The sequence below is a fragment of the Shewanella sp. N2AIL genome, assembly GCF_022690845.1.
GTDB lineage: Bacteria > Pseudomonadota > Gammaproteobacteria > Enterobacterales > Shewanellaceae > Shewanella > Shewanella baltica.
This window is the reverse complement of record NZ_JALBYT010000016.1, coordinates 57,672-103,307: the sequence shown is the minus strand read 5'-3', so window position 1 is coordinate 103,307 and position 45,636 is coordinate 57,672. Positions and strand designations below refer to the sequence as shown.

The 45,636-nt window shown below is 48.2% G+C and carries 39 protein-coding genes and 1 rRNA gene (1 of these 40 cut by a window edge); 9 read left to right on the top strand and 31 right to left on the bottom strand.

The window, feature by feature from the left end; translation table 11 throughout:
• The 3 genes from MO387_RS11500 to MO387_RS11490 all read right to left on the bottom strand — a co-directional run.
• Positions 1–214: ribosomal RNA gene (locus MO387_RS11500) — 16S ribosomal RNA — on the bottom strand; the annotation flags it as partial.
• Between the two features lie 764 nt (positions 215–978).
• The gene (gene secA / locus MO387_RS11495) at positions 979–3,705 is read right to left on the bottom strand and encodes a preprotein translocase subunit SecA (protein ID WP_107949477.1); all 2,727 of its coding nucleotides are present in this window, start codon (positions 3,703–3,705) and stop codon (positions 979–981) included.
• A gap of 60 nt (positions 3,706–3,765) precedes the next feature.
• Positions 3,766–4,665, bottom strand: a complete 900-nt coding sequence (locus tag MO387_RS11490; RefSeq protein WP_107949479.1) for a M23 family metallopeptidase — start codon at positions 4,663–4,665, stop codon at positions 3,766–3,768.
• 27 nt (positions 4,666–4,692) lie between these two features.
• On the opposite strand from MO387_RS11490, the gene MO387_RS11485 reads away from it, so the two are divergent.
• Positions 4,693–5,139: a DciA family protein gene (locus MO387_RS11485; protein WP_107949481.1), complete on the top strand. Its 447-nt coding sequence runs from the start codon at positions 4,693–4,695 to the stop codon at positions 5,137–5,139.
• A 12-nt stretch (positions 5,140–5,151) separates the two neighbouring features.
• Here the strand turns inward: MO387_RS11485 and lpxC are convergent, their stop codons facing one another.
• The 15 genes from lpxC to mraZ all read right to left on the bottom strand — a co-directional run bounded on the left by lpxC (position 5,152) and on the right by mraZ (position 22,157).
• Positions 5,152–6,072, bottom strand: a complete 921-nt coding sequence (gene lpxC, locus MO387_RS11480) for a UDP-3-O-acyl-N-acetylglucosamine deacetylase (RefSeq protein ID WP_006079899.1) — start codon at positions 6,070–6,072, stop codon at positions 5,152–5,154.
• 180 nt (positions 6,073–6,252) lie between these two features.
• Complete coding sequence (gene ftsZ, locus MO387_RS11475) at positions 6,253–7,440, bottom strand: cell division protein FtsZ (protein ID WP_107949483.1); 1,188 nt, start codon at positions 7,438–7,440, stop codon at positions 6,253–6,255.
• A 33-nt stretch (positions 7,441–7,473) separates the two neighbouring features.
• Positions 7,474–8,709 carry a cell division protein FtsA gene (ftsA, locus tag MO387_RS11470; protein WP_006079897.1) on the bottom strand — a complete coding sequence of 412 codons (1,236 nt, stop codon included), beginning with the start codon at positions 8,707–8,709 and terminating at the stop codon, positions 7,474–7,476.
• Positions 8,690–9,439, bottom strand: coding sequence for a cell division protein FtsQ/DivIB (locus tag MO387_RS11465; RefSeq protein WP_199908763.1), 750 nt, complete (start codon positions 9,437–9,439; stop codon positions 8,690–8,692). The genes ftsA and MO387_RS11465 overlap by 20 nt, the downstream gene beginning before the upstream one ends.
• Before the next feature lie 151 nt (positions 9,440–9,590).
• Positions 9,591–11,057: a UDP-N-acetylmuramate--L-alanine ligase gene (murC, locus tag MO387_RS11460; RefSeq protein WP_006079895.1), complete on the bottom strand. Its 1,467-nt coding sequence runs from the start codon at positions 11,055–11,057 to the stop codon at positions 9,591–9,593.
• A 2-nt stretch (positions 11,058–11,059) separates the two neighbouring features.
• On the bottom strand, positions 11,060–12,148 hold the full coding sequence (gene murG / locus MO387_RS11455) for an undecaprenyldiphospho-muramoylpentapeptide beta-N-acetylglucosaminyltransferase (protein WP_006079894.1): 1,089 nt from the start codon (positions 12,146–12,148) through the stop codon (positions 11,060–11,062).
• Positions 12,148–13,359 (bottom strand): cell division protein FtsW, encoded by a 1,212-nt coding sequence (gene ftsW, locus MO387_RS11450; RefSeq protein WP_107949487.1) that lies wholly within the window; start codon positions 13,357–13,359, stop codon positions 12,148–12,150. The genes murG and ftsW overlap by 1 nt, the downstream gene beginning before the upstream one ends.
• Entirely contained in the window at positions 13,349–14,668 is a 1,320-nt protein-coding gene (gene murD / locus MO387_RS11445; protein ID WP_107949489.1) for a UDP-N-acetylmuramoyl-L-alanine--D-glutamate ligase, read from the bottom strand. The genes ftsW and murD overlap by 11 nt, the downstream gene beginning before the upstream one ends.
• Positions 14,669–14,674: 6 nt before the next feature.
• Positions 14,675–15,757, bottom strand: coding sequence for a phospho-N-acetylmuramoyl-pentapeptide-transferase (mraY, locus tag MO387_RS11440; protein ID WP_006079891.1), 1,083 nt, complete (start codon positions 15,755–15,757; stop codon positions 14,675–14,677).
• The gene (gene murF, locus MO387_RS11435) at positions 15,758–17,140 is read right to left on the bottom strand and encodes a UDP-N-acetylmuramoyl-tripeptide--D-alanyl-D-alanine ligase (RefSeq protein ID WP_107949491.1); all 1,383 of its coding nucleotides are present in this window, start codon (positions 17,138–17,140) and stop codon (positions 15,758–15,760) included. It lies immediately after the preceding gene.
• Entirely contained in the window at positions 17,137–18,636 is a 1,500-nt protein-coding gene (murE, locus tag MO387_RS11430; protein WP_242326298.1) for a UDP-N-acetylmuramoyl-L-alanyl-D-glutamate--2,6-diaminopimelate ligase, read from the bottom strand. Before murE ends, murF begins: the two co-directional genes overlap by 4 nt.
• On the bottom strand, positions 18,633–20,387 hold the full coding sequence (locus MO387_RS11425) for a penicillin-binding transpeptidase domain-containing protein (protein ID WP_106648319.1): 1,755 nt from the start codon (positions 20,385–20,387) through the stop codon (positions 18,633–18,635). The genes murE and MO387_RS11425 overlap by 4 nt, the downstream gene beginning before the upstream one ends.
• A 13-nt stretch (positions 20,388–20,400) precedes the next feature.
• Positions 20,401–20,715, bottom strand: coding sequence for a cell division protein FtsL (ftsL, locus tag MO387_RS11420; RefSeq protein WP_006079887.1), 315 nt, complete (start codon positions 20,713–20,715; stop codon positions 20,401–20,403).
• A gap of 10 nt (positions 20,716–20,725) precedes the next feature.
• Positions 20,726–21,667 (bottom strand): 16S rRNA (cytosine(1402)-N(4))-methyltransferase RsmH, encoded by a 942-nt coding sequence (gene rsmH / locus MO387_RS11415; RefSeq protein WP_006079886.1) that lies wholly within the window; start codon positions 21,665–21,667, stop codon positions 20,726–20,728.
• Positions 21,668–21,698: 31 nt separating this feature from the next.
• Entirely contained in the window at positions 21,699–22,157 is a 459-nt protein-coding gene (gene mraZ / locus MO387_RS11410) for a division/cell wall cluster transcriptional repressor MraZ (RefSeq protein ID WP_006079885.1), read from the bottom strand.
• Positions 22,158–22,892: 735 nt separating this feature from the next.
• Between mraZ and MO387_RS11405 the strand changes: the two genes are divergently transcribed.
• Positions 22,893–23,222 (top strand): hypothetical protein, encoded by a 330-nt coding sequence (locus MO387_RS11405; protein ID WP_106648323.1) that lies wholly within the window; start codon positions 22,893–22,895, stop codon positions 23,220–23,222.
• Between the two features lie 158 nt (positions 23,223–23,380).
• Here MO387_RS11405 and glpK read toward each other — a convergent pair whose 3' ends face one another.
• From glpK to leuA, 6 genes are all read right to left on the bottom strand, one after another.
• A complete protein-coding gene (gene glpK / locus MO387_RS11400; protein ID WP_242326297.1) occupies positions 23,381–24,865 on the bottom strand; it encodes a glycerol kinase GlpK in 1,485 nt (494 codons plus the stop codon).
• Between the two features lie 419 nt (positions 24,866–25,284).
• Positions 25,285–26,598, bottom strand: coding sequence for an outer membrane protein transport protein (locus tag MO387_RS11395; protein WP_242326296.1), 1,314 nt, complete (start codon positions 26,596–26,598; stop codon positions 25,285–25,287).
• 526 nt (positions 26,599–27,124) lie between these two features.
• Entirely contained in the window at positions 27,125–27,730 is a 606-nt protein-coding gene (gene leuD / locus MO387_RS11390) for a 3-isopropylmalate dehydratase small subunit (protein ID WP_242326295.1), read from the bottom strand.
• 27 nt (positions 27,731–27,757) lie between these two features.
• Positions 27,758–29,164 carry a 3-isopropylmalate dehydratase large subunit gene (gene leuC, locus MO387_RS11385; RefSeq protein ID WP_242326294.1) on the bottom strand — a complete coding sequence of 469 codons (1,407 nt, stop codon included), beginning with the start codon at positions 29,162–29,164 and terminating at the stop codon, positions 27,758–27,760.
• Positions 29,164–30,258, bottom strand: a complete 1,095-nt coding sequence (leuB, locus tag MO387_RS11380; RefSeq protein ID WP_242326293.1) for a 3-isopropylmalate dehydrogenase — start codon at positions 30,256–30,258, stop codon at positions 29,164–29,166. Before leuB ends, leuC begins: the two co-directional genes overlap by 1 nt.
• 70 nt (positions 30,259–30,328) lie before the next feature.
• On the bottom strand, positions 30,329–31,897 hold the full coding sequence (leuA, locus tag MO387_RS11375) for a 2-isopropylmalate synthase (RefSeq protein WP_242326291.1): 1,569 nt from the start codon (positions 31,895–31,897) through the stop codon (positions 30,329–30,331).
• A 507-nt stretch (positions 31,898–32,404) separates the two neighbouring features.
• On the opposite strand from leuA, the gene MO387_RS11370 reads away from it, so the two are divergent.
• A complete protein-coding gene (locus MO387_RS11370) occupies positions 32,405–34,186 on the top strand; it encodes a diguanylate cyclase (RefSeq protein WP_242326289.1) in 1,782 nt (593 codons plus the stop codon).
• Here the strand turns inward: MO387_RS11370 and recQ are convergent.
• Entirely contained in the window at positions 34,168–35,991 is a 1,824-nt protein-coding gene (gene recQ / locus MO387_RS11365) for a DNA helicase RecQ (protein ID WP_107949509.1), read from the bottom strand. The two genes, MO387_RS11370 and recQ, sit on opposite strands and share 19 nt — an antisense overlap.
• 438 nt (positions 35,992–36,429) lie before the next feature.
• Here recQ and MO387_RS11360 point away from each other — a divergent pair, with 438 nt between their 5' ends.
• On the top strand, positions 36,430–36,894 hold the full coding sequence (locus MO387_RS11360; RefSeq protein ID WP_006079875.1) for a thioesterase family protein: 465 nt from the start codon (positions 36,430–36,432) through the stop codon (positions 36,892–36,894).
• Positions 36,895–37,095: 201 nt separating this feature from the next.
• A complete protein-coding gene (rarD, locus tag MO387_RS11355) occupies positions 37,096–37,980 on the top strand; it encodes an EamA family transporter RarD (RefSeq protein WP_107949511.1) in 885 nt (294 codons plus the stop codon).
• Between the two features lie 24 nt (positions 37,981–38,004).
• Here the strand turns inward: rarD and MO387_RS11350 are convergent, their stop codons facing one another.
• The 5 genes from MO387_RS11350 to radC form a co-directional block, all read right to left on the bottom strand.
• Positions 38,005–38,538, bottom strand: a complete 534-nt coding sequence (locus MO387_RS11350; protein WP_107404893.1) for a PH domain-containing protein — start codon at positions 38,536–38,538, stop codon at positions 38,005–38,007.
• A 119-nt stretch (positions 38,539–38,657) separates the two neighbouring features.
• On the bottom strand, positions 38,658–39,977 hold the full coding sequence (argA, locus tag MO387_RS11345) for an amino-acid N-acetyltransferase (protein WP_006079872.1): 1,320 nt from the start codon (positions 39,975–39,977) through the stop codon (positions 38,658–38,660).
• Positions 39,978–40,300: 323 nt separating this feature from the next.
• Positions 40,301–40,474 (bottom strand): 50S ribosomal protein L33, encoded by a 174-nt coding sequence (gene rpmG, locus MO387_RS11340; protein ID WP_006079871.1) that lies wholly within the window; start codon positions 40,472–40,474, stop codon positions 40,301–40,303.
• Between the two features lie 6 nt (positions 40,475–40,480).
• The gene (gene rpmB, locus MO387_RS11335) at positions 40,481–40,717 is read right to left on the bottom strand and encodes a 50S ribosomal protein L28 (protein ID WP_006079870.1); all 237 of its coding nucleotides are present in this window, start codon (positions 40,715–40,717) and stop codon (positions 40,481–40,483) included.
• Positions 40,718–40,838: 121 nt separating this feature from the next.
• Positions 40,839–41,516, bottom strand: coding sequence for a DNA repair protein RadC (radC, locus tag MO387_RS11330; RefSeq protein WP_006079869.1), 678 nt, complete (start codon positions 41,514–41,516; stop codon positions 40,839–40,841).
• 122 nt (positions 41,517–41,638) lie between these two features.
• Here radC and coaBC point away from each other — a divergent pair, with 122 nt between their 5' ends.
• The 4 genes from coaBC (at position 41,639) to folE (ending at position 44,967) form a co-directional block, all read left to right on the top strand.
• Positions 41,639–42,862: a bifunctional phosphopantothenoylcysteine decarboxylase/phosphopantothenate--cysteine ligase CoaBC gene (gene coaBC, locus MO387_RS11325; protein WP_011982215.1), complete on the top strand. Its 1,224-nt coding sequence runs from the start codon at positions 41,639–41,641 to the stop codon at positions 42,860–42,862.
• Positions 42,859–43,317: a dUTP diphosphatase gene (dut, locus tag MO387_RS11320; RefSeq protein ID WP_107949513.1), complete on the top strand. Its 459-nt coding sequence runs from the start codon at positions 42,859–42,861 to the stop codon at positions 43,315–43,317. The genes coaBC and dut overlap by 4 nt, the downstream gene beginning before the upstream one ends.
• A gap of 34 nt (positions 43,318–43,351) precedes the next feature.
• The gene (gene slmA, locus MO387_RS11315; protein ID WP_006079866.1) at positions 43,352–43,945 is read left to right on the top strand and encodes a nucleoid occlusion factor SlmA; all 594 of its coding nucleotides are present in this window, start codon (positions 43,352–43,354) and stop codon (positions 43,943–43,945) included.
• Between the two features lie 371 nt (positions 43,946–44,316).
• On the top strand, positions 44,317–44,967 hold the full coding sequence (gene folE / locus MO387_RS11310; protein WP_006079864.1) for a GTP cyclohydrolase I FolE: 651 nt from the start codon (positions 44,317–44,319) through the stop codon (positions 44,965–44,967).
• A 226-nt stretch (positions 44,968–45,193) separates the two neighbouring features.
• Here folE and pyrE read toward each other — a convergent pair whose 3' ends face one another.
• Positions 45,194–45,636 carry the 3' portion of an orotate phosphoribosyltransferase gene (gene pyrE / locus MO387_RS11305; protein ID WP_107949515.1) on the bottom strand. Its footprint extends 199 nt past the window's final position, so only the last 443 of its 642 coding nucleotides appear in the window; the start codon falls outside the window, past its right edge; it ends in the stop codon at positions 45,194–45,196.

Sequence of the window (45,636 nt, the reverse complement as noted above, 5' to 3'; positions counted from 1 at the left end):
CCGAAGGTCCCCTCCTTTCCCCCGTAGGGCGTATGCGGTATTAGCAGTCGTTTCCAACTGTTATCCCCCTCGACTGGGCAGATCCCTAGGCATTACTCACCCGTCCGCCGCTCGCCGGCAAAGATAGTAAACTATCTTCCCGCTGCCGCTCGACTTGCATGTGTTAGGCCTGCCGCCAGCGTTCAATCTGAGCCATGATCAAACTCTTCAATTAAAGTTTTGTTGTTTGACTTACGTCAAACGGCTCAACGAATTCTGTTCGACTCCTATTTATCCGAAAATAAGTAGTAAGTCTTTGTACATATTGCTATGAACACTCATCACTCTCGTGAAAGAATTGGTTGATTTAAATTTTGACTGCCAACCCGAAGGTTAAGCAGTTTCGATTAACTCAACACATGTGAGTGTCCACACAGATTTGCTTGATAAATTGTTAAAGAGCGTTGACCACACACTGAGTTTTCAGCGGGTCAGGGCTGCGTATTCTACGCATTCCCGTTAGTGCGTCAAGTAGTTTTTTCAACTTTCTCAACACTCATCGCTTAGCTCGCTAACCGATGAACTGCTTGGCTTTCTTTGCTTAACTTGCGTTACGCTGTCTGCCGTGTCAGTGGATGCGCATTATAGGGAGATTGAGAAAGTCCGCAAGGGCTTTTTTGAGAAAAATGGATCTTTTTTTAATACTTTCAGTTAGTCACACAATACCCCCACTTTATCCTCAGACTTATCCACAAAATGGGTTTTAACGGTTAAATTTGCTACAGCGATGGGTTTGCTTTAATGGCTATCGATGAGAATGAAATGATGTTCAATGGGGAATAACGACGATTAGCGATATAAAGAAGAGTAAGAATGTAATCCGGATGACACGAGAGTCGCGCTAGGCTTATTAAAGAGGAAATAAAAAGGCAACTTAGATAAGTTGCCTTTAGTGTGCGCTCTATTCTACTTATTCAGTAGGCTTAATCTGTCAGCAGATTAACTTAACTTACCGTGACATTGTTTGTACTTGCGACCTGAGCCACAAGGACAAGGATCGTTACGACCCACTTTCTCACCATCACGGATCATCGGCGCTTGCGCAGTGACAGCTTCATGCTCATCACTACTGCCAACAAGCGACTCTGCCGCTGCGTGTTGATAGTCGCGCTGGATCTTGGCATCTTCTTCACGACGACGCGCTTCCATTTCTTCCACATCCGACTGAGCTTGAACTTGTACTTTCGACAGCACACTGATGACGTCGTGTTTCAAGGTATTCAATAGTTGTTGGAATAACTCAAACGACTCACGCTTATATTCTTGCTTTGGATTTTTCTGTGCGTAACCACGTAAGTGGATACCTTGACGCAGATGGTCCATCGCCGCTAAGTGTTCTTTCCACAGACCATCGAGCGTTTGTAGCATAACGGCTTTCTCGAACTGGCGTAACACTTGCGCGCCAACCATTTCTTCTTTTGCCTTATACGCATCGCCCCAAGCAGTAATAATACGTTCACGCAGACTCTCTTCATGCAGATCGTCTTCTTTATCTAACCATTCCTGGATAGGTAGTTTGAGCATAAACTCTTGGTGTAGACGTTGCTCTAAACCTGGGATATCCCACAGCTCTTCTACTGATTGTGGTGGAATATACTGATCGATGACCGCGCCAATCACATCGTCTTGAATGTTTTGGATAGTATCTTCAATACTTTCCGCATCCATCAACTCGTTACGCTGGGCGTAAACCACTTGGCGCTGATCGTTAGCGACGTCATCAAATTCGAGTAATTGCTTACGAATATCGAAGTTACGTGCTTCAACTTTACGTTGAGCGTTTTCGATTGCACGAGACACCCATGGATGCTCGATGGCTTCGCCTTCTTCCATACCCAGCTTTTTCATCATGCCAGAGACACGATCCGAGGCGAAGATGCGCATTAAGCTATCTTCCATCGACAGGTAGAAGCGTGATGAACCCGCGTCACCTTGACGACCCGCACGACCACGTAACTGATTGTCGATACGGCGTGATTCGTGACGTTCAGTACCTAGGATGTGCAAACCACCCGCAGCAACGACTTCATCATGACGAATTTGCCAATCGGCTTTGATCTTAGCTTTTTGCTCAGCGGTTGGATTATCGAGTTCATCGATTTCCATGTTCCAGTTGCCACCAAGCACGATGTCGGTACCACGACCAGCCATGTTCGTCGCAATAGTCACTGAACCAGTACGGCCAGCTTGCGCGACGATTTCAGCTTCTCGTTCGTGGAATTTAGCATTTAAGACTTCGTGCGGGATCTTTTCCTGCACCATTAAGCGCGCTAACAGTTCAGACTGTTCGATTGAGACTGTACCCACCAATACTGGCTGACCACGTTCGCGGCAATCTTTAATGTCTTTGATGATAGCTTGATATTTTTCATCGGCGGTCAGGTAAACCAAATCCGCCATATCCTTACGCACCATTGGACGGTTAGTCGGCACAACAACTGTGTCTAATCCATAGATGTGTTGGAATTCGAACGCTTCAGTATCAGCAGTACCTGTCATACCTGCCAGCTTCTCATATTGACGGAAGTAGTTCTGGAAAGTGATCGAAGCCAATGTTTGGTTTTCGTTTTGAATGTGCACACCTTCTTTGGCTTCGACAGCTTGATGTAAGCCTTCTGACCAACGACGACCTGGCATAGTACGACCCGTGTGTTCATCGACTATGATGACTTCGTTGTCTTGTACTATGTAATCCACATCACGCTCAAACAGCGTGTGCGCACGGAGCGCCGCGTTAACATGATGTAACAGGGAAATATTTGCAGCAGAATAGAGTGAGTCACCTTCGGCTAACATGCCGCGCTCGATCAGCAGGTTCTCTACTTTTTCTTGACCACGTTCGGTGAAATGCACTTGTTTGGCTTTTTCATCGATGCTGTAGTCACCTTCACCCACATACTCTTCAGAGTCTTCTTTATCCTGACGGATAAGATTTGGGATAAGCAGGTTGATCTTGATGTAAAGCTCAGAGCTGTCTTCAGCGGCACCAGAGATAATCAGCGGTGTACGCGCTTCGTCGATTAAGATTGAATCCACTTCATCGATTAGGGCGTAGTGCAACGGACGTTGTACCCGTTCTTGCGGTGAAAACGCCATGTTATCGCGCAAATAATCGAAACCAAACTCGTTGTTGGTACCGTAAGTAATATCGGCGTTATAGGCATCTTTCTTTGCCTGCTGACCGAGACCTGCCACGTTGATGCCGACGGTTAAACCGAGGAACTCAAACAGTGGACGGTTATTCTCGGCATCACGACGTGCTAAGTAATCGTTCACGGTAATCACGTGAACGCCTTTGCCCGTCAATGCGTTTAAGTAAGCGGGCAAGGTTGCCGTTAAGGTTTTACCTTCACCCGTACGCATCTCCGCAATACGGTTACTGTCGAGCACCATACCACCGAGTAACTGTACGTCGAAGTGGCGCATCTCAAAGACACGCTTAGACGCTTCACGTACTGTCGCAAACGCTTCAGCCATGATGCTATCTAATGATGCGCCGGCAGCTAAACGCTCACGGAACTCAGCGGTTTTCGCTTTTAATGCTTCATCGGTTAATTTTTCATAATCAGCTTCTAGTGCGTTAATGCTAATAACGATCTTTTGAAGCCCTTTAAGGGTGCGGTCGTTGCGACTACCAAATACTTTTGTCAGTAATTTACCAAACATCTGAATCACTTATTCTCTGTAGGCCAAGTCCATGATGGAAACTAGAAGCCAATGTTTCAATTAACTTGCTTTGCGGTAAACAAACTTTTGTGGATCTATCTGCTGTCCGCCGCGCAACACTTCATAATGCACATGAGCCCCAGTTGAGCGCCCAGTGCTTCCCATACTGGCGATTGCATCGCCTTTTGCGACCACATCACCTACAGTCACTGACAAAGCTTTATTATGGCCATAACGCGTATGTAAACCGTTACCATGGTCTATTTCAACCAACTCGCCATAACCGAACATGTTCCCAGCCCAAGTTACTACGCCTGCAGCAGTCGCAACAACTTTGGCACCTTCTCGGCCGGTAAAATCAATCCCCTTATGCACAGTCCTGCGACCGTTGAAAGGGTCATTACGTAATCCGTAGGGCGACGATAACCAACCTTTATCGAGTGGGATCCCTGATATATAACGTTCATCATCTATATGGTGGTTAGATGACACTGTTTCAAGTAGTGAAAGCTGAACATTATTATTGTCAATTCGTGATGCCAACTTATCCATATCGTCGATAAGCTGTCCGAGCTCGATGTTAGTGCCTAATTCGCTCAAACCACCTACACCCACTTCGGATGAGAAATCGAAATCTTCATCCAATTTGTTCTGCTGGGCAACTTGTTGGCCTAAGGCTTCGAGACGGGTGATCTTGGCTTGCATACGTGCAACATGAGTCACTAGCATGGCCAGTTGAGACTCGGTAGCACTTTTTAGCTCTAAGACTTGTTTCTTTTGTTGTTCGCGTTGAATACGATCATTATCGACACTGGCTTGCTGATCTTGAAATCGAGCGGAGTTGTGTTGATAAATACCGGACCCAGTGGCCAACAATAGTATTGGAAGTAGCAACCAGCGTTTACTGGGCTGCCAGCGTGTGACGCCATTCCGACCTTGAATAAATACTGTTACACTCATAGCCTAATTCAGCCATCTTATTATCATATGAAAAAGCCCCCTCAAGATCTCAGCCAATTACTGCATCAATCGGGCAAATTACCCGACCTTGCTGAGAAAGCGGAACTACTTATGTATCTGAATCATCATGTGAAGCAGATTACCGCAGGTCCTGTTGCGGAGCAGCTAAAAGTCGCTAATTTCCGCCAGGGTGTTCTTGTGGTTGAAACCACTTCGGCGGCCTGGGCTGCACGAATTAATTTCCAAAAGCCGAAGCTACTAGCGCAGCTTCAAGCAGAAACGCTCCCAATCCTTACCGCAATTGAAGTTAAAGTCAACCCGAGATTAGCAATGTATGACGCAAAGCCTAAACAGGCACACAAAGAATTAAGCCCTGCGGCAGCGGAGCATATTGCGGCATTAGCGGAAAATATTGGCGGTTCACTGGGCGAAAAACTAAAACGGCTGGCCTCATTGGCCAGCCGTAATAAATAATCTCACCGCTTTTTAAGCAAATACAGCGCCACCTGGCACGGTAAAGCTAACGGGAACATCGGCTTCTTTTTCAAAGCTAACCAACTCCCACGCATCCTGTTGCGCCAGTAAAGCACGCACCAATTGGTTGTTCAGCGCATGACCGGTTTTATACGCAGTAAACTCACCTAAAATAGCGTGTCCTGCCACATATAGATCACCAAACGCATCTAGAATTTTGTGCTTAACAAATTCGTCCTCATAACGCAGGCCGTCGGGATTAAGGACGCGATATTCATCAAGTACAACTGCGTTCTCCATGCTGCCGCCCAACGCTAGGTTGTTGGCTCGCAGATATTCGATATCACGCATAAACCCAAAAGTACGGGCGCGGCTGATATCTTTCACGAAAGCAGACGTTGAAAAGTCCATCACCACATGCTGTTGGCTACGAGCGATCTCTGGGTGCGCGAAGTCAATTTTAAAATTGACTCTAAAACCTTTAAAGGGTTTTAGCTCGGCCCATTTGTCGCCATCTTCAACACGCACAGGGCGCTTAATCTTTAAGTACTTCTTAGGTGCGGCCTGCTCTTTAATACCCGCAGACTGCAATAAGAAGACGAACGGGCTCGCACTGCCATCCATAATAGGAATTTCAGGCGCGTCCACTTCGATTACGGCGTTATCTATGCCTAAACCCGCAAGTGCTGCAAATAAATGCTCAATGGTCGAGATACGAATACCTTCGTCATTGACAAGTGCCGTACACATAGTGGTTTCACGAACTTGCTCTGCCTTCGCTGGAATGGAGACGGCAGGACTCAAATCAGTGCGCACGAGTACGATCCCTGAATTAACGGGCGCGGGCATTATGCTCAAAGTGACCTTGTTGCCAGAATGCAATCCGACACCAGTAGTTTTCACCATTTTCTGAACAGTTCTTTGAAATATCATTCAGTTACCCGTTTATATGCCAATTATAAAGCCTAATATTTGTACACTCAGCGTCGGCAAATTGGCCGCACTGGTTCAACATAATAACATAACTTTATTATGTCACACAAATGCAGCTATGCTGTGGTATTGCCCAAAACGAACAACACCTCACATATACGCTGGACTCAAACGCTATCGCTAGTCGGCTTGCTTACGCAAAAATGCTGGAATATCAAGATAATCCAACTCATGCTTTGTCGATGGTGCAGGCTGTGGAGCTGGCTGTGGTGCCGCTGGCAATACGTTGCCTTTTGGCGCAGCGTAGTTCACATGTACCGCGTCTTCGACATAGGCTTCGACTTTTGGTTCCACAACCACTGGCTCTGGACGAGGCGCAGGCTTAGACACCAATTGAATATCTGGACGCTTTTCAGCACCGATACCTGTAGCAACAACCGTTACACGCAGCTCATCACTCATTTCTGGGTCGATGACAGCACCAACAACCACCGTCGCGTTGTCAGAGGCATAAGCCTTAACGTGATTACCCACGGTTTCGAATTCTTCGATACTCATGTCCATACCCGCAGTGATGTTAACTAACACACCACGCGCACCGGCTAAGTCGATGTCTTCTAATAATGGGCTGGCAACAGCAGCTTCAGCCGCTTCTTCTGCACGGTCTTCACCGCGAGCGACGCCTGTACCCATCATGGCATTACCCATTTCAGACATCACAGTCTTCACGTCGGCGAAGTCGACGTTAATCAGACCTGGACGAGTGATAAGTTCGGCAATACCTTGTACCGCGCCAAGTAACACGTTATTCGCTGCGGCGAACGCATCGAGTAAAGAAGTGCCACGGCCCAATACTTTTAATAATTTTTCATTTGGAATCGTGATTAACGAATCCACGTGCTTAGCCAGCTCAGCAATACCTTGCTCGGCATAAGCCATACGCTTTTTCCCTTCGAATGGGAAAGGCTTAGTCACAACCGCAACGGTCAGAATACCTTCTTCGCGAGCGATTTGAGCGACAACTGGTGCAGCACCTGTACCTGTACCACCGCCCATACCGGCAGCGATAAAGATCATGTCTGAGCCTTTGATTGCCGCGCGAATGTTTTCGCGGTCTTCTTCAGCTGCTGCACGACCCACATCTGGGTTTGCCCCTGCTCCGAGACCTTTAGTGACATCACGTCCTAATTGAATCGTTGAGCCTGCACCTGATTTTCTCAGGGCCTGAGCGTCTGTATTGGTAACGATAAACTCAACACCTTCAATGTTGTGTTTGACCATATGTTCGACAGCGTTACCGCCGCCGCCGCCAACGCCGATGACTTTAATCACCGCGTCGTCTGAGTGAGTATCCATGATCTCAAACATTGTCTGATCTCCGTGTTGCCTGCGTTATGAAAATTAAAATTCGCCCTTAAACCAGCTTTGGACCCGATTCCAAGCGCTAGTTACCCCTTGGCGCTCAGGACGTTCGAACTGACGTTCGATCACCCGTCGTGCGCCGTAATGAAGCAGTCCGACTCCAGTGGAGTAAATAGACTGGTCCACGTATTCATATAAACCTTTGATCGGTAGCGGTGACGCTACACGAACTGGCATGCCGAACGTCGCTTCCGCGATATCGACCACACCTTGAATCGACGCTGTGCCACCTGTGAGCACAATACCTGCGGCGATTTGATCTTCTAATCCACTATCTTTCAACTCTTTAAGTACTAACTCAAACAGCTCTTGGTATCTTGGTTCTACCACTTCGGCGAGCGTGTGACGTGACATGCTACGTGATGGACGACCACCTACCGACGGTACTTCGATACTGTCTTCGCGGCTCACCATAGAGCTGCGCGCACAGGCGAATTGCACTTTAATTTGTTCAGCATGTGACGACGGCGTGCGGAAAATCTTCGCAATGTCGTTAGTCACTTGGTTGCCTGCGACTGGCACAACCGCACAATGACGCAAAGCGCCGTTGGTATATACCGCAATATCTGTGGTGCCACCGCCGATATCGACGATACACACACCTAAGTCTTTCTCATCGAAGGTCAGCACGGCATCGGCCGAAGCAATCCCAGAGAACACTAAGTCGTCGACCTTAAGGCCACAACGCTCAACGCTCTTAGTAATGTTCTTCGCCATATCATTGGCGCAGGTCACTATGTGTACCTTGGCTTCCATACGCATACCGGACATACCGATAGGGCTGCGAATGCCGTCTTGCACGTCGATCGCATATTCCTGCGGCAGCACATGCAAGATGCGACGTTCAGTCGGGATCTTCACCGAGCGAGCCGTGTGGATCACGTTATCAACGTCTTCCTGTGTCACTTCTTCATCGTTGATCGAGACCATGCCGTTTTCGTTTTGGCAGGCGATGTGTTTACCAGAGATGCTCAGGTAAACCGATGACACTTGGCAATCGGCCATTAATTCCGCTTGATCGAGCGCACGTTGTACACTGCGAACGATCGAATCTAAATCGTTAACGCCACCTTTATCCATGCCCCTTGAGGGATGGTTACCAAGGCCGACTATGCTGATTTCGCCATCGGGCAGAACTTCGCCTATGATCACTGCGACCTTAGAGGTTCCTATGTCCAATCCGACGATAAGGTTTCTATCTTGGTTTTTGATCATTAATTATCGGCTCTCTTGTTTGTGCATCGCCCCAGCCTACGGCCAACCCTGTGTCGTAGCGCAAATCTACTCTGGCAACGGATTTCTCTTGTTTCGCCAAAACCGGATAAACAGTAATAAATCGCTGTATCCGTGCAATTTTATCTTCTCGACCTAAATCTAAAACGATGCCGTTTCCTAAGGTCGCGTGCCACGCATGTCGTGGCGTCAAATACAAACTGGCTAAGGTAAAGCCATTAATCTTTAACAGGGAGTTGATCTGTGCATAGACAGTCAACACCTCAAGGCCCATATCGTCTGGCCCAGATAACTGCGGTAAATGCTCCAGCTCTGGATGCGATGGCGCTTCAAACACTTCACCATGCACATTCAACCAGGAGTCACCATTCCAATGGGCCGCCGGTTGCTGCTCCTGCAAATATACCCTGAGTTTCGCAGGCCACTCGCGCCTTACCGACGCGCGATACACCCAAGGTAAGGCTTCTAACGCCTGTTGCACTAAGGTGATATCAGCACTAAAAAAACTCCGCTGCATTAAATCCTGTAGTGCCACTTGTATATCTTTATCTGTGGTGTAAGCCCGCTCACCTTTGATGGCAACGGCCTCAATCGGCAAGGTGCTGGCATCGTTTAAAAATTTATGTAGCTGGTATCCACCAAATACAAAACTGGCCACGATGAAGAATAAAAAGCCAGCCCCGCTCCACAGATACCAATTAACCCGTGACATTCTTGCCCGCCAGTGCCGCCTCTTATCACTCCAAGACACGCTTCATTCCACCTTTAACGACACTCATTAAAAACCACAGAAAACCGGCCATTATATAGACCAAAACCCTTTGGTCAAAATTTCCTTTTCCTCGCAGATCAAGCGCTAAAGATCAGCTTGCTTGCGCAGGTAATTCCGCAACGGCAAAGCCCAATTCTGTCGTCGCTAACAATCGCGACAGGGCGCCAATATTACCCGCACCTTGGGTGAGTAATAAATCCCCCTCTTGCAATACATCGGGCAAGACTTCTGCGAGCTGATCAGGACTGGCGATAAAGATCGGATCTAACTGGCCACGCAGGCGAATTGAGCGACATAAGGCTCGGCCATCGGCACCCGTGATCGGCGCTTCACCCGCACTATAAACATCGAGCAACAGTAAACAATCCACTTGGGATAACACTTCAACAAAGTCTTCATACAAATCACGGGTACGTGTGTATCTGTGTGGCTGATACGCCATAACCAGGCGTTTGTCGGGCCAACCTGCACGGGCGGCTTTAATGGTCGCGGCGACTTCACTGGGGTGATGGCCATAATCATCAACTAACATAACTTCGCCCTTAGGCGTAGCAAACTTGCCCAAATGCTGGAAACGACGACCTATACCTTGGAACTCTACTAACGCCTGAGTAATGGCGCTGTCGTCGATTTCATCTTCGGTCGCGACCGCAATCGCAGCCAAGGCATTAAGCACGTTATGTTGACCCGGCAAGTTAAGTACCAGATCGAGATCAGCTTTGCCTTTACGTCTCACCGTGAAACGACACTGATGCCCTTGTTGACTGAAATTCAGCGCTTGCACGTCCGCATCGTCACTAAAACCATAGGTCACAAGTTGACGACCAATCCGCGGCATGATTTCACGCACCACAGCATCGTCGATACACACAACTGCTACACCGTAGAACGGCAAGTTATGTAGAAAATCCACGAAGGTCGATTTCAATTTCTCGAAATCACCGCCATAGGTATCCATGTGATCTGCTTCAATGTTAGTCACCACACTGACCATAGGCTGCAAATGCAGGAAGCTCGCATCACTCTCATCGGCTTCGGCAATCAAGTAACGGCTGGTGCCTAATCTGGCGTTGGTACCGGCACTATTGAGCAAGCCACCAATCACGAAGGTAGGATCCCGTCCCGCTTGACCGTACACGCTGGCGATAAGGCTGGTTGTCGTCGTTTTACCATGGGTGCCAGCAATCGCGACACCATGACGGTAACGCATCAACTCGGCTAGCATTTCGGCGCGACGCACGATAGGAATACGTAATTCTTTGGCAGCAAGGATTTCTGGGTTTTCCAGATTAATCGCCGTGGAGACCACGACCACATCCACTTGCTGTACGTTTTCGGCAGCATGACCAATTTGGATCTTGGCACCGAGCAAACACAATCTGTCGGTCACGGCATTTTGCGCGATATCCGAACCACTCACCTGATAGCCTTCGTTCACTAACACTTCGGCGATCCCGCCCATACCCGCGCCGCCAATGCCGACGAAGTGAATACGCTTAATACGGCGCATTTCTGGGATCATGCTTCTCAGTTGTGCATATCTTTCTGTCTTAGTCATGCTTATCCTTTCTCAGCAAGGCTGATGCACACTGCGGCAACTTGTTCAGTCGCATCCAGTACGGCAACGTCTCTCGCTCTTTGGCCCATACGGGCTAATTCTGTTCTGTCATTGGCAAGCAGTTGTAATTTGCCCGCCAGTTTATTCACGTCCAAGATGGCCTGTGGCAATAGGAAAGCTGCGCCAGCCTCAACCAATACTTGGCCGTTACGGGTTTGGTGATCATCCACCGCATGGGGATAAGGCACCAGAATACTCGGTAGCCCCACCGCCGCTAACTCAGACACCGTCAGCGCGCCGGCGCGGCACAATACCACATCAGCCCAGCGATAGGCGGCTTCCATGTCATCGATAAACTCGGCGATATTCACGCCGCCATCTTGCCCATGTTGCTGATAAGCCGCCTTCACGCCCGCAAGATTATCTTTACCCACTTGATGCCAAACCGTAACGGACTGCTGCTGACTCAGAATCGCAACCGCTTCAGGCATCAGATCGTTAAAGACTTTGGCGCCAAGGCTGCCACCGACAACTAATACTTTTAAGGCTTCATCAGCCTCTGGCTTTGGTTCTGCGCCTAAGGCAATCAATTCTTGGCGAATCGGATTACCAACAACCTTGGCCTTCACTGTGGTAAAGGTATTTTTAAAGGCACATAACACTTGCGTCGCAATCCGCGACAACAACTTGTTCGTCATCCCTGGGATGGCATTTTGCTCATGTAGTACCAATGGAATACCGGCTAATCTTGCCGCCACACCACCTGGGCCACTGGCGAATCCGCCCATGCCGAGCACCACATCGGGTTTAAACTCAGCAATCACGGCCTTAGCCTGCAATATTGAGCGCACCACTTTAAAGGGCGCCGCGAGTTTACGTATCAAACCATTGCCGCGCACACCTTTGATATCGATGAAATCAATATCAAATCCATACTGGGGCACTAAACGCGCCTCCATACGATCGGCCGTGCCTAACCAACGCACTTGCCAACCCTGTTGAGCTAGATACTTAGCCACTGCCAGCGCCGGGAACACATGTCCTCCCGTACCACCCGCCATGACTAAAATACGTTTTCCTGCTGGGGTCATCACTTCAATCTCCCTTGCACGGCCTGAACTAATGTCATGCGCCGTTCGTAATCAATGCGTAGCAACATCATGGCTGCCGCCGTCATGACCCATAAACTACTGCCGCCGTAGCTGATAAAAGGCAATGTCAGTCCTTTGGTCGGTAACATGCCGATACTCGCGCCAACATTAACCACAGTCTGGAAACATACCCAAATACCAATGGCGTAACCTAAATAACCTTCGAAGGGCTTATCCATGGCTAAGCACAAATTGCCCAAACGAATCGATCTCAGCGCCACAAACAGCAGCACGGATAACACGGCAATAATACCGATAAAACCTAATTCTTCCCCGATCACGGCGAAGATAAAGTCAGTGTGTGCTTCGGGCAGATATTCTAATTTTTGAATACTGTTGCCCAGCCCTTGGCCGAACCAATCACCACGGCCATAGGCCATCAAAGATTGCGTCAACTGGTAACCACTACCGAAGGGATCTTGCCAAGGATCCATAAACGATGTCACCCGGCGCATACGGTAAGGTTCTAACAACACCAAAGCCACAAACGCCAACACGCCGGCAAAAATCAGGGCGAAGAAATCGAGCAAACGTGCCCCTGCTAAAAACAGCAGACCAACGGTACCAACGAACAACACCACAACCGTCCCTAAGTCGGGCTGCATCAAAATCAGCACAGCGTAAATGGCAAATACCGCAATCGGTTTATAGAAACCCTTAGCGTTCTCGCGCACTTCCTGATGACGACGCACTAAATAGCCCGCCATGTAGATGGCAAAGGCAAACTTAGCGACTTCCGCCACTTGGATGCGTATTGGGCCTATCGATAACCAACGCGTCGCGCCGTTTACCGTAGTACCAACCACTAAAACAGCCAGTAACATCAAGCCCACAACCAATAGCAGCATGGGACTCCAGCGCTGCCAAGTTAGCATTTCAACTCTTAATACAAATGCCGCAATGGCTAAGCAACCCACTAAATAACCCACATGGCGAGTCATAAAATAAAACGGGTTACCCGTGAGCGTTTGCGCTTCTGGCATAGAGGCAGACATCACCATCACAAAGCCAAAGCCAATCAAAGACAACACAGCAGCGAGCAAAGCGCGGTCGTACAATTGCACGCCCGGCACTTCGGTATCACGTTGCCAATTGGGCATTGCTGAACGCAAACGCCCAAATAGGCTGAGTTGTCTTACATCACTCGCCATTGAGTTGCTCCACAAGGTTTCTAAAATCGTCACCTCGAGCCATAAAGTTACTGTACATATCTAAACTGGCGCAGGCTGGCGACAATAAAACGATATCGCCAGAGGTCGCCAATTCAGCGGCTTTAGCCACCGCAGCCGCCATAGTCTCGACTCTGACCGCGCCGTCTTTTAAAGCGGCAATCTTTTTGCCATCACGACCTAAGGTAATGAGATGTGTCACTTTCGCTAACGCCACGCCTAAAGGTTTAAAATCAGCACCTTTACCGTCACCGCCAGCAATCAAAATAATATCGCCTAAGTGATCACTCAAACCATCGAGCGCGGCAACGGTGGCGCCGACGTTCGTCGCTTTTGAGTCATTGACATAGGTCACGTCATTCTTAATCCCAACCACTTCACAGCGATGGGATAAGCCGGTAAAGCTACGCGCCACTTTCGCCATAACCTGCTTATCAACACCGACAACATCCACAAGCGCCATTGCTGCGAGTAGGTTGGCATGGTTATGGCTGCCAATCAGGGATACTTCTGTGATCGGCATGATTTCGCTGCTGCCGTGATAAATCTTGCTGTCGCTGATGCCCCATTCGTCCGTTTCTGGCGCAGCTAAACCAAAACTGTTTTGGTTCATTGGCTCTGGCGGTACGGTCAGTTTATCGTCGCGATTAAACAGCACGGCGCGGCTTTGTTTGTATAAACGTAATTTAGCTTCGCGGTAGGCAGCGATATCGCTGTATCTGTCCATGTGGTCTTCGCTGATATTCAAACAGGTCGCCACCACACACTTAAGGCTATGGGTGGTTTCCAGTTGAAAGCTCGACAACTCAAGCACAAATAAGTCAGCATTTTCATGCAGTAAATCCAGCGCAGGCACACCAATATTGCCACCAACGGCAACGGCGATACCCGCTTCCCTTGCCATTTCGCCCACAAGCGTAGTGACAGTTGATTTACCGTTAGAGCCAGTAATACCGATAACGCAAGGTTTACGGTCAGCAATCTCACGGGCAAATAGCTCCACATCGCCAATCACTTCGATGCCCATATCCACAGCGGCACGCACCTCTGGGGTATAAGTGGCAATGCCGGGACTGATAATGATCTGCGTCGCTTGCACGAGATAACGGCAATCGAATCCGCCAGAAATCAGCTTCACATCAGGAAAAGACGTCGCTAATGTTTCGGCGCCCGGAGGCTGCCGACGACTGTCCATCACCAATGGCGTAATGCCCTTTCCACACAAGTAGCGCACGACGGACAAACCCGTTGCCCCTAAACCTAACACTATGTGTGAATACTGATTTTGCATAACCAATTACCTTAACTTCAACGTGGCTAAGCCAAGTAAGACGAGGAATATCGAGATAATCCAAAAACGCACTATCACCCGAGGTTCAGGCCAACCTTTTAACTCATAGTGATGGTGTATCGGCGCCATGCGGAAAATACGCTGGCCGCGTAACTTGTACGAACCCACCTGCAGAATGACTGACAGGGTTTCCATCACGAACACGCCGCCCATGATCACTAACAAAATTTCTTGGCGAACGAGCACTGCAATTGTGCCCAGTGCAGCACCTAATGACAGTGAACCCACATCGCCCATGAAGACTTGCGCAGGGTAAGTGTTGAACCACAAAAAGCCCAGACCCGCACCGACAATGGCGGTACAGACGATCACTAACTCACCCGAACCGGGTAAATGCGGAATATGTAAGTAGTTCGCAAACTGTGCGTGACCCGATAAATAAGCAATCAAGGCAAACGCCGCCGCGACCATTACCGTCGGCATAATTGCCAAACCGTCGAGGCCGTCGGTTAAGTTCACCGCATTACTCGACCCCACAATAGTGAAGTACGCCAATACGATAAATACGGCGCCAAGTTGCGGCATCACGTCTTTAAAGAAAGGCACCACTAACTGGGTTTCACCTGGATTTGCCGCTGTGGCATACAGGAAAAAAGCAATGAGCAGCGCAGCTAAAGATTGCAGAATGTACTTCCAGCGCGCGATCAAACCTTTAGTGTCTTTACGCACCACTTTGCGGTAATCGTCGATAAAGCCGATCAAACCGAAACTGCCGAGCACAAACAACATCACCCACACATAGCGGCTACCGAGATCGCCCCACAGCAATACGCTGATGAAGATGGCGGCTAATATGAGCAAGCCACCCATAGTCGGCGTGCCACGCTTACTAAAATGTGATTCTGGACCGTCGTTACGCACGACCTGACCAATTTGCAGTAATTGCAAACGTTCAATCAGTTTAGGGCCAAACCATAAGCTAAAAACCAATGCGGTTAATAAGCCTAAAATGGCTCGAAACGTCACATAGGAAAACACGTTAAACCCGGTATGAAAACGGGTTAAATACTCGGCCAGATATACCAGCATTTACACTAACTCCCCACGCCCGAAGGCTACTGTTAGTCCATCCACGACCCGCTCCATGGCGGCGCTACGTGAACCTTTAACGAGAACCGTTACCTGTCCCGGTAACTGGTTAATATGCTTTATGAGTTTTTCTACTAACGTCGCCACACTGTCATAGTGCTCCGCACCGAAAGCTTGGCTCGTATGCTGACTTAACGTTCCGGTGCAAAACAAGGCATCTATCCCCTGTTGCTTGGCCAGTTGCCCTAGTTCAGCGTGTAAAAGGGGCGCATTGTCGCCTAATTCTCCTAAATCTCCCAGTACCAGACAGCGATTTTCAGAAATTTCCTTTAACCAAGCGATTGCCGCCCCAACGGACACAGGATTCGCGTTATAGCTATCGTCGATTAGACGAACGCGTCCCAATTGACTCGGCTGCATGCGCCCTTTCACTGGTGTTAATTGGCTTAAGCCTTCAGCGATCTCAGTCAAACTTAATCCCAATGCAATACAAACACTTGCAGCGGCGAGTGCATTACTTACCTGATGGCGACCCGCCAGTGGCAAGACTACTTGGCAAGACTCACCTGAGTAATTGAGCATAAAACGATAGCAACCATCGGCATTGGTCTTATGACCTGTAGCGATGACATCGATATGACGTTTAGCAGCGCCATCTTGCTGGGAGAAGCTCAGTTGCTTATAAGGTCTTGCCTTAACGCTCATAAAATCGGCGAAGGCATCATCGGCGTTGATGATGGCGGTGCCATCGGCCTGCAGATGATTAAAAATTTCCGACTTAGCCTGCGCGACACCCGCTTGCGATCCAAATCCTTCTAAATGGGCACTGCCGACGTTATTCACTAGCGCCACGTTCGGACGCACGAGTCCTGAGGTGTAATCAATTTCACCTTTATGGTTAGCCCCGAGCTCGAATATCCCAAACTCATCCGCTGGCGTTAAACGCAGCAAGGTAAGCGGCACACCGATTTCATTATTGAAGTTACCAGCGGTATAGAGGATTTGATGCTTTGCCGACAGAATGGTCGCGATCATTTCCTTCACGCTAGTCTTGCCGTTTGAGCCTGTTAACGCCACGCAAATGGGATTGATTTGGTCACGGACATAAGCCCCTATCGCGCCCATGGCTTTTTGGCAATCGGGCACAATCAGCTGCGGAATATCAAAGGCTAATTCGCGCTCGACCATTAACGCCGCGGCGCCGTTCTCAATAGCGGTTGCAGCAAAATCATGGCCATCAAAACGCTCACCCTTTAAGGCAACAAACAGGGTTGCAGCGCCGATTTTGCGGCTATCACTGCTTAAATCTTCGATGGTGACGTCGTCACCGACTCGAAACGTACCTAAGTGTTGACTTAGGGTCTCGAGAGAAAGAGGGATCATCTTGATTGCTCCGATAACTGGCGTGCCAGGGCGCGTTCATCATAGTCATGACGCACACCTGCCGCCTCTTGGTAAGTTTCGTGGCCTTTACCCGCAAGCAAGATCACATCGCCAGGCTTAGCCAATGCCACAACCTCTTTAATTGCTGCGATACGGTCAACCTGAGTCAATGCCTGCTGAGGGTGGGTTAGCCCTTGGATAATATCGGTAATAATTTGCGCTGGGTTTTCACTGCGCGCATTGTCGCTGGTCACCATAATGCGGTCGGCATATTGCTCTGCGGCTTTGCCCATCAAAGGACGCTTGCCCTTATCACGGTCGCCACCACAGCCAAATACGCACCATAAATCACCGACACAATGTCGACGTAGCGCGTTTAACGCTTGTTCAATCGCATCTGGCGTATGGGCATAATCGACCACTAAGGTCATGTTATTAGCAGTTGTGAAACGCTCCATACGACCTGCGACGGCCGTTAGGTATTGCACTTGCTCGGCTAACGCTTTCATATCAAAACCTTGCAGATACAAGGCCGATAGCGCCGCGAGTAAATTAGAAAGATTAAAGGCACCAAGAAGTGGTGAGTGAATTTGAGTTTCGCCCTCGGGCCACACTAAGGTTGCACTGACACCTTGATCGTCAAACTTGGCATTTTTAGTATAAAAAGCCGCGGCTTGATGACCTTCAATACTAAAGCCCCACATTTGCGCAGGCACAGATTTAAGTTCAGTCAACCAAGACTCGCCGACCGCGTCGTCGAGATTCAATAAACCGTGACCTAAGGTGCTGAAACGAAATAGGCTTTGCTTAGCGGCGGCATAGCTTTCCATGTCACCGTGGTAATCGAGGTGATCGCGCGTCAGATTGGTAAACACGGCAACATCGAATGGCACTGCATCGACGCGGCCTTGCACTAAGCCGTGGCTCGACACTTCCATGGCGCAGACACTCGCGCCTTGAGCTTCAAAGTCATGCAACTGACGCATTAGGGTAATCGCATCGGCTGTGGTGTTACCGCTATCGACGAGCTCGCCCCAGAGTCCATTGCCAAGGGTGCCCATCACGGCGGCTTTGCGGCCGAGCGACGTTATCAGCTGGGCAATCAGTTGGCTTGTCGAGGTCTTACCATTAGTGCCAGTAATACCAATCACCCCAAGGGATGTTGTCGCAGACTGATGCGCTAAGGGATAATGCTGGGCGGCGATGGCCGATACTTGGCGACTCAACTGGAAGACATAAATCTGTACGCCGTGCTCGGCATTATCTCTGTGCAACACTTTGCCATGCTGATCAGCATCATCCGTATGGACTAATACGGCTGCGGCACCTAAATCTAAGGCTTTTTCAATAAACTGTCTGCCATCAACCTTATGTCCTGGCAGCGCCAAAAACACATCGCCGCGACGTATTGCGCGGCTATCTAAGGTCAAATCGTTGAAGGACTGCGCGCCGGCATAATGCAGCCAAGGCGCGAGCAGATCCCGTAATAACATCATTCTGCTCTCCCGGCGGCGATACCCGCCAATTGCACTTGTTCTTTATCGGTAATGGGTTCAACGTTTAACATTTGCAGTGCGCCAGACATGACTTTGGCAAATGCCGGCCCCGCCACTGAACCACCATAATAGAGATCGCCCTTAGGCTCGTTCACGACCACCACTATCGCTAACTTAGGATTATTCGCGGGTGCAACACCTGCAAATAAAGCAACATAATCATCACCATAACCGCCAGCAACCGCCTTACGACTGGTGCCTGACTTGCCCGCAACCGGATAACCGTCAATATGCGCCAAGGTGCCGGTGCCGCCTTTTTCTGTCACGCCGACCAGCATTTGCATCACATCGTGGGCCACATCTTCAGAAATAACTCGCTCACCGACGGGGGGCTTTTTCAGTTTCATAATTGAAACGGGGAATAAGGTGCCGCCATTGCCTAAAGTGGCATACATGCGCGCAAGTTGCAGTGTGGTTGCCGTTAAACCGTAACCGAAGGACAAGGTGGCGCGCTCAAAGTCAGACCAACGGTGGCGATCTTGAATAACGCCCGCGCTTTCACCCGTAAGGTTAATCCCTGAGAAACTCCCAAGTCCCATAGATTGATAGGTGCCGAGTAACTGCTGCACCGGAATAGACAAGGCCAATTTACTGATGCCGACGTTACTGGATTTAGCCAGAATACGCGCCAAACTCATGTCGCCGTAGTTGGCAGGGTCGCGCACTTGGCGGCCGCCTAAACGCATCCAACCCGGTGAAGTTGCAATAATGTCGGTCGATTTAACTGTGCCCGCTTCAAGCGCCGCAGCCACCACAAAGGGCTTAATGGTCGAACCTGGCTCGAAGGTATCTGTCATCGCGCGGTTACGCATTCTGAAGGTTTGCAGATTGTCGCGCGCATTGGGGTTGTACGATGGCGTATTCACCATCGCCAAGACTTCACCAGTATGAATATCGAGTACGACGATGGAACCTGAGGTCGCTTGGTTCATTTCTGTGGTGCGTTTCAGCTCGCGGTACGCTAACTGCTGAATCCGTTGATCTATGCTGAGCACGAGATCATTCGGGCTTTCGCCTTCTTGGATGATATCCAGCCGCTCAACCACATGACCATCACGGGATTTACGCACTTTCTGTTTTGAAGGCGTGCCCGTTAGCCAGCTGTTATAAGCATTTTCTACGCCTTCAATCCCAACATCATCAATGTTAGTGATGCCGATTAACTGAGCTGTGATTTCACCGCCAGGATAATAACGACGGGATTCCGACTTAAGGAAAACACCGGGTAATTTCAGTTGAGTGATGTAGTCCGCGACCGCTGGGGTAATTTGGCGTTTCAAGTAGGTAAAGCGTTTGGTGGGATTACCGCGTACCCGATCTAATAAATCTTCTACGGGTTCATGCAACACATCAGCTAACGCTTGCCAGCGACGCATATCCGCAAAACCATTGTTATCATTGACTTGTTTAGGGTCAGCCCAAACAGCACGCACTGGCACACTGACGGCCAACATGTCGCCATTGCGATCAGTGATCAAGCCACGCTGCACCTCACGGCTCGTGGTCCGTAAGGTACGCATATCGCTTTCATGGCGTAATTTGTCAGGCTCAATAATTTGAATGTAGGCCGCGCGTCCCACTAGGCTGCAAAATAGCGTACACACAAACCCCACCACTACGTATAAACGCCAATGGATTAGTTGTGGTTTCTGCGGTTTGCTTACCCGTTTGATTTTCGCTTGCCTAGTCATATCTTCCCTATACTCACGGCACCTTTACCACAACTTCTTCGCTGGGTAACGGACGACTCATGTTGAGTTCCTTAGAGGCAATGCGCGTAATACGACTGTGTTCAGTCTGCGATTGCTCTTCTAATAATAAATTGCGCCACTCAATATCCAATCTGTCTCGCTCCTGCAGTAACTGGTCCCACTGGGTCGTTAGTTGGCGGCTAATATGGCTGCCATAAACAACCGCGACCGCATTGCAGAGCACGAGCAGAGCTAATAACAAGATCCATTTGTGCAGCCATAAATCGTGTAAGACGATCCGTGGCAGATTGATCGAGGGCTTACTCACAGTGCGCCCCTTAGTAATCTAAACGCTCGGCAATGCGTAACACTGAGCTGCGAGCTCTGGCATTGCGTTCGATTTCTTCGTCGGAAGGCATAATCGCCTTGCCCACGGCGCGTAACTTACGCGACTTGTTAATTTGATCTTCAGTGACCGGAAAACCGTGCGGCACACTTTCGCCTTGGCTATGGCGGCGAATAAAGCGCTTCACGATACGGTCTTCTAAAGAATGGAAACTGATGACCGACAAACGCCCTTGGGGAGCAAGCACATTGACTGCACCTTCAAGCGCTTGATCAATTTGATCTAATTCACTGTTGATATAAATACGTATGGCCTGAAACACCCGAGTCGCTGGGTGCTTATTGCGTTCTTTACTCTTAGTGATACGCGCAATCAAATCGGCTAAATCTTTGGTTCGTAAAAACGGGGTTTTATCACGATCTGCTGCGATACAACGGGCAATATGGCGAGCGTTTTTCTCTTCGCCGTAGGTTTTAAATACCCAAGCCATATCCTCAATTTCTGCGCGAGCTAACCACTGAGCAGCTGTTTGGCCTTGGCTGTTATCCATGCGCATATCGAGCGGGCCATCACGCATAAAACTAAAGCCACGTTCGGCATCGTCGAGCTGAGGTGAAGACACACCTAAATCGAGTAATACGCCATCTATTTTGCCCACAAGCCCAAGCTCTTCGACGTAATCGGCTAATTGGCCAAAACCACCATGCACGATTTGAAAGCGTGGATCGTCAGCAAATTGTTTTGCCGCTTCAATCGCTTGAGGGTCACGGTCGATTGCGATCAATCGGCCATTTTCACCGAGTTGCTGCAACACTTGTCTTGAATGACCACCGCGGCCGAACGTGCCATCGATATAGATGCCATCGTCTTTGATGTTTAAACCGCCAACCGTTTCTGCTAGCAGCACGGATAAATGGGCAAATTCCTGACTCATTACTCTCTTCTTATTTAGTTATCGCGACTCGTTAAAGTGAAAAATCCGCGAGACGCTCGTTACTAGCAAGCTCCTCACTTCGAATCGTTTCCTGACACTCATCGATTTGCTGCAGCCAAGATTGCTCATCCCACAGCTCAAATTTGTTCAATTGCCCCACCAGCATGATGCGCTTATCTAAATTGGCATATTGCCTTAGCGGTGGCGGCAGTAATATGCGCCCATTACCGTCGAGCTCCACTTCGTGGGCGTAACCGAGTAACAGACGTTTTAACGATCTCTGGGTTTTATCGGTATCGGAAAGCGTTAACAACTTAGCTTCGATCAATTCCCATTCATGGATTGGATACAAGAGTAAACAAGCGGATTGGATGTCGACGGTAATCACGATGCGGCCTTGGTGCTCAAGCTGCAAAGGTTCGCGGTATCGCACTGGAATAGCGATCCGTCCCTTTGTATCTAAGTTGATAGCACTGGCTCCACGAAACACGCTAATTCATCCTTTCCTGTGATTTTTGATCCACAAATATCCACTATTTCCCACAACTGCTAAGTTTAGGGACAGTCGACAAGCAATGTCAAGGGATGGGATCCTTTTATAAATCCAGTCGGCAAGCGGGTTAGCAGCATGTTGAGCACTTAACCTAGCGACAAACTTTTGACATGAAAGACCACGAGAGATCGACTAAACAGAAGAAACTACAGGAATAAATTGCGCCGAAATATTCAGCAACCTTTTGCTTTCAGGCGCTTGCGATGAAAAAAATGGAGGATTAATTCTGTATTTGTGGGATTTTACGGGCCGAGGAATAACCTTAAACCCAAAAAGTAACAAAACAAACTTAAATTCAACCTTATTAGACAGTCAAAAAAGAGTTGGATTTAGCACGAAAATCTAAATAATTATCCGAAATAAAGACGATCATCTTTTTGCAGATGATTGAATATTAATGTCACGATTGCGAGAAAGCTCAACGTTCCCACTCCAAATCCCGCAAAGCACCACGCGAATCCAACAATTCACCTCAATTTTGCATTCGCTACTATTGTTCCTTCTCAACCACTGTGGTTCCTTCACAATGAGTGCCGCTTTGGTTAGCATCGATTGCTCATGCTTAGATCTTAACCCCCCTCATTCGCCTTAACGACTTAAACCGCGTATAGTCTAAATATTGACCGACTCCTGCCGATAACACGTTAAGAGCTGTAGTAACAAGGAGGCGTTATGAGTGGATTGGATAGCATTTATGCCATGCTGGCGCAGCCAGTGAAAGCCGTGTTACACCCTAAACGGGTCGTCGACCAAGTCAGTAGTGCAACCGCAAATGCCCCCGATAGCCATGAAACACCACAGTCGCAGTTACCCCCGACGTTAGAAGGGCGCGACGCAAAAGTCAGGGAAAGACGCAAAGATACTGATAACAGCAAGAATAAGAAACGCCGTGCATCGGATGAGCCCGAAGAATTAAAAGAAGGTGTAGTGCTTGAAGTGACCGACGATACCGCGGAAATTAAAAAGCCTCCGAGCCAACATATTATTGATGTTGAAGTATAAATCAGTACGAATACAAACGGAAAAGGCGCAATCCCATTGGATTAGCGCCTTTTTATTCACCACAATCGAGTCATATTTCAAACCAACCCAAACTTAATATCAAATTTAAGCATGCCTCAAGTCAAAGAACTCAAATTGAGTAGCTTAAGTCGAATAGCTTAGGCGCGCGTTCTGGCGACCGCATCCTGCCAACCTGCGTATAAGCTCGCCCGAGTCTGGGCGTCAATATTGGGGATAAAATGCTTATCGATACAGGCCTTATGCTCAAGCTCTATCACACTCTCCCAAAAACCCACCGCCAGCCCAGCTAAGAATGCCGCGCCCAAAGCGGTTGTCTCACAAACGCTTGGCCTTAGTACCTCAACATCGGTAATATCCGCTTGAAACTGCATTAAAAAGTCATTTGCGACCGCGCCACCATCCACCTTCAAACGCTTAAGGCTGACGCCACTGTCTTTGATCATGGCATCGAGTAAATCTTTACTCTGATAAGCGATGGATTCTAACGCCGCCCGAATAATATGATTACGATTGGCGCCACGGGTTAACCCAAATAGCGCGCCACGGGCATTCGGGTCCCAATAGGGCGCCCCGAGTCCGACAAAGGCGGGCACTAGATACACGCCATTGGTATCGGCAACCTTAGAGGCAAAATATTCGGTATCGCTGGCATCACGAATAAGCCCGAGTTCATCCCGCAGCCATTGAATGGTCGCACCGCCCATAAAGACTGAACCTTCGAGGGCGTAGTTCACTTCGCCCTTCGGCCCCACGGCAACTGTGGTCAGTAACCCATGGTTAGAGCGCACCGCTTTGGTCCCGGTATTCATCAATAAAAAACAACCAGTGCCATAGGTATTCTTCGCCATGCCGGGCTCGACACACAGCTGGCCAAAAAGCGCCGCTTGTTGGTCGCCCGCCATCCCCGCGACTTGGATTTCACTGCCTTCACCGGCAATCCGCGTAGTGCCATACACGCTGCAGGAAGGCTTAACTTCTGGCAACATCGACAAGGGAATGTCTAAAGCTTCAAGTAACTTGTTATCCCAAGTCAGGCTATGGATATTAAACAGCAGAGTTCGGGCGGCATTGGTGGGATCGGTGACATGCACTTTGCCTTCGGTTAACTTCCACACTAGCCAAGTATCGATAGTGCCGAACAACAACTCACCGCGTTCAGCTTGCGCACGGGCATTGGGCACATTATCTAGAATCCACTTGATCTTAGTGCCTGAAAAATAAGGGTCGAGTAATAGGCCCGTATTTTCACGCACATACTCTTCTAGCCCTTGGGCTTTGAGTTGCTCACAAATTTGAGAGCTGCGACGGCACTGCCACACAATCGCGTTATAGATAGGTTTACCTGTGGCTTTTTCCCAAATGACAGTAGTTTCCCGCTGATTGGTAATGCCAATCGCGGCCACTTCATCGCTGTGGATCCCCGCGCGCGCCAGCACTTCAATTAATACTGAACTTTGGCTTGCCCAAATCTCCATGGGATCATGCTCGACCCAACCCGGATTAGGGTACAACTGGGTAAATTCTCGCTGGGACACACTGACGATGTTTGCGTCGTGATCGAACACTATCGCCCTTGAGCTGGTCGTGCCTTGATCTAAGGCCACCACGTATTTTTTCTGCACGCTTTACAATCCTATATTTATTCCGCGTAGCCCATACGCTACCTTCGCAATGCCTCTGCTTAACCACAACCGCAAGTTTCAAACATCACTTTGAATATATGCGTAATAAACCACGATAACCAGCGCATCAGCCATTTTGAATCGGCGACAGCAATGCATCTTCAAGCACCATTTAAACAACAAACTGGCCCCATAAACGCTACAAAACCCAAATCAACATAACCCGAACACGGTTAGCTGCATGAAAGTTGATAAACTAAGACCACAAAAAAACTCTAGGCAAAGAATATAAAAGCCCTGAAAAATCAGGGCTTTTATTTAATCAGCATCACCTTAGTCGCGCATTGCAGCGCACCGGCCAACAGTCACATGACTAAGGGATCGCACGGCGAGCATATATGCTCTAGCACAAACTTGGCTTAGAAGCGGTAACTTGCCTGCACACCAAATAACAGAATATTGCCACTGGTAGTGCCGCTGAATGTCCCACCAAATAACGCGGCAGAATTATCCGAATCGATTCCTGGGCGCGGCTCAACCACTGGCGACTCATCCGCAATGATATAAGTCACACCAAAATCCAAATCCAGCTGTTTATTAAATTGATACCCATAACCTGCACTTAACCAAACACGATTCATTTCTGGAATGGTTAACGTACGGTTAGCATCAGACACTGCTGACATGTCATAGGCAACACCAGCACGAAGGCTTGATTGATCATCTAAGCGATAAGTCGCGCCCAAAGCAAAACGATAGCTATCTTCCCAATTCTCTTGCTTCACTAATTGAGTCGGTACTTTTAATGAAGGGATCACGGCTTCCAATTTTTCAAATGAGCTCCAGTCTGTCCAGTTAACACTCGCGTGCAACGCCAACTGCGGCGTCAGTTGATGAAAAGAGGCAAGTTCAGCCGTTGCAGGTAAACTGAGCTCCATCGAACCCGCCAGCTGTTTGTTGGGATCTAACGGATTAAAGGCCAAGCCATTTGCCTCCCCCTCAAGACGCTGATCAACGGCCGAGCGAAAGTTCACACCAATGCGATGATCAGCATTAATCTGCCAAGCGCCACCTAATTGCCACCCCCAAGAAATATCATCCCCTTCCATATACTTAAGAGTCGTTCCCTTAGGTACGGGTAAATTACCAATAGGCGTAGGTAAAACAGCATCAGCAGAACTCTTTGCACCAATACTGCCTTCACCAAGCACAAGGCGAACACCGCCGCCGACACTGAATTGCTCATTGATACGATAGGCAACATTGGGATTGATTTCAATCGCCTTGATGGAGGCCTCATTACCAAATTGAGAACCAAGAAACTCATCGCCTAACTCAGTCGCCATACCAAAGTTAGTACCTAAAGCAACCCCAATAAACCACTGCTGATTTAGCTGATGACTCACGTAAAAATTAGGAATAACAGCATTGCCCGCTATGTCCTTCGCTACTGTTGCTTGAGTCACATTACCAACGGTCGTCTCACCTTCAACGTCAATATCGGGCATCACCAAAATAGCGCCTGTGGACATTTGCGTGCCAGTGAGATAAGTCAACATAGCAGGATTACGGAATTGAGCCGAAGCGTTATCCGCCATAGCCGCTTCACCCGCAAAAGCACGGCCTAACCCAGTCGCAGAATATTCGGCTAATTGAAAACCAGCGGCATGGAGTTGAGTCGTTGAACTTAACAAGGCTGCAGTGACAGCCAAAGTCAGAAGACGTTTTTGCATCATTATTCTCTAATCATATTATTGTTATCTGTACTACTCAAATGAGTACTGCGGCGTTCAGGCAAAATAGAGCAAAGACTCCAGATTGAATGCGCAGCAGTTTACTTATGCAGAAGATGTTTGCAACCAAAGGAGATAAAACAGACAAAAACTCTAGCTAACGATGACTTTAAAACAGATTTAGTGACCAATATCACCATTTAAACAAAACTCAGCCTATATTCGCCCAGTTACTATTCGCAATGCTGATTAACTCAACATAGTGAAATCAAAAAATAACCATAATAAACAACAAAATAAAACCATAAATCGCAGAAACACGTGTAAATCATTCTGATGTGACAAATTCAGCATAAATCACTATCGATTCAGAAATTCTATGGCGCACAACCAGCAGTGAAAATTTATTATTTAAAATACAATAAGTTAAACTTTTTATGGATGATGATTTAAAACAAAAGCGCCTAGGTGCTAACCTAGGCGCTTAAATATGGACTCAACACCAGTACAAATGTGCGCTGAAAGTTTAGCAGCGCCAACCTTGGATTTGAGTTTCGTACTGACTGATTTGCGCAGCATGGGACAAGGTCAGCCCAATAGCATCTAACCCATTGAGTAGCTTATGTCTCGCCGACTCAGCCAGCGTAAAACTAAACTCTGCCCCCGACGGAGCAATGACTTTGCAGCTTGTGAGCTCGACTGTGATTTGTGCGCCTTCTTCTGCGGCCACTTCATCCATTAATTGACGCACCTCTGCATGGGTTAACGCCACAGGCAATAGGCCATTATTGATTGAGTTACCGTAAAAAATGTCAGCAAAACTCGGCGCAATAATCGCACGCAGACCAAAGTCTGCCAGCGCCCAAGGCGCATGTTCGCGGCTTGAACCACAACCAAAGTTTTCCTGCGCCAAAAGAATCGATGCGCCTTTATAACGGCTTTGATTCAATGAAAACTCAGGATTAGGCTGATCGCCCGCATCATCTAAATAACGCCAATCGTGGAATAAGTGCACGCCAAAACCATCGCGCGTCACCTTAGACAAAAACTGTTTCGGAATGATCTGATCCGTATCGATATTGGTGCTGTCTATCATGACCGCAAGCCCGGTATGGGTTGTAAAAGGTTGCATTAACTTCTCCTCTTGGGTTTACGGTAATTAGTAAGGTTTACGAATATCGACAAAATGCCCCGCCACCGCAGCGGCTGCAGCCATTGCTGGACTCACCAAATGGGTACGACTGCCACGACCTTGGCGACCTTCGAAGTTACGATTACTGGTCGAGGCGCAACGATCGCCCGCTTCTAATCTGTCATCGTTCATCGCTAAACACATAGAGCAACCCGGTAAACGCCACTCAAACCCCGCTTCGATAAAGATTTTATCTAAGCCTTCGGCTTCAGCTTGCGCTTTCACTTGGCCAGAACCAGGTACGACAATGGCGGTGACGCCACTTGCGACTTTACGGCCCTTGGCATGTACAGCGGCGCTGCGTAAATCTTCAATCCGTGAGTTAGTACAAGAACCGATAAACACCTTGTTGATACTGATGTCTGTCATCGGCGTACCCGCACTCAGGCCAATGTATTCTAAAGCCTTTTCCATACTAGCTCGGGTGCTTGGATTAGCTTCATTAATGGGGTCAGGTACTTTGCCATCGATTGCCACGACTTGGCCTGGGTTAGTACCCCAAGTCAATTGCGGCGCAATATCGGCAGCATCTAACTCAACGACAGCATCAAACACCGCGCCGTCATCGGTTTTAATGGCTTTCCAGTAAGCGACAGCCTCAGTCCAATCTTCGCCCTTAGGTGCAAATTCACGGCCTGCTAAATAGTCGAAAGTGGTTTGATCCGGCGCGACCATGCCCGCCTTAGCCCCCATCTCAATTGCCATGTTACACACTGTCATGCGGCCTTCCATCGACAGGGCTTCAATCGCCTCACCGCAGAACTCCACCACGTAGCCAGTACCACCATCCATACCGATTTTGCCAATAATAGCGAGGACGATATCTTTGGCGGTCACGCCATCGGTGACATGGCCACGCACTTCAATCTTCATGGTCTTAGCTTTTAACTGACGTAGCGTTTGCGTCGCTAGAACGTGCTCAACTTCCGATGTACCAATCCCAAACGCCAATGCGCCAAAGGCGCCGTGGGTGGCGGTATGGGAATCGCCACACACAATCACAGTGCCCGGTAAGGTAATGCCTAACTCTGGGCCCATCACATGCACAATCCCTTGATTAGGATGATGAATATCATATAAGCGCACGCCAAAGTCTTTACAGTTTTGCGCTAGGGTTTCCACCTGAGTGCGCGCCATCGGGCTTAGGGCATCTAAACTAGCGCTGCGGGTTGAAGTATTATGATCCATAGTCGCAAAGGTTTTTTCCGGCGCGCGCAGCTTACGGCCCGCGACTTTCAAACCGCTGAATGCTTGTGGTGACGTCACTTCATGGACTAAATGTCTGTCGACATAAATGACCGGCGCTTCGCCCTCTGGAGCAGCAACGATATGTGCATCCCATACTTTTTGGTACAAGGTCTTTGCGTTCGTCATTACACACCTTCCTTTACAGCATTGGCGATAAAGTCACCCATTTCTGCCGTCGATTTCGCTTCACTACGCTTGTCGCTGCTCAATAACTCACCGGTTAAATAGCCAGAGTTCAAGGCTTTGCTCACGGCGCGCTCAATCGCACTCGCCGCTTCTTCTTGTTTCAAGCTATGACGCAACATTAATGCTGCCGACAGAATTTGCGCGACTGGGTTGGCTATCCCTTTACCTGCGATATCCGGCGCACTGCCACCTGCTGGTTCGAATAAACCAAAACCACTGCTGTTCATGCTCGCCGAGGACAACAAGCCCATAGAGCCCGTTAACATGGCGATTTCATCGGATAAAATGTCACCGAACAGGTTAGAACATAACATCACATCGAACTCATCGGGGCGGCGCAGTAGCTGCATGGTCGCGTTATCGATATAGATGTGTTCCAGCTCGACATCGGGGAAATCCACCGCCACTTCTTCAACCACTTGGCGCCACAACACTGAACAAGCCAGTACGTTGGCTTTATCCACTGAGGTGACTTTTTTACGACGACCACGGGCGGCTTCAAAGGCGATGCGGGCGATACGGCTAATTTCGCGGCGGCTATAACGCATAGTATCGAAGGCTTCTTCATTCTCGCCTTCACCTTGGCGGCCCTTTGGCTTACCAAAATAAATGCCACCGGTTAACTCACGCACACATAAAACATCAAAGCCACGGGCAGAGATATCGCTACGCAGCGGTGACATATGCTCTAGGCCATCGTGCAGTTTGGCTGGGCGCAGATTGCAAAACAGTTCGAAGTGGCCACGCAGAGGCAATAGCGCGCCGCGCTCAGGTTGTTCATTTGGCGGTAACTTTTCCCACTTAGGGCCGCCGACTGAACCAAATAGAATCGCATCGGCCGCTTCACAACCCTTTAACGTGGCATCGGGTAGTGGGCAACCGTGATTATCGATGGCAATACCGCCGACATCGTATTGTGTATATTCGATATTTAAATCGAATCGCGCTTCCACTTCTCGCAGCACTTTACGCGCCTCTGCCATCACTTCTGGGCCGATCCCGTCCCCTGCTAATACTGCTACTTGATAACTCATACGCCAGCCAACTCCTTTAAATGTGAATGCTTTATGCTCGACCTTGCTATTCTTTGGAAGCTTTTAGCGACTAGACGCCGCCTAGCTCTCGACTCTTTTGCATGCTTTGTTTGTAATCGGCGACCTTGTCTGCGCGGCACGTTAAGTTCATCACATGCACTAAAGCGCGCGCCGAGGCTTCAACGACATCGGTCGCTAAACCTACACCGTGGAAGTTTTGCTCGTGGTAAACGGCAGTAATGTCCACTTGACCTAAGGCATTTTGGCCTACGCCCTTTGCGCCTAACTTGTAGCTGATGATGTCGATACGACGATCAGTAGCACGGGCAATGGCGTTATAGGCGGCATCGACGGGACCATTACCGGTTGCGGCTTCGGTTTTAATTTCGCCGCCCACTTCGATACGAACGGTCGCTGTGGCAACGCCTTCGGTAGAGTCAGACTGCACCACTAATTGCTGCAATTGATAGTGATTGTCTTCTTCAGCCTGCGCTTCCATAAAGGCTAAGGCTTCTAAATCATAATCAAATACTTGTCCCTTTTTATCTGCCAATTTTAGGAACTCTTCGTACAGCGCATCCATATTGTAATCGTGCTCGCTATAACCCATTTCCTCCATGCGATGCTTGATCACATGGCGACCAGAACGCGAAGTCATATTTAAGTTATTGCGATTCAAACCTATGCTTTCTGGCGTCATGATTTCATAGGTATTTTGCGCTTTTAACATGCCATCCTGATGGATACCCGACGAGTGTGTGAACGCATTGGCACCGACAATCGCCTTGTTCGCCTGTACAGGCATGTTGCATAACTGGCTGACTAAATTAGAAGTACGGTGGATTTCCTTAGCGTTAATGCCTGTTTCCAAACCCAACAAGCCCTTACGCGTCGCTAAAATCATAGCGATCTCTTCCAATGAACAATTACCCGCACGCTCACCTATACCATTGATCGTACATTCGATTTGACGTGCACCGTGTTGCACTGCGGTTATCGAGTTCGCCACAGATAAACCTAAGTCATCGTGGCAATGCACTGAGATCACCGCTTGGTCGATATTCGGCACGCGGTTAAACAGGGTTTGGATAATAGTGCCAAACTCGCTTGGCACTGTGTAACCGACCGTATCGGGAATGTTAATGGTACGCGCGCCAGCAAGAATGGCGGCCTCCACCATACGACACAGATTATCGATTGGCGTACGCCCCGCATCCTCACAGGAAAACTCCACATCGTCGGTAAAGCGACGGGCGTACTTCACTGCGCCCACAGCCATTTCTAATACTTGGTCGAAAGAACGCTTCAACTTGCTTTCGACATGAATCGTCGATGTCGAGATAAACGTATGGATACGGAACTGATCTGCAACAGACAAGGCCTGCGCCGCGGCATCGATGTCCTTTTCAAGTGCGCGGGATAACGCACAAACGCGGCTATTTTTGATGGTGCGCGCTATGGTTTGCACCGACTCAAAATCACCGGGTGATGAGACAGGAAAACCCACTTCCATTACATCAACACCTAGACGTTCCAGCGCCATGGCGATCTGTAACTTTTCTTTGACCGAAAGGCTTGCGGCTAACGCCTGCTCACCATCACGTAAGGTCGTATCAAATATAATTACTCTGTTAGACATCTCGCTTCTCCATGGAACGTCACCGTTCATTATTTAACTTTTGCCGTATTCAGATACAAAAAACCCCGCAACATTGGTGCGGGGTTTGTGAATGCTTTGCCTATTTATCGAGCGTGCAACACTAAGACCTCCGCGTATAAACCGCGAGGAGAGAGAGGAGGAGGTCGAGTTTGCTGCTAATTCTATTCATTTTATTTAAATATTTATTCTGTTCAAATAATCTAGGACGGTTAATATTTAACTTGCCTAGCCGAGAGTGTCAACCCTAATTTTTTCATGTTCCACTCATTCGACCTCTCTTAAGACCAATAACTGTGAGTTTTATCCCCAAATAAGTGATCGATTCCACAGAATTAACCCGCAGTTTGGATTCAGAAAGCACGGGGATGTGTTAACTTATTCCCCTTAGAAAATAATAGTTTTTTATGCAAAAAACGATTAAGAAAAGTTATAATCTCGTCTTAGTGATTACGGATATTAGAGCTTACGCATTTTATGGAGCACAAAATGGATTTTCGCGTCTTGGTACTGAGCCTGTTGTTATGGCTGATCCCCTTTGGGGCGAGTGCTATAGACCAGTTGGATGAGCTCACAGAACTCGTCTACCAATATCCCAGTAAAGCCCTGACTCAAATCACTGCCTTAGAAAAACAATTTACAACCAGTGCCACTTCTGACATTAATCGACTCAGATTGAGTGTATTGAAATGCCAAAATCTGCTGCAACTGGGTGAGAACGAAGCCGCGATCAACGTAGCTCAGCTAGGCGAGGCCAATGCTAAGCAGCTTAAGCTCGATCAAGTTCGCCCCTACTTTTTGATTTGCCAAGCGGACGCTAACCTCAACTACAACAATATTCAAAATGCACTGCCCTTGCTGGATTCAGCCATTACCTTAGCGCGACGCTATCAACAGCCCCAAGCCTTAGTCGATGCCTTACGTTTACGTGGTCAGCTCGATACCAATACGGATAATTTCTCCTCTGCCATCGAAGATTTACGTCTGGCCATCGATATTTATCCTGACATTCATACTCAGACCCAAAATTGGATTTGGCCACCACAAGCTTATGTTTATGCGGCCATGGGCAACTTACTCTACGCAACCCATGACTTGCCCCAAGCCATGTATTACACCAACCTTGCATTACAGAGCTCGGATGCTAAGGGCAAGGTATTACATTTCATTTTATGTAATGCAGCTAGGATAGCGCTCGATAATCAAGAGTTCGATTACAGTGATAAACTCGAGAAACAAGCAAAGGCACTACTACCTGAACTCGGTTCGCCACTTGAGCTTGCTTACAGCTACGCCATTTTAGCTTCAATCGCACTCGACAAGGGCCGCATTGATAATGCTGAAGAATATATTTCTATCGCCATCAATACCTTCAAAAAACAGAATCAACAGATAGCGGTAATGTTATCGACCCGCCTGCTGGCACAAATACGCTTTGCCCAGCATCAAGACGATGCTGCATTAATCCTAATGAATCACGCCATTGAACAAGCTGAAAATCTGAAACAATATTCTGATCTCAAAGGATTTTACGGGATCATGAGCGATCACTACTTAGAACAAGGGGATTTTAAGCAGGCCTATTCTTTCTTACTCAAACGCTATCGAGCTGCCGAACTCGCCAATCAAGGGATGAACACTGCACGGATATTGCAATTTAAAGCCCGTCTAAATCAGCAAGATTTGCAACATGATCAGAATAGTCCTGCGCCAGAAAAGGCCTCAATCCTCCAAGAGTTAAATCTAGATTGGGCCTATAGCACACTGTTCTTAATTGCGATGACGTTACTCGGTGGGGCTATTTGGTATTTGATTGATAAGCAAAATAATCGCGCGCCCCGTATCGAAGGCAAGGAGCCTGCGGAAACTCTGCTCCAACAAGCCACATCATCCTTGAACAGTGCCAAACAAGGTAATTATCCGCTGTCATTATTACTTTTTAATGCGAGTCAAATACGGCAAGTTGACTTGCCACCCCTGCAGGATGAGCTACAACACAGACTGCGAGAGCAAGATAAATTAATCCGATATTCGATGGATGAAATTGTGATTATCCTACCGCACACCTCTGCTGCTGGTGCTAAGAAAGTCGTCAATCAATTAGTGGCGTGTATTCAGCCTTGGCAGGGGTCAAGCAAGGTCAATATTGGTATCGCGGCAATGCAACAGTTTGATACGTTAGAGTCTTTAATTAAACGCGCCAGTATCAATCAATTGGGTAAGGTTAAAATCAGTGAGAATAATCCAAACCATTATTCTCCCGCTAAATAAGCCGCGATTTCATCGAGAAAAGCGTCGCCGAAACGACTCAGTTTACGCTCGCCTACCCCGTTAACGGCGAGCATTTCCCCTGCACTGGTCGGCATCATGGCCGCCATTTCCGCCAGCGTTGCATCGTTAAACACTAAATAAGGCGGCACATCCTGCTGCTCAGCTATGGTTCTTCGCAGTAACTTGAGTCGCGCGAATAGCTTACGATCGTAGTTCAGCGGCGCCTTAGATTGGCTCACCTTGCGTTTTGTGGTCGTTAACTGAATACGCGGTTCGGCGAGCATTAACGCCACCTCACCTTTGAGCACAGGTCGTGCAGATGGGTTTAAGGTAATAGATGAACCTCGCGTCACATCTTGACTCGCCAGTCCCAAATGGATCAATTGACGGATCACGCTCAACCAATATTCATGGCTCTTGTCTTTACCAATCCCCCAAGTCGTGAGTTTATCATGGCCTCGGTCAACAATCGGGGCGCCTTTAGAGCCGCGCAGCACTTCAATTAAGTGATTAATACCAAAACGCTGGCCTAAACGGAAAATACATGACAACACCTTTTGCGCATCTTCGGTGCCGTTATAACGCTTAGGCGGATCGAGGCAAATATCGCAGTTACCACAGGGCTCTAGTGCGCTCTCATCAAAGTAATGCAGCAACACTTGGCGACGGCAGGTTTGCGCCTCAGCAAACGCCGCCATGGTATTGAGTTTATGGAATTCGACTTGCTGCTGCGGTCCGGGCTCAGACTGTTCAATCAAATGTCGCACCCGGCCAATATCGGCAGGATCAAACAACATAAATGTCTCGGCATCAAGCCCATCACGGCCCGCTCGGCCCGTTTCCTGATAATAGGCTTCGATACTTTTAGGGATATCGTAATGCACCACAAAGCGTACATTCGACTTATTGATCCCCATACCGAAAGCCACAGTGGCGACCACGATATCGATTTGATCCTTAAGGAAACTGTCCTGCACTGCGCCACGATCTTCCTGCGTCATTCCCGCATGATAGGCCTTAGCATTAAAACCTTGCAGACATAAACGATCGGCCACTTCATCGACACGGCGTCGACTGCTACAGTAAATAATCCCGTTAGTGCCATTTTGCTGGGTTAAAAAATGCCGTAACTGATTCGCAGCATTGAGCTTTTCCGCCACTGTGTAGCGAATATTAGGCCTGTCGAAACTCGAGAGTAAACGGAACGGGTCAATACCGAGCCGCTCACAAATACTCTGTCGAGTCGCCTGATCTGCTGTTGCTGTCAGCGCCATCATGGGCACATAGGGGAAGAGTTGTTTTAGCTGGCCAAGCGCCGCATATTCAGGGCGAAAATCATGACCCCATTGACTGATACAGTGCGCCTCGTCGATGGCAAACATCGCCAGCTGGAGCGACTGCATTCGCTCAATAAAATCAGCGCTTAATAAGCGCTCTGGTGACACATAAAGCAGTTTTAACTCACCGTGGCGCAGCTGCCTTAATACTTCGGCGCTCTGCTCTCGCGGCAATGAAGAATTGAGATAAGCCGCCGCAACACCGGTTTGCAACAAGCTATCGACTTGATCTTTCATCAAAGAAATCAATGGAGATACGACAATCGTAATGCCATCCATCAGCAACGCGGGGAGTTGATAGCACAGACTCTTACCGCCGCCCGTTGGCATGATCACTAAGCAATCTTGCCCGCCGCAGACACGTTCTATCACCTCCCGCTGACCGTCCCTAAAGTCACGGTAACCAAACACCTGTGCGAGGCGTTGCGAGAGCGGATCATCATGCGTGTCGAGTACGAGCTTTTCCATGGATCTTCTATGTCAAAAGTGAGGGGGCCTATTCTATACCCAAACTAGCTCAAAATGCAGGATTCAGCGGTAATTTAAAGTACTTTAGACGAGGCCATTCATCGCGATTGCAGCTATTTTAACCCCTGGTGGACTAAGCCAAAAATAACGAACACGGGGTAAAGTACTTTAAAACCCGTCGAGACGGAGCGCCTAGGGCACTCTGAAACTCACAGGTTGCGCTAACTTGGGTATAGAGGCCTAAACCGCTCTGTCTTGCGTCAATATGAGATCATCCGTCTAGGTTATTTCGTTACAGTACCTTCATTTCAGCGACAGAGTTGCATTCGCGATGAGCTTCACTGTAGATTAATTGCTCTAAGCCGCACTTTGTTCATCTCAGTGTTGATAACAAATCCAATTACGCCTAATGCAGTCACTCAGTGACAAGGACCCAAAATGACCAGCCCAATCCAAGCCGAAGCTTTGAGAAGAGTCGCAGCAGTATTTGATCAACATGTTCCTTTCCATAATCTACTCGGACTCGATATCAAGCGTTATGACATTGATGGCGTTGAAGTCGTGATCAACATGAAGCCTGAGCTAATTGGCAATATCCACCAGCAAATCCTCCACGGCGGTGTGACAGCCACGGTACTCGATGTGGTTGGCGGACTCACGGCCTTTGCAGGACTGGTCGCCAGTCGTGATGATTGGACAGTCGAAGAGCTGCAGCAACGCCTGCAAACCCTAGGCACTATCGATATGCGCGTCGATTATCTACGGCCGGGACGCGGCCTCACCTTTACCGGGACGGGCAGCGTGATCCGTGCGGGCAATCGGGTGTCTGTGTGCCGCATGGAATTGCATAATGAGCAAGGCACACATATCGCTTTTGGGACAGGCACTTATATGGTGGGCTAGCCGTTTCACCGCAGATAACTCATTTACCGTATTAAAGATCAAAGCCAGTAAACATCTTGATTAGCAAGATGTTTACTGGCTTTGATCGGCCACTCAATCTCTTATCGAGATATTCTGTAACCAAAAGAACGCGGCGATGCCCTTGAGTCAGCGGTCAGACACACCTACAATCGCCGTCTTGTTGTCCTTCGAAGATGTCTCATGCAAGATCTTGAATACCGCAAAGGGATCCTACTCGCCGTCAGTGCTTACTGTATGTGGGGTTTTGCGCCTTTATATTTCAAATTACTCAACCATGTCTCTGCCACCGAAATTTTGCTCCATCGGGTGATTTGGTCATTCGTGTTTATGCTGATCATCATGCATTTTATCGGCGGGTTCTCACGCTTACGCCTACTGTTTAAACAGCCTAAACAGCTAATGGTTCTCACCATTACCTCCATACTGATCGCGGGAAACTGGCTGCTATTTATCTGGGCGGTGAATAACGATCACATGCTCGATGCCAGCTTAGGTTACTTTATCAACCCTCTGCTCAACGTCTTGCTTGGCATGTTATTTCTAGGCGAAAGGTTACGTAAGCTGCAATGGTTTGCGGTCGCACTCGCCAGCGCTGGTGTGTTGATCCAATTAATCTCTTTTGGCTCTATTCCAATAGTCTCACTGGCACTCGCGGGCACCTTTGGTTTCTATGCGCTGCTGCGAAAAAAGGTCAATGTGGATGCTAAGGCTGGCTTATTGGTCGAAACCGCAGTGTTATTACCGGTCGCGCTAATTTACCTAGTCGCGACCTTAGACACAGCAACAGCGAGCATGCTGACAAACGATTGGCAACTGAATCTGATGTTAATGGCAGCGGGAATAGTGACCACGATTCCTTTACTCTGTTTTGCAGGGGCGGCGGTACGGATCCCATTGTCTATGCTTGGATTTTTCCAATATATCGGCCCAAGTATCATGTTCATCCTAGCAGTGAGTCTGTTTAATGAGCCCTTCGATGCAGAAAAAGGCGTGACCTTCGGTTTTATCTGGAGTGCCCTGTTAGTCTTTACCTTAGACATGGCCTATAAACGCAAAGCGGCGTGATCATTATCACGCCGATACACACAGTTACAGAAGTGATGATGACTTCTGTAACTGTGCTAAAAATTCACTCCCTTGCGGCACTGTCAGTAATAAACTGTAGCCTTTAACCGTTGGCACTAACACTAACTGCGATTTATCTGTTATCGCCAGAAATGCTCTACCTTTTCCCTGCAAATTAAACCAGCCTAATTGAAACCCTGGCATGCCTATGCCGTTGGTTTTAAAGCTCGGCGTTAAATCTGCCTCTTGCTGCAAATCGACTATGCGCGCCTCGGCGGGCAATAAATCCGCGCGGGATAACTGCACTTTATAGAAGGGCACATCCACGGTAAGCTCAGTATCGGTCAACACTAACTCGGCACTATTGGATTGATAAAAAACCCATGAAAATCCGCCCATCATCACCAGCAATATGCCTAAACTCGCCGACTTCGCTATCTTAGGCATATTTTTTAGCCATAACATCAGCAAGATACCCGCTAAACCGAGCAATAAGACGATAAAACTGAAGATAGAGGTCTGGGTGAAAGGGGCGAGTTCGAAGTATTGAGGACTCATTGGCAGCATCTCCCGTGCAGTGAAGCCTTAATCTGCCAACAAAGACATATTATGTCAACAAAAATGCCAGCGCTAATATGAGTACTAGGCTGGCATTGAGTGGATTGATTTAAAACGGCTTAGAGATCGAGTGCGAGAATTTTTGAACGACGTTGATAGTTATACAACTGCTTTTTCTTCTGTGGCAGTGCTTCAACATCTTCAATCACAAAACCATGCTCGAGGAACCAGTGGATGCTGCGAGTGGTCAGCGCAAACAAGCGTGAATAACCGCGGTTTCTGGCCTGATTGATTATGTTCTTCAGCAGCAAGCTGCCTCTGTCGGCATCGCGATAATCGGGATGCACCACCAAACAGGCAAACTCGCCCGCATTGTCCTCTTCAAAAGGATAGAGCGCGGCGCAACCAATCACTAAACCATCGCGTTCAATCAACATGAACTGTTCGATTTCGATCTCAAGCTGCTCACGGCTACGACGCACCAGAATGCCTTGCTCCTCCAATGGACGGATAAGGTTCAGTACACCGCCAATATCAGCGATCGACGCACAGCGTAAACGCTCGGCACTCTCAGTCACGATTTGCGTGCCTATCCCTTCGCGAGAAAATAGTTCCTGCAACAAAGCGCCATCTTCGAGGTAGCTGACTAAGTGACAACGCGGTACGCCATTACGGCAAGCATCGATACTGGCTTTCAAAAAAGCCATAGTACCTACGCAGGCAGAACCTTGCTCGGCTAGCTTGCTCATGATGTTTTGCGCATCGTTTGGCATCAATTCGGCAATCACGTCGCCATTGCGATCGAGAATACCGTTCTGTGAGCTAAAACCGATCATCTTGTCGGCTTTAAGCTTGATCGCCACTTGGGTCGCGATTTCCTCGGCGGTTAAATTAAAGCTTTCACCGGTCACAGAAGCCGCAATTGGCCCCATCAACACGATGCAGTGATTATCTAACTGACGTTTTAAGCCTTGCACATCGATACGACGCACTCTACCGCTCAAACAAAAATCGATACCGTTATCCACGCCTAATGGCTGGGCAATCACAAAGTTGCCGCTCACTAAGTTAATTTGCGCACCTTGCATCGGCGTATTGCTTAAGCTCATGGATAAACGCGCTGTGATATCAAATTGCAGTGCACCCGCAACTTGCTTGATCACTTTGAGCGAGTCTTCATCCGTAATACGCACGCCTTCGTGGTAGGCAGGTTCGATACCATTGACGGCTAATGCAGCATCAATCTGCGGCCTAGCGCCATACACCAACACCACTTTAATCCCTAAACTGTGCAGCAGGGCGACATCATTTAAGATGGCGCGGAAGTGATTCTGAGCCAAAGCTTCACCACCCAGCATGACCACAAAAGTTTTACCTCTGTGAGCATTAACATAGGGGGCAGAGTGACGAAATCCATCAACCAGTTCAGTGGTACGCACGCGTTATTTACACCTCATTTTTGAGCTGGCAGCGTCACGATGACATGCCAAGAATGAATCGCTAACTTTCGCGTATGGTATTGCATTTTAATTCACATATAAAGAATTTATTCTCATTAAAGTGCAGTTTTAATGATTTAAAGTGCTTAGAACCGCACTATTTTATATTTTCAGCAAGTGTTCACACTTTTTTAACTTCACAGGGGATGATTCAGCGGCTTAAGTTTGCGAGGCAATTATCTCAACTTGATGACTAACTACTAAAAAAAGCGCAAAAAAAAGCCCCTTAAATAAGGGGCTTTTCTCGAAACAGTAACCAAGGATTACTTGATTTTTGCTTCTTTGTAGATAACATGCTGACGAATAACTGGATCAAATTTTTTGATTTCCATTTTTTCAGGCATGTTACGCTTGTTTTTTTCAGTTGTGTAGAAGTGACCAGTTTTAGCTGTAGAAACTAATTTGATCTTCTCACGATTACCTTTAGCTTTAGCCATGATCTATTATACCTTCTCGCCACGAGCACGAAGTTCAGCAACAACAACTTCGATACCTTTTTTGTCGATCAGACGAATACCTTTAGTAGATACACGTAACTGTACGAAACGCTTTTCTTCTTCTAACCAAAAACGGTGGTTTTGTAGGTTAGGTAAAAAACGACGACGGGTCGCGTTTTTTGCGTGCGAACGGTTGTTACCAACCATCGGCTTCTTGCCAGTAACTTGGCATACTCTTGACATGTCAATCTTCTCCAAAAACAATTTTAACGCTCGAGCATTAATGTGCCTCGTATGGCCGTCGCCCGAGGCACAAAGAGGGCGCATTTTATACACGATCACAGAGTGAAGATCAAGTGTTAGATTAATTAATCCAGCCTCGTTCTGCAAAAGAAACTATCTCTCGATCACCTACAACCATATGGTCCAATAAGGATACGTCTATGGTTGCTAACGCATTTTTTAATCGCTCAGTTATTCGTCGGTCAGCCTGACTGGGCTCGGCAATACCAGACGGATGATTATGACAAACTATAACTGCTGCGGCCTTTTTCTCCAGCACTAAGCTCACCACTTCACGTGGGTACACTGAGGCTGAGTCTATTGTACCGCGGAATAATTCGACAAATTGAATCACTCTATGCTGGCTATCCAGCAGTAAAACTGCGAACACTTCATAGGAGCGATCGGCCAATTGTCTCATTAAATAGTCCCGAGTTAAATCGGGATTTGTTAAAACTTGACCTCTTTGCAGATTTTCCTGCGCTACACGCCGCGCTAATTCGGCCGCAGCTTGAAGCTGGGCGTATTTTACAGGTCCTACGCCCGGAAGTCGACATACCTGATTTCGAGGAGCACAAAGCAGGTTTCTGAGGCCGCCAAACTCGCTAATCAGCGACCTTGCAAGATCAACCGCGTTTAATCCCGCCAAACCGTTCCGCAGTAATACCGCCAATAACTCCGCATCCGACAGTTGCCCCGCCCCTTTTTGTAACAGTTTATCTCTGGGACCTTCACCCTCAGGCCAATCTTTAATGCCCATGCGACCTCCCTGTCATCTCACATATTTTCACTTTACTGAGTATGGACGAGATTTTTTGAACTGGGAGAGTCACTAAAATTCACCGCTTTGTGATATTGTTGGCGGCATTATTTCTATCTCGGATGATGTCTGTGAGTCTGACAAATAAAAACGTCCTGCTGGGCATTGGCGGCGGTATTGCGGCCTATAAAAGTGCTGATTTAGTCCGTCGCTTAAAAGAGCGTGGCTTTGATGTGCGCGTGGTGATGAGCCAAAGTGCGATGGAATTTATCACGCCTTTGACGCTGCAAGCGTTATCTGGACATCCCGTTGCCTCAAGCCTACTCGATCCTGCGGCAGAAGCAGCCATGGGCCACATAGAACTCGCTCGTTGGGCAGATCTCGTCATCATTGCCCCTGCAACCGCAAACCTATTGGCGCGGATTAATGCTGGCATGGCCGATGAGCTGATCACCACCACTTGTCTTGCCACAGAGGCGCCAATTGCCCTGTGTCCAGCAATGAATCAGCAGATGTACCGTAATCTGGCGACGCAGGCGAATTTAACCAGTCTGGCATCCCGCGGCTTTACCCTTTGGGGACCCGCAAGTGGCAGTCAGGCCTGTGGTGAAGTCGGCCCTGGTCGTATGCTAGAGCCATTAGACATCGCCACACTCGCTACGCAGTTTTTTGCCACTCATGACGCTGTTGAACTTAAGCCACTCGCAGGACAGTCAATGCTGATTACCGCAGGGCCAACCCGTGAGGCAATTGATCCCGTCAGATACATTTCGAATCACAGTTCTGGAAAAATGGGCTTTGCCTTAGCCAAAGCCGCGGCAGATATGGGCGCAACAGTCACCTTAGTCTCTGGTCCAGTGAATCTAAGCACCCCAGAAGGCGTGACCCGCATTGATGTTGAATCGGCGCAAAATATGCTTGACGCTGTGATGGATAACGTTGATAAAAAAGATATTTTTATTGGCTGCGCCGCGGTTGCTGACTATCGCATTAGCGACATCGCCACCTGTAAGATCAAAAAATCGGCAGAAGAAATGCAACTTGCGCTGGTGAGGAATCCTGATATCTTAGCCACGGTTGCGAGCTTACCTAACCGTCCTTTTGTGGTGGGATTCGCCGCAGAAACCCATGATGTAGAAGCCTATGCGCGCGATAAACTCAAACGTAAAAACTTGAATATGATCGCCGCGAACGACGTTTCCGTTGCTGGTCTAGGCTTTAATGCCGATGCCAATGCCCTGCGAGTGTTCTGGCCGCACGGCAGTCAAGATTTGCCTGCCACTGACAAACTCACGCTGGCACGGCAATTACTTTCGTTGATAGTGAAAGAAAAAACAAATACATGAAAACACCGATTGAATTAAAAATTCTCGACTCCCGTATCGGCTCAGAATTTCCTTTACCTGCCTACGCTACACCTGGCAGTGCAGGCATGGATCTTCGCGCCATGATCGACACGACTTTGACTATAGCACCGGGTGAAACCGTGCTTATTCCAACGGGGATTGCCATTCATGTTGCCGATCCAGGACTGGCTGCAGTGATTTGGCCGCGCTCAGGTCTTGGCCATAAACACGGTATCGTACTGGGGAATCTGGTCGGACTCATAGATTCAGATTACCAAGGACCCTTAATGGTGTCTTGCTGGAATCGTAGCGACAGTCCTTTTGCCTTAGAAATTGGCGATCGTCTCGCACAACTGGTGTTTGTTCCTGTAGTACAAGCACAATTCAAACTCGTTGATGAGTTCGACAGCTCAGATCGTGGCGAAGGCGGATTTGGCCATTCAGGCACTAAATAATCCCCTAAGTCGTTATTGAGCCAAGGATACTGCAATGGCTGTAAGCCCAAAAATTAATCGTCGTGAACATATTTTGCAATGTCTAGCACAGATGCTAGAAACCAACCCAGGACAAAGGATCACCACAGCGAAACTGGCCTCAGAAGTCGGTGTATCGGAAGCCGCCCTGTACCGTCACTTCCCGAGTAAAGCACGGATGTTCGAAGGCTTAATCGAATTTATCGAAGAGTCGTTATTGTCGCGCATCAATTTAATCATGGATGACGAAAAAGACACCATGAAGCGCTGCCAACTCGTGCTGCAACTGTTGCTGATTTTTGCCGAGCGTAACCCAGGTATTTCCCGCGTCCTCAATGGTGATGCGCTGCTCGGAGAAAACGAACGCCTACGCAGCCGCATTAGTAATTTATTTGCCAAAATTGAAACCCAGCTAAAGCAAATACTACGGGAAAAAACCCTGCGGGAAGGCAAAGGCTTCAACTTAGACGAAGCCATATTAGCCAATTTACTGTTAGCCTTTGCCGAAGGGCGAATCGCTCAATTTGTACGAAGTGAATTCAAACTCAAACCTACCACACACTTCGATGAACAGTGGCGTTTTATCCAGCACCAACTTCTACAAAGCTAATGATTTTTCAACATAAAAGACGGTAACTATCGTCCTTTATGTTGAGTATTTCCGCTATTGCAAAAATGCTCAGCTTCCTAAAAACTAATCTAAAACTTTAGGATTGACTCAAACTTGCCGTCACAGCAAGTCTAAACTCGATTAGCCGTGGCTGATTTTAAGCCGATATCCGATAAGGACTATCGGCTTTTTCATGTGGCCTATGAGCGTTTTTCGGTATGAATTATCTGCAATTCGCGCTATCCTCCTCCCCCTATTCTTGCCCTAGCGAGAATAACAATAATTTGTATCTGATGCTGAACAGCCCAAGTACTACTCGATGATCAGCATAGGTTTTCTGTTATAGCCGCTACGACGTAGTGGAGGATAAGATGGCATTAAGTGAAGCAGCAGTAAAAGTACAAGCCGCGTTATTAGAACGTGGACTTGAAACCCCAATGCTCCCAAGCGTTTACAGCAGTGAAGAACGTAAAGACAAGATTGAACATCATATGAAAGAAATCCTGACATTAATGTCATTGGATCTGTCAGACGATAGCCTTGCCGATACGCCGCGCCGCATTGCTAAAATGTACGTCGATGAAATCTTCTCCGGCTTAGATTATGCGAACTTCCCTAAGATCACTGTGATCGACAATAAGATGGGCTTCGATGAAATGGTGCGAGTGCAGGACATTAGCCTCACCAGTACCTGCGAACACCATTTAGTGACGATCGATGGCACTGCGACCATAGCTTATCTGCCACGCAAAAAAATCATTGGTTTATCAAAAATTAATCGCATCGTGCGTTTCTTTGCCCAGCGTCCACAGGTGCAAGAGCGTTTGACTCAGCAAGTGTTAGTCGCGCTACAAACCTTGCTCGAAACCAAAGACGTTGCGGTTAAAATGGATGCTGTGCATTACTGCGTCAAATCCCGTGGCGTGATGGACTCAACCAGTTCGACCACTACCACAGCGCTGGGCGGTATTTTCAAATCTAACCCTGCGACCCGCGCCGAGTTTTTGCATCAGTCGAAATAAGTGTATTGAAGCGTAACGTGATTTAAAGTGTGCCTAAATCAATAGCAATCAATACTACTCAACAAAAAAACGCTGCGATTCCTTCTATAGAATCGCAGCGTTTTTTGTTTTCATACCCACTCAATCAAACCTTTCTCAACCTAGCTAAGATCAATGCTGGCTGATTAACTGATTTCACCACGCCAATAATAGCCACTTGATCAATACCAGCGGCTAAGCACTCGATTTAAATGCCGTATTGCTCGCGGTACTGGCTCACGGCGGCAAGTTGCACTTCCATTCCAGGCTTTTCTGATAAATAGCTAATGAGGTCGGCAAGTTTAATGATCGCCACTATGCCACAGCCAAAATCACGCTCAACCTCTTGAATAGCCGATAACTCGCCCTTGCCTTTCTCTTGTCTATCTAAGGCGATCAACACACCGGCTAATTGTGCCTTATGGGATTCGATGATTTCCATCGACTCACGAATTGCCGTACCGGCAGTGATCACGTCGTCTACCAACATAACGCGGCCTTTCAGCTCGCTTCCGACTAAGCTGCCACCTTCGCCGTGATCTTTTTTCTCTTTGCGGTTAAAGCAGTAAGGGATATCGATATCGTGGTGTTCACACAGGGCAACCGCCGTAGTGGTCGCAATCGGAATGCCTTTGTAAGCTGGGCCAAACA

Excerpts from the sequence above, each read along its gene's own strand:
- rpmB (WP_006079870.1), bottom strand. The coding sequence starts at position 40,717 with ATGTCAAGAGTATGCCAAGTTACTGGCAAGAAGCCGATGGTTGGTAAC.
- secA (WP_107949477.1), bottom strand. The coding sequence starts at position 3,705 with ATGTTTGGTAAATTACTGACAAAAGTATTTGGTAGTCGCAACGACCGC.
- leuA (WP_242326291.1), bottom strand. The coding sequence starts at position 31,897 with ATGTCTAACAGAGTAATTATATTTGATACGACCTTACGTGATGGTGAG.
- leuB (WP_242326293.1), bottom strand. The coding sequence starts at position 30,258 with ATGAGTTATCAAGTAGCAGTATTAGCAGGGGACGGGATCGGCCCAGAA.
- MO387_RS11490 (WP_107949479.1), bottom strand. The coding sequence starts at position 4,665 with ATGAGTGTAACAGTATTTATTCAAGGTCGGAATGGCGTCACACGCTGG.
- leuD (WP_242326295.1), bottom strand. The coding sequence starts at position 27,730 with ATGCAACCTTTTACAACCCATACCGGGCTTGCGGTCATGATAGACAGC.
- MO387_RS11425 (WP_106648319.1), bottom strand. The coding sequence starts at position 20,387 with ATGACTAGGCAAGCGAAAATCAAACGGGTAAGCAAACCGCAGAAACCA.
- murD (WP_107949489.1), bottom strand. The coding sequence starts at position 14,668 with ATGCAAAATCAGTATTCACACATAGTGTTAGGTTTAGGGGCAACGGGT.
- MO387_RS11360 (WP_006079875.1), top strand. The coding sequence starts at position 36,430 with ATGACCAGCCCAATCCAAGCCGAAGCTTTGAGAAGAGTCGCAGCAGTA.
- dut (WP_107949513.1), top strand. The coding sequence starts at position 42,859 with ATGAAAACACCGATTGAATTAAAAATTCTCGACTCCCGTATCGGCTCA.
- rsmH (WP_006079886.1), bottom strand. The coding sequence starts at position 21,667 with ATGAGTCAGGAATTTGCCCATTTATCCGTGCTGCTAGCAGAAACGGTT.
- folE (WP_006079864.1), top strand. The coding sequence starts at position 44,317 with ATGGCATTAAGTGAAGCAGCAGTAAAAGTACAAGCCGCGTTATTAGAA.
- MO387_RS11465 (WP_199908763.1), bottom strand. The coding sequence starts at position 9,439 with ATGTCACGGGTTAATTGGTATCTGTGGAGCGGGGCTGGCTTTTTATTC.
- ftsA (WP_006079897.1), bottom strand. The coding sequence starts at position 8,709 with ATGATCAAAAACCAAGATAGAAACCTTATCGTCGGATTGGACATAGGA.
- murG (WP_006079894.1), bottom strand. The coding sequence starts at position 12,148 with ATGACCCCAGCAGGAAAACGTATTTTAGTCATGGCGGGTGGTACGGGA.
- MO387_RS11370 (WP_242326289.1), top strand. The coding sequence starts at position 32,405 with ATGGATTTTCGCGTCTTGGTACTGAGCCTGTTGTTATGGCTGATCCCC.
- murC (WP_006079895.1), bottom strand. The coding sequence starts at position 11,057 with ATGACTAAGACAGAAAGATATGCACAACTGAGAAGCATGATCCCAGAA.
- lpxC (WP_006079899.1), bottom strand. The coding sequence starts at position 6,072 with ATGATATTTCAAAGAACTGTTCAGAAAATGGTGAAAACTACTGGTGTC.
- coaBC (WP_011982215.1), top strand. The coding sequence starts at position 41,639 with ATGATGTCTGTGAGTCTGACAAATAAAAACGTCCTGCTGGGCATTGGC.
- MO387_RS11395 (WP_242326296.1), bottom strand. The coding sequence starts at position 26,598 with ATGCAAAAACGTCTTCTGACTTTGGCTGTCACTGCAGCCTTGTTAAGT.
- ftsZ (WP_107949483.1), bottom strand. The coding sequence starts at position 7,440 with ATGTTTGAGATCATGGATACTCACTCAGACGACGCGGTGATTAAAGTC.
- murE (WP_242326298.1), bottom strand. The coding sequence starts at position 18,636 with ATGATGTTATTACGGGATCTGCTCGCGCCTTGGCTGCATTATGCCGGC.
- rarD (WP_107949511.1), top strand. The coding sequence starts at position 37,096 with ATGCAAGATCTTGAATACCGCAAAGGGATCCTACTCGCCGTCAGTGCT.
- leuC (WP_242326294.1), bottom strand. The coding sequence starts at position 29,164 with ATGACGAACGCAAAGACCTTGTACCAAAAAGTATGGGATGCACATATC.
- slmA (WP_006079866.1), top strand. The coding sequence starts at position 43,352 with ATGGCTGTAAGCCCAAAAATTAATCGTCGTGAACATATTTTGCAATGT.
- MO387_RS11350 (WP_107404893.1), bottom strand. The coding sequence starts at position 38,538 with ATGAGTCCTCAATACTTCGAACTCGCCCCTTTCACCCAGACCTCTATC.
- radC (WP_006079869.1), bottom strand. The coding sequence starts at position 41,516 with ATGGGCATTAAAGATTGGCCTGAGGGTGAAGGTCCCAGAGATAAACTG.
- MO387_RS11405 (WP_106648323.1), top strand. The coding sequence starts at position 22,893 with ATGAGTGGATTGGATAGCATTTATGCCATGCTGGCGCAGCCAGTGAAA.
- MO387_RS11485 (WP_107949481.1), top strand. The coding sequence starts at position 4,693 with ATGAAAAAGCCCCCTCAAGATCTCAGCCAATTACTGCATCAATCGGGC.
- recQ (WP_107949509.1), bottom strand. The coding sequence starts at position 35,991 with ATGGAAAAGCTCGTACTCGACACGCATGATGATCCGCTCTCGCAACGC.
- rpmG (WP_006079871.1), bottom strand. The coding sequence starts at position 40,474 with ATGGCTAAAGCTAAAGGTAATCGTGAGAAGATCAAATTAGTTTCTACA.
- mraY (WP_006079891.1), bottom strand. The coding sequence starts at position 15,757 with ATGCTGGTATATCTGGCCGAGTATTTAACCCGTTTTCATACCGGGTTT.
- ftsW (WP_107949487.1), bottom strand. The coding sequence starts at position 13,359 with ATGGCGAGTGATGTAAGACAACTCAGCCTATTTGGGCGTTTGCGTTCA.
- murF (WP_107949491.1), bottom strand. The coding sequence starts at position 17,140 with ATGATCCCTCTTTCTCTCGAGACCCTAAGTCAACACTTAGGTACGTTT.